This window comes from Helicobacter sp. 13S00401-1 (genome assembly GCF_002272925.1).
GTDB lineage: Bacteria > Campylobacterota > Campylobacteria > Campylobacterales > Helicobacteraceae > Helicobacter_I.
In genome coordinates this window covers 1-57,671 of record NZ_MLAR01000009.1, presented here as the reverse complement: position 1 = coordinate 57,671, position 57,671 = coordinate 1, and the positions used below count along the sequence as shown (strand labels likewise).

Sequence of the window (57,671 nt, the reverse complement as noted above, 5' to 3'; positions counted from 1 at the left end):
ATATCTTTCGTATCTAAAGTGCGTAGAGCCTTGAGCTATGATATGTCCATACATCGCATTCATCATATCCCCTAAGAAAAATGGCATCTTTAAGTTAAGAGTTGGGATATCAAGTGCATAGACATTAAAATGATAGTTATGATCTTTATCTGGTGGTTTTGGACCTATGTAAAAAGAGGCTTCAAGATTTAGTCTATCTTTTTCTTCTTGTGTTCTAATTTCTGAGCGATAAATCCCTTTAGCCCTAACATTAACTGCTTGAAGCAAGCTTTTATCACTAGCTGAGGCATTTTCTTTTAGTGAAGTTACTTTTAAGTCTATAACACCCCAGTGAGGAACTATCATGCCTATAACAGGTGCTGCGTCATAGTCTATTAACTCTAGACAGTAAGACTTTGCATTAGGGATAGGGTCCCACTCTATGGCTGGTGAGTAGATACCATCACCAGCTGCATTTTTATACTTAGCTTCTGCGTTGCCGCCGTATTTATTATCCAAATAGCCATTTGATTTTAAGTCTGGAAGTCTTATATTTATATACTCCATCAAAGCCACCTTTTTTACTTAGTATAGACTTAAATTCTAGCCTATCATTAAGTAGATTCTTTAAAGTTGCTAGTTTCTTTTAATCTATCTTTCACTATGAGTAACTTTATGAGCTTTTTTGTAATTTTTATAGTAACTATAAGTTACATAATGAATATTTTTTTGATTTTTATAATATTTTCAAAAGTTTTCAAACTGGGTTGTGTGATAGAATTTGTTTACTTTATATACCAAATTAAATGAGGAATCCCCAAATGTCACCTAGCATCATTGAAAAAAGCATAGCACTAGCTAAAAATCTTCAAACAGATATCAACACTGGCGTTGATAAAACAGAACAAAGCTTCAGAGATAAGATGAAAAAGCTACTTGCTAATCCTAGTAATAAGGTTATGCTAATAGAACTTCTTGATAGAAGTTTTAGATCTAAAGATGCTGCCACATCTCATGAGCTTATATCTTCTATACTGTCTAAATATGGCATGGCAGATTTTTTCACATCAGGTGAGAAATTCTTACTTTTTCTTTTCTTAGGAGTTGGTAAAAGTCTTCCTTCCATGAGCGTTAATCTTTTTGTCTCTAAGTTGAAAAGTGATACAAAAGCTATGGTTTTAGATGATACACCTCTTAAGCTAAAAGCCCATGTTGAAAAAAGAAAAACACAAAATATAACGCTTAATGTAAACCTTATAGGTGAAGAGGTTTTAGGGGAGGGCGAGGCAGGTTATAGGATGCGCAAGTATGAAGAGGCTTTAAAGTCTGATTACATAAACTACATCTCTATAAAGATAACGACTATTTTTTCTCAAATCAACATCCTTGATTTTGAATGGTCTAAAAATGAAATAGTTAAAAGGTTAGATAAGCTTTATGGTATAGCAGTGGAACATTCAAAAGGCACTACTAAGAAGTTTATAAACCTGGATATGGAAGAGTTTAAAGATTTAGAGCTAACAGTTGCAAGCTTTATGGAATCTATATCAAAGTTTGATTTAAAAGCAGGTATAGTGCTTCAAGCTTATATACCTGATTCTTTTAACTATCTTAAAAAACTAGTTGAGTTTTCAAAAGCTAGAGTTGAAAGTGGTAAGCCCCCTATCAAGATACGTCTAGTTAAGGGTGCTAATATGGAATCTGAAGAGACTATAGCTTCAGTTAGAGACTGGCCACTTCCTACTTTTAGAAGTAAGATAGATACAGATTCTAACTATAACAGGATGCTAAACTATGTACTTGATAATGAAAACTATAAGTATGTAGATATAGGTATAGCCTCTCATAATATCTTTCAGATAGCTTATGCAATCGAACGTATAAAAGAAGTAGGTGCTGGGCCAAGCTTTACTTTTGAGATGCTAGAAGGTATGAATATGAAGGCTTCATTTCTAGTTTCTAAAACAAATCCACTCATACTTTATGCACCAGTTTGTAATGATGCTCATTTTAATAACGCCATAGCTTATCTTATAAGACGTCTTGATGAAAATACTAATGAAGCAAACTTCATGCGTCATGCCTTTTCTTTGAGTGTAGGAAGTAAAGAGTGGCTTGCACAAGAAGAGATTTTCAAAAAGTCTATTGAAGGTATGCCTACTTTAAGAACTGAAAGTTATAGAGTTCAAAATAGACTTACTGAAAAACTAGACTTAAATATAACAAACCTAGAAGAAAGACTAAGCACATTTCACAATGAAGCTGATACTGACTTTATCTTAAAGCCTAATCAAGAGTGGGCATTAGGCATAAAAGCAAAGTATGAGAATCTAAAAGGCCTAGAAGTAGCTCCTATCATAGGAGAAAACACTCCTAAAGATACTCCAAAAGATATACTTAAAAAAGGCAGTACTGAAAAGATAGGTACAGTTTATAATGCAAATAAAGATTCCATAAATAACGCCGTAAACTTTTTAAAAGAATCTAAAACTACTTTAAGTTTCTTAGAGTTAGGAGAGATACTACTTAAAACTGCCGAAATTATAGCTAGCAAGAGAGGCGACTTCATAGGACTTAGTGCTCTTGAAGTTGGAAAGACTTTTATAGAAACTGATGCTGAAGTAAGTGAGGCTATAGACTTTTTAAGATTCTATCCTCACTCTATGAAAAAGCTACTTGATGATAACAAAGAGTTAAGTTTTAGACCAAAAGGTATAGGGGTTGCTATAACTCCTTGGAACTTCCCAGTTGGTATCTCAGTTGGAAGTGTAAGCTCAGCCTTAGCTAGTGGAAACAGAGTTATTTATAAACCATCTAATACTAGCGTAAGTGTAGGGCAGTTAATAGTTGAGTGCTTTTATGAAGCAGGACTTCCTAAAGACTATTTAGTATTCTTACCAAGTAGTGGTAAGGATATAAATGAGTATCTTTTAGGTCAAGTAGACTTTGCCATACTTACAGGTGGAGAAGATACAGCATATGAGATTCTAACAAAGAATCCAACCCTTTATCTAAGTGCTGAAACTGGTGGGAAAAATGCAACTATAGTAACTAAGCTTTCAGATAGAGACCAAGCTATAAAAAATGTAGTTCATTCAGCTTTTTCTAACTCAGGACAAAAATGCTCAGCTACATCTTTACTTATCTTAGAAGAAGAAGTTTATAATGATGAAAACTTCAAAAACACTCTAGTAGATGCAGCAAGTAGCCTTAATGTAGGAAGTCCTTTTGATCTAAAAAATAGGATAGGTTTACTGGCTATAGCCCCAAGTGATAATAAAAATGCACAAACTGCACTAGATACCCTTAGTCAAGGTGAGGGCTGGGCACTAAAACCAAGCTATGTAGATAACAACAACTATGCTTTAAAACCAGCTATTAGATATGGGACTGTAGAGGGGGACTTTTGTCATAGAAATGAGCTTTTTGCACCTATACTTTCAGTTATGTCCGCTAAGGATTTAAAGCATGCTATAAAGATGGTTAATGATACTGGTTATGGTTTAACTTCAGGATTAGAGAGCTTAGATGAAAGAGAATGGGACTACTGGCTAGAACATATAGAGGCTGGAAACTTATATATCAACAAATCTACAACAGGCGCTATAGTTTTAAGACAACCTTTTGGTGGGATTAAAAAATCAGCCATAGGATTTGGGCGTAAGGTAGGATTTTATAATTATGTAACTCAGTTTCTAGAAGCTAGTGGAAGTTTAGATAAGCAAAAAGCACTTGATAGTAATATCTCTTCAAGGCTTCAGTTCTTGCTAGATGCTAAGTTAAAAGACCACGCATTTAAGTCAGATATGCAAGAAGTTTTACACCTAGCTAAAAACTATGCTTACTTTTATGATCAAGAGTTTGCAAGTCCTAAAGAGTATGTGCATATAAGAGGAGAAAACAACATCTTTTCTTATAACGCAGTTAAAAAAGTATGTTTTAGAGTGCATAATGAAAACTCTTTGGTAGATATTTTTTCTGTCATAGTTGCTTGTTCGCTTACTAAATCTAAATTAACTCTAAGCTTAAGTACAGCAGGAGCTAGTGAGCAAATAGGCCTTGTATTAGAGTGCTTTAAATATGCAGGCTTAGAAAATATAGAAGTGGTACATGAAAGCTTAGAAGACTTTGCTAGCAAGTCTAAAGACTTTGATCTTATTAGGTATATCATAGATGCTAGTGCAGAAGATGTAGTTTTCAAAAAGGCTGCAGAGTATGGTAAGTTAGTTTTTAATAAGAAACCTTTGATGAATGGCTATTTAGAACTGCTTAACTATCATCAAGAACAAAGTGCTAGCATATCTTTCCATAGGTATGGAAACTTAGGACGACACGCTTTAAAGCAATAAAGGTTTTTAAAAAGTTAATTTTGCTAGAATTGCTATAATTTTTAAAAAGAAGGAAAGATATGGCTATAGGAATGGGCGAGTTAAAAAAAGGCTTGAAGATAGAAATAGATGGAGTGCCTTATAGAATCACTGAGTATCAGCATGTAAAACCGGGCAAGGGTGCTGCGTTTGTTAGGGCAAAAATTAAGTCTTTTTTAGATGGCAAAGTTATAGAAAAGACTTTTCATGCAGGCGATAAGTGTGAAGAGCCAAATCTAGAAGAAAAAAGTATGCAGTTTTTATATCATGATGGCGATAACTATCAGTTTATGGATACTGAAAGCTATGAGCAAATAGCTCTTAGCGAAAGTCAAATAGGAAGTAATACTAAATGGCTACTAGATGGCATGAGTGTGTCTGTGCTTATGTTTAACAACAAGGCTATATCTATAGATGTACCACAAGTAGTTGAACTAAAGATAGTAAGCACACCTCCAAACTTTAAAGGTGATACAAGCAGTGCTGGCAAAAAGCCAGCTACTCTTGAAACAGGAGCTGTAGTTCAGATCCCATTTCATGTTTTAGAAGGCGAAGTTATAAGAGTAAATACTGAAAATGGTGAATATTTAGAAAGAGTTAAGTAGTCTTATATGGAATCTATTTTTTTAGAAAAGTCCATCCGTGCATCTTTTGAAGTCTTAAAAGAGTTTGCACAAAACTATGACTACCTAATCAAGTCTTTTGAGAAGGGTGCAGGTGGTGATATAAGCATAGGCGCTGACTTATTAAGTGAAAAGATTTATGCTAAGCACTTTTTAGACTACTGTAATTTAGATTCTGAAGAAAGTGGCTTTATCAAGGCTAGTATCACTACTAATAAAGTCTTAGTTTTAGACTCACTTGATGGAAGCGATAATCTAAAGTCTGGTATCCCATACTACGGAGCGTCTTTAGCTTTATGTGAGGTTAAAGACTTAGAAAGTTTGAAAAAAGATTCTAAGTCTTTACAGGGTGAAGATAGGGTGCTTGAAGCCTTTGTTATAAACTTTATCTCTTTAGAAGTTATCTACTCGAATTTAGAGCTAAAACAGCCCTTAACTTTTAAATTGAAAAGCTTAGATTGCGTAAGTGACTTTATACACACAGATATAAAAGAGCTAGCCTTACCTCTTAAAAACTATGTAGTAGCACCATCTTGTGGGGTTTTTGAAAGGGCTCATACTGCACCAGAGTATGTAAGATACTTAAAAAATAAAGGCTTTAAGTTTAGAGGGCTAGGTGCTGCTGCTTTAAGTCTAGCCTTTGCCTTTAGGTATAAGTTTGTCATCATGCTTGAAATCTCTAGAAGGTATGATGTTTTAGCTGGCCTTTTTATATCAAGAGACTTATATGTCTATGGCAACTTAGGGGTTTATGCTTTAAATATACCGTTTTCTAATATGAGAGAAGGCACAAAAGACTATGTCGTCATCTCTAGTAATCAAACAACTTTAAATCAAATAGTAGGCATGTAATGAAATTTTCAGATTTTTTTTCTAACTTTAGGCGCGATGAAGCTAAAAGCACTAAAGATACTTCAGTTCACTGGACTAAGTGCCCAGGCTGTGGAGCATTAATCTACAATAAAGAGATAGCAGAAAATAAGCATATATGTCCAAAATGTTTTTATCACTTTAAAATTTCAGCTAGAGAGAGACTAGATATATTATGCGATAAAGATAGCTTCATAGAGCTAAACACTAACTTGATGGCTAATGATCCATTAAACTTTGTAGATAAAAAAAGTTATAAAAAGAGGATGGAAGAAGCCATTGCCAAAACTGGTAAAAACAGTGCAGTTATCTCTGGTGAAGCTTTGATAAATGGAAGGGAAGTTCAGCTTTGCGTTTTTGACTTTAATTTTATGGGTGGAAGCCTTGGTTCAGTTGAAGGAGAAAAGATAGTTAGATCTATAAATAGGGCAGTTGCTAAAAAGCAAGCCTTGATTATAGTTTCAACTTCAGGTGGGGCAAGGATGCAAGAATCTACTTATTCTCTTATGCAAATGGCTAAAACTTCAACAGCGCTTAATAAGCTAAGTGATGCTAATCTTCCTTATATCTCAGTTCTAACTAACCCAACTTTTGGTGGCGTAAGTGCTTCTTTTGCTTTTTTAGGAGATATCATCATAGCAGAGCCAGGTGCTATTATAGGCTTTGCTGGTGCTAGAGTTATAAAGCAAACTATAGGTGCTGATTTACCAGAAGGCTTTCAAACAGCTGAGTTTTTACTAGAACATGGTCTTATAGATATGGTTGTATCAAGACCTACTTTAAAAGATACTATAAGTAACCTAATCTCACTGCTTTTACCAGCAAAAGATGCTTACTCCTTTCATGGCCATCCCTTACAATAAAAAGGCAAAGTGATGAGACACTTAGAGATATTAAAACTAGGTGATGTTTTAAATGAAAGATTAAAACACTTAGAGGGTATATCTTTAGCACAGACTAGACATATAAAAGAGTTAAATGGGCAAGATATAAGAGATAATGCAGATGCAGTTTTTTTGCGCTCTCAGATAAGACTTGAAACTAGTGTCTTAGAAAAATATCACACTGAGATCTCAGAGATAAAAAACTCACTCAAAAAGATAGAAACTAAAATATATGGAGTGTGCGAGATGTGTGATGATGATATAAGTATAGAAAGGCTAAGGTTAAAGCCTCATGCTAAGTACTGCACAAGTTGTAGAACTATTTATGAAGACCACAAGTCCAAGGAAGAGTTATGAAGCTTAGATATTTTATAATTATAGGCATCATTTATATAGTATGTATATGTGGCTTTTTGTTTTACACTCAGCATGTAGACTACACTATAACTAGCATAGCAGGTAAAGCAGTGCATATAAGCATGCCAATCGCACTTTGGATAGCCATCATACTTGTTGTACTTTTCATCATAGCACTAATCTTTATGACTTCTAATAAGATAGCACAAACCTTAAAAAGACTGAGGTATAAAAGAGAGTATGCAAAACTACTTGCCCAGATAAATACTCAAAGTCTTGGGGGTCATACTAAGACTTTAAGCTTTAGTACAGATGAGTTTAAAAGCCTATCTTTAATACTTGCGCGCTTTAGTTTTAAACCTCTTTTAAATTCACAAGCTAGTGGTAATGCACATATCGATGCTTTATTTGACTCCTTACACTCTTTGCAAACTGAAGGAAGCTTAAAAGACACTAAGCTTAATCTTGATGTACATAATGTTTTTTATGAAAAGTATCTAATAGCTAGTCTTAAAAATGGTTCTAAAAAGCCTTTAGATGTGCTTAATATGAGTTATCCTGATGTGGACTTATCTAAGGCTTACTTACAGGCTTGGGAAGAGATGATAAAAGATTCTAAAAAAGAATCTAAAGATATCACTAAGACTTTAAGTCAAAGCACGCCAAAGATGGATTATGAGATAGCTAAGATGCTTTTTACAAAAAGTATAGAGGGTTCGCTTGAACTAAGCCATGATAGTATGCTAAAGATTCTATCTCTTTATAACTTTAATGCTAAAGAGTTTTTCAATCTTGTTGATAGCTTACTTTCTAGTCTTACTCCTGGCAATATCAACTTTTATCTTTCTATCTTTGAAGAGGCTTTAAAGAAAAATGAAAATATGACTATAGGCTATATTTATCTACTTTTAGAGATAGGAAAAAGTAGTGAGGCAAAAGACTTTATAAGTCACTATCCTAAAGGACATTTCCCTATATTTGAAGCCTACTTAGAGCTAAAAGATAAGAGATATAACCTAAAAAGTTTTTTTGAGCCTTTTAGTACTCATAATGTGAATATTCCTAATGAACCACCAGTTATAACAGCTACTATAGTTCCTACTTTAGAGCTGCCTTTAAAGGATGTCTAAGTTGCAAATAAGGTCAGATATAGTAACCCTTTCTCACGGAAGTGGTGGAGCTAGTTCAAGAGAGCTAACAGAGCTGGTATTTAAGCTAGGCTTTAAAGATAGACTACTTTTTGATGAAGAAGATGGCGGTATCATAGAAGCTAAAAAAAACATGGCTATAAGCACTGATAGCTATATCATAGAGCCTATATTTTTTAGAGGTGGTGATATAGGAAAGCTTAGTATTTGTGGTAGTGGTAATGACTGCACAGTAAGTGGTGCTAAGCCTATGTATTTTACTTTAGGCTTTATTATAGAAGAGGGCTTTTTAATAAAAGACTTAAAAGTTATAGTAGATTCCATAGTCTCTGAATTAAAAAAAATAGGTGCTTTTGTACTTAGTGCTGATACTAAGGTTGTGCCTAGATTTTCAAAACCTCTAGAATCTTCAAAGCAAAAAGCCCAGATTTTTATAAATTCAACCTGCATGGGCGAGATTATAAAACCAGGGTTAAGTGCTAAAAACTTGCAAGTTGGAGATAAGATAATCCTAACTAGCGATATAGGGCGACATGGCGCTAGCATATTTGTAGAACAAAATAACCTTGATATACATTCCAACCTTGAAAGTGACTGCTTTAGTCTTTGGTTGCTTTTAAAAGATCTTTTAGATTCCAATCTTGAAGTACATGCTATCCGTGATGCTACAAGAGGTGGGATAGCAAGTGCGTTAAATGAGTGGGCGCATTCTTCAAAAGTCAGTATAGACTTAAAAGAAAAAGATATAAAGATAGAATCTGAAGTCTTAGGGATATGTGAGATCTTAGGTCTTGAACCCTTTGTCTTAGCCAATGAAGGAGCATGTCTACTAAGCGTTGCAGATAAAGATGCTAGCAGGGCATTAGAGCTACTTAAGAGTAATCCTTATGGTAAAAAGGTGCATTTTATAGGTGAGGTTATAGAATCTAAAGGCCGACACGCCCTTATCTTGCAAAATGCCTTTGGAAGTAAGCGTTATTTAGAGTATCCTCAAGGCGAGATTTTGCCCCGCATATGTTAAGCAGTTTGTTATAATCACTTTTTAGAATAATTCCTAGGCGGCTTAAATGGACAAGATGTTTTATAAAGATTTCGGTGTTGATATAGATGAAGGAAATGACTTTGTTAAAGCACTCTCGCCTCTAGCAAAACAAACTTATAACGATAATGTAGTTGGATCTATAGGGTCTTTTTCAGGAGCATTTAGCCTACCTACTGGCTTTAGTGATCCCATCCTTTGTGCTGCAACTGATGGTGTAGGCTCTAAGCTTGGACTTGCTATAGAGGCTAAAAAATTAGATTCTATAGGTATAGACTTAGTTGCTATGTGTGTTAATGACTTAATATGCAACTTTGCTACTCCTATGTTTTTTCTTGACTACTACGCCATGCATAAGCTTGAACAAGATGCATCTTTGAAAATCATAAAAGGTATAGTTGAAGGCTGTAAGCTTGCAAGATGTGCACTTTTAGGTGGGGAGAGTGCTGAGATGCCTAGTCTTTATAAAAAGGGTGATTTTGACCTAGCTGGCTTTAGTGTAGGTATAGCAGAAAAAGCTGATATGGATAGGGTACAAAACTTACAAGAAGGTGATACCATTTTAGCCTTTCCAAGCTCAGGTTTTCATAGTAATGGCTACTCACTTTTACAAGGTATCATGAAAACTAAAAACATAGGCGATATAAACTACTTACTAACTCCTACTAGAATCTATGTAGATGAGTTTTTGAGATACAAAGATAGTTTAAAGGCCTTAGCACACATAACTGGTGGCGGCATAGCAGAAAATCTAGTTAGAGTGCTTCCAGAAGGAAAAGAAGCTATAGTTGAAAAAGATCTAATAAGAACTCCTAAAGAGTTTGATATCTACTTAGAGCATGTTGAAGAAAAAGAAGCCTTTAGAGTGTTTAATATGGGAGTTGGACTTATAGTGATTGTTGATAAAAAAGTTAGCAAGCACATACTAGATACTTCAGATGCCTACGTCATAGGTGAGATAAGAAATGGCGAAAAAAGAGTTGTTTTGAAGGGCTTTGATACACTAGGATGAGAAAGATTAGCACGCTTTTTAAGATCTACACTCTACCATTAGCTGTAGTTATAGTAGGGCTTATAATCTACTGGGCCATAGTTACAACTATAGGTAAGCCAGAGCATGTTAGATCTGTCATGTCTAAAAAGACTCTTAGTAAAGAAGAAGAGCAACTTGTCATGATGCAAAGTAGTGCTTCAGAAGCTTTTATCAAAAACACATTAGCTGAGAATCTTTCAAAGATAAGCCAAAGAGGCGGGACTATAACTAGTAATGAAGATGGTATAAATACTGTTGCTACTCCGGTTGTTATAAGTTCTATTAGTCCTAAGACATCTCAGATACTAAACAAAGCAGTTAATAACGTTAAGATCACCCCACAAGAATCTAGCATAGCACGCGAGATAGAGTTTAATATACCAGTACTTAAAAGAGGAACTATCTTAGTAAAAGCTGCCTTACTTAGAGAAGCACCAAGTACTAAAAGTAAGGTTTTAGGCAGAGTGTTTATGGATGAAAAAGTTGTTATTTTGGATTCTAAAGATGGCTTTTATAAAGTTAGATTTAGAGGAAAAGTTGGATATATAGCCCATGCTTTAATAGAGCCAGAAAAGCCTAAGAAAGAAAATCCTATAGAGTTAACACTTAAGCCTTCAAATCATGCTGATGACAAAAGCAAAAAAGAGATAAATAAAATATTAGATATAGATACTAAAAAAGAAGAGGCTAGTAGCACTAAGACCACTTTAGAGACAAAAAACATACCCAAAGAAGCAAATACAAAAGAAGTAAATACAAGCGATAACGTGGCCACTAAATCTGAGCCTGCCAAAGTTTCTAAAGCAACTTTTACTAATTTAGCTACTAAGTCCACTAAGGCTAATATGGTTGGCACAGTTTTAGTTGAAGTAGCAGTTATAAGAAAAGAACCAAATGTAAAAAGTGAAGCTATAGGTAAGATGGAAAAAGGTGAGACTTTTTCTGTTATAAACTCTGATTATAAACATTTCTTTCATATAAAGTATAAAGATATCACAGGCTATGTAGCAAAAAGACTAGTATACGTAGAAGCAGAAGATGAACTTACACCACACAAAGAAGATTCTGAAACTAGCACTTTGCCAAAAGAAGTTTTAGAAGATAAAAAAGAAGTTTTAGAACCTTTGGAATCTAAAAAAGCTATAGTGCTAGCCCATAGTGCTAATGTAAGAGAAGAGCCAAATGAAGAATCAAGGATAGTTGCTAAAAGTCCAAGGGGTAGGGAAGTTAATGTACTTAGTGTTAGAGATGGTTGGGCTTTTATAGAGTATGAATTTAAAGGCAAAACTAGCGTGCTAAATATTAAAGGCTATATACTAGAAAGACTTTTAAAATATGAACACTAAAAAGCTTTTAGTTGTTGGGAATCCTATCTCTCACTCACTTTCTCCTTTGATACATACCTATGCCATCAAAAAGCTAGGCTTAAGTGGGACTTATACCTCACAAAAACTAGAGCTAGATACAAGCAAAGAAGAGTTTGTAAGCTTTATAATTAAGTCTAGTTTAGATGGGTTAAATATCACTGTGCCCTTTAAAGAGCTAGCCTTTAGTGCAGTTTCACAAGCACAGGGCATAGCAAAAGATATAGGCGCTATAAATACTATAGTAGTTAAAGATTCTAAGCTTATAGGCTATAACACTGATGCACTAGGTTTTTATGAGTGCATAAAAAAATATAGTTTTAAAAAAGCTTTGATACTTGGGGCTGGTGGTAGCGCTAGGGCTATAAGTTTAATCTTAAGGCTACAAGGCTTTGAAGTAGATGTTTCTAATAGAAGCGAAGGGAAACTAAAAGACTTTAAGGAAGTAAATACCTTGCTTTTTAAAGACTTAGATTCTAAAAAAAACTATGATTTAGTAATTAATGCAACTAGTGCTAGCTTGCAAGATATCCTTCCACTTGATAAAGAGACTTTAAAAGCTATATTTAAAAACTCACAACTTGCTTTTGATTTGATGTATAAAGACACAAAAACTCCTTTTTGTGCCCTCGCTAGCGAGCTAGGGATAAAAGAAAAAGATGGGAAAGATATGCTTATATATCAAGGTGCTCTTGCTTTTTTAAAGTTCTTCGACTTAGAAGATGCGCTTTTAGAAAAAGTGGTAACTTATATGAGGGAAGCACTTTTATAAAGATAGTTTTAAGTATTTGCATTTTTAGGTACAAGATTTGCTTTTAGTTTTGGTAATTTATCACTAAAAGGATTTGTAATGATAGTTTCTAATAATAATGCTGCTGCTAATGCGCAAAACTCTAGCAAGCTAGAAGCGTCAAAGGCTCACGAAAAGCCGCGCGCCATAGTGGCTGAGGCTAATGCAACTCCAGCTAAAATCACCAGCATACCAAAAGATGATCTAACCTTAAAGTCTCAAAATCCTAAAGAGATGCTAGGGGCCCAAGTAAAAACTATCAACAAAGAAATAGGTACCTTACAAAGTGCTGCTAAAGCTATCAAGGAAGTAAAAAGCCTAGTAAGCGACTATAAAAGTACAAATGAAAATGCAAAACATACTACCAACATAGAAGCACAAAGCAAGCTGGAAAAAGATGCTGCTGATATAAAAGTCCAGATAGCAAAAAAACTAGAAGATACAAGTTTTGGTGGGCAAAAAGTTTTTAGTACTAGTCTTTTAGATTTTGATCCTAAAAAGATAGATATAAAAGATATAGATTCTGAAGACTTTATGAAAAGCCTAGATGGACAAGAGGCTAATATAAAAACTTCGCTTTCTAAACTTAGCAAGCAGCTAGATAAACTAACTACTACTGACTTACTTCCAGATATAAAGCTTAATCACAAAAACTTAGCCATGGCGCATAAAGAGCCAAGTGAAACTAGAGTAAAAGAACTACTTGGCTGATGAAAAGCTTTTTAGCTTCAAGTCATCTCCCTTATAAAAGTGTCGCCATAGGGAAGTTTGACTCCTTGCATATGGCGCATATGAAGCTTTTTTCCTACCTGGGAAAGCAAGGCTGCATACTTAGCATTAGCTCTTACACACTACCACTTTTGCTTCCTTTTAAAGATAGGGCTAAGTACTCACCACTACCTGTATTTAAGATTAGACTAGAGTGCATAAAACATTTAAGTGGAGAAGAGTTTATAAAACTACTAGTTAGCCACCTTCCTAATCTAGAACTCATAGTAGTGGGCTATGACTTTACTTTTGGCCAGGGTAAATCTTGTAGTGTTATAGACTTAAAAGAGATACTAGATACTTCTTATCCTAAAATAAAGCTAAAAGTTTTAGATAGACAAAACTATAAGGGTTTGACACTTCATACCTCTCTTATAAGAAGCCTAATAACAAATGGCAATGTAGATGTGGCTAATAAGATGTTAGGTAGAGTTTATGAGATAAGTGGTAAGGTTATAAAGGGTCAAGGGCTTGGCAAAAAAGAGCTTTATCCAACCATTAATATGCGTAATGTCTTATATATAGTCCCTTTGCATGGTGTTTATGCTACTTTAACCTATATAGGTAATAAGGTCTATGAAAGTGTAAGTTTTATAGGTCATAGAGTAAGCACTGATAATATGTTTTGTATAGAAACCCATCTTATAGACTGCACTCCTCCTAAAGTTAGTGGTCATATAAAAATAGGTTTTATAAAGTATCTTCGAGCTAATAAAAAGTATAAAAATTTAGATGAGTTAAAAAAGCAAATAAGCAAGGATATACTTAATGCCAAAAAGGCTTTAAAAACATGTGAGCTTTAATCTTTTTAAAAGACTACTACATAGCTTTATAAACTTAAAGCTATGTAGAGTAGGGGGGATACTAGGATAGGAAAGTAGCTTTTATTAAAACTTATTTATAGAATCTAGATTCTATAAAACTATATTTTTTTTATTTATTCACTTTTAGTGAATAAATAAAACTTTATATAGATAAATGCTCCTTACAACTCCAAGTAGTAATATCAAGCCTTATAAGAACAACCCTTGCAAGTGAAGCCTCTTTAAACTCCCATTCATCTTGATTATTTTTATTTTTATCGTTTGCATTAGAGCTTAAAGGGGCATAATGTGCCATAAGTAGTTTTAGTGCATGAAGTTTTTCTATCTCATCTTCTACAAAGCTAAGCCTTCCTTTGCCCATGATGCTTTGATAGGCAAAAGAGTAGTCACAAGCTACTTTTCCAGTTATAAGACTGTGCTTTCTATCCATCTCAAAACTAACTAGGTCTTGCTTTTTTATAAGTTCTATCTTTTTCCCTTCATTACTACTGTGGCAGTAAAGGCGTAACTGTCCATCGTTATTCTCATAACCAAAGTTTAAAGGCAAGATGTAAGCTAAACCATCATTATCTATAAGTCCTAGCCTAACGATGTCATTTAGCTTTAAAATCTCAAATACATCTTTAAAGTTTGTTATCTCTCTATCTCTTCGTCGCATAAAGCATCCTTGCGTGGTGGTTAGTGGTTGAAGGTTTATTATCTTATAAAATTGTGTAGATTTGTTAGCTTTTTGATCGTGCATATAAAGGTAGATTTAACTTAAGTGGTAATTAGAGCTTAAAAAGGCCTATAGAAAGGGCGTAGGGTAAAAAATAAAAAGTGGTGAAAACAAAGGTTTTCTACATTTATAATTTTATTTTTAAGATCTAGGGCCTTAGCAAGGTTTTTGCCCTAGATAGCTATTTCATCATATCTTCTATTTCAAAGTAGCGTATAAGTTTAGAATCTAAAAGCTCTTTATTATAAGCTAGCTCCTTACTCAAAGCGTCTATGCCATATTTTTGATACTCTTTAGGATCCCCAAGGCGCCTTTCTAGCTCTTTTACAAAAACTTCTAATTCTGCTATCTCACTAGGCAATCTTTCATACTCTAAATTAATCTTATAACTAAGCTTTGGCTTTTTAGCTTCTTCATTAGGCTTTGTGTGTTTAAAATCTTCGCTCTTAAAATCCATACTTTTAGATTCTATATTTTTAGAATCTGTTTTAGCTTCTAAAGCCTTAGCTTCTAGTATCATATTCTTATGCTCTAAAACTTCAGTATAACTAGCACTTGTTATAAAGTACCCATCATCTTCTAATACTAAAAGCCTCTCAGCTAACTTGTCATTAAAATACCTATCGTGGCTTACAAAGATTAAAGCACAACTTAGCTCACTTAAAAAGCGCTCTAAAATATTAATAGTTGCGATATCAAGATCATTAGTTGGTTCATCTAAGATTAAACAGTCATATTCTTGAGCTAAAAGCAAGGCTAGGGCAACGCGCGTTTTTTCACCTCCACTAAGCGTATCAAGGCTTTGAGTTAGTAAGTCTTTATCAAAAAGAAAGCTTTTCAAGTAGCCATAAACGTGCATATCTTTGCCATTAACTTGCACCCTATCCCCGCCATTTGGACAAAAGGTCTCTAAAATAGTTTTTTTTAGATCTAGCGTATTTTTATGTTGTTCATAGTAGCCTATCTTAAAGTCCCCTATTTTTAAGCCCTTTACCTTGTTGCCTTCATAGTCTTTACCAGTAAGCAACATCCTTAAAAGGCTAGTCTTCCCGCTTCCATTACGCCCTACTATACCTAGGCGGCCACCTTGCGTTATGCGTATATTAAGATTGCTAATTAGCGTTTTTTCACCTACTTTTAAGTTGACATCATCTAGCTCAAAAAGCATCTTTTTACTGTTTTTTGGTGGGGCTGATACGTTAGATTCAAGACTTAGCATCATGCTTTTTGCAAGGCTTGGCATTTTTTTAACCTTATCTCTTAGCTCTAAGACCCTTTGTTTTCTGCCTTCATTTCTTTTAAGTCTTGCTTTAACGCCAGCACGCAGCCACTCTTCTTCACTTTTTAGAATCTTTTTTAGGGCTAAATGCTCTTTATTTAGATTATCAAGCATAGTTTGTTTTGCTTGTAAATAGTCTTCATAGTTGCCTTTAAAAGATGTTAATTTTGCATTATCAAGCTCTATAATATTAGTTGCAACCTTATCTATAAAGTATCTATCATGGCTAATTATTAACATAGAGCACTTTAAACGCACCAGCATAGATTCTAAAAAAGATAGCATCTCTACATCAAGATGGTTAGTTGGCTCATCTAAGATTAATAAATCAGCCCCTTTTAGTAAAACACAAGCTAGACTAACGCGTTTTTGCTCTCCTCCACTAAGGCTTATAACTAGTCTATCTTTTAGACTTTCTAGATTAAAGTGTCTTATTAACTCACTTACTTTAGATTCTAAGTCCCACGCATCTTGCCTATCTAACAAGTTATGTATGTGATTATATTCCTCGCTTAAGGCTTTATCATTATGGAAGTTAGCATCCTTTGTTATCTCACTTAACCTAAGATGGGCATCTAACAGCTCGCGCATGGAATCTTTTAGCACTTCACTAACTGTTTGAGTAGCACTAAAGTTAGATTCTTGATTTAACATCAAGATATCAAGGCCTTGTTTTAATATACGCTTGCCACTATCAAGTTCAAGCTCGCCATTTATCACTTTTAAAAGCGTGCTTTTTCCGCTGCCGTTTTTGCCTATTAAGAAAATGCGTTCATTTTCATTAATAGTTAGATTTATCTTATCAAAGATGTTTTTTAACCCAAAACGTTTGCTGGCAGTTTGAAGGCTTAGCAACAATTAACTATCTTTTTTGAATAAGGATTCTAAGACTTCAAGTCCTAGTTTTTTCTCAGCCTTTTGTTCTTCTATGGTTTCTAGCTCATTTAAGACTATGTCATAGCCTGTTATCATGCTAGCTAGTCTTATATTTACTCCATTTTTGCCTATGGCTTTTGACTTTTGAGACTTTAATATATTAACAAAGGCTTGTGGGCGCTCACTTACTACTTCAGTTTCTTGAAGTAAAGTATCAGAGTTAGTATCTACTTTTGTTTCTTCTATAACCACTTCTTTAGGTTTTTCAGTCTTTATAGAGACTATTTGGGCTGGACTTAGGGCCTTAGCTATAAAGATATCTGCTATGTTAGAGTACTCTATGCAGTCTATTACTTCGCCATTTAACTCACGACTTACAGCATTTATCCGTACACCTTTTGATCCAACTGTAGAGCCTATAGGATCAATGCGTGGATTATTAGAGTAAAGTGCAACTTTTGCCTTATCACCTGGCAGTCTTGCACTTCTATAAATGACTACTTCACCATCTTTAATCTCAGGCACTTCTAGGGCTAAAAGCTCATCTAAAAACTTTGGAGTAGTGCGGCTTAACTCTAAGCTAATGCCATTTTTATTAACATTTACATACTTTAGTATGGCTTTTATCATATCCCCTTTTTTAAAACTCTCACCTTTTATACGGTTTTTAAGAGGAAGCACAGCCCTCATCTCATCTATTTCTACATAGGTGTTTTGCTTTGCATCTACATAGAGTACGCGCCCTGAGATGATTTTATTGATATTAGTTTTAAACTTATCTAAGATTTGATTTTCTATTAGGCTTTGAAGTTGAAACTCTATGTCTCTATAGATTCTATTTATAGCTCCCCTACCCATAACATCTACGTTTATATCATACTCTAAGGTGTCATGTTCTTTTATATCCTCTGCTATGCCTTTAGCTTGACTTAGAGGTATGTGAGTGGCTTTTAAGTCTTCATTAAACTCACCATCAAGACAAACACTCATCTGCTGAACTAGTCTTAGATCTCTTTCATTTTTGTCTTCTACTACCCTAAAGTTTGCATCTTCTCCTAATTCCTCTTTTGCCATCTTTATCATACAAGCCTTGATAGCTTCAGTAACTAAAGTAGGTGAAAGCCCCTTTTCATAAGCGACAACATCTACGATATCTAAAATTTTCTCCATACTAGTGCAAATCCTTTTATATGATTGTCTTTTTAAGCAAGTGCTTAGAAGTAGTCTTATATTCTATCAAAAAATAAGCCTTTGCTAAATATTTGGGTAGAAACTTTGTGTTCTATTTTAAAGTACCGCTTATATTTTGGAATATTTTTAGATGAAACTTTGAGCTAGCTGCTATTAGATGATCAAATATATCAGCTTGAATCTCTTCATAAATAGGCCATCTAACATCAGTAGTAAAGCAATACACTTCTATAGGAAGCCCAGTCTCAGTTGGCTGAAGCTGCCTAACCATAAAGCTAAAGCCTTCTTTATGCACGGTATCTAGGCTTTTTAGATACTCCCTTATATAGATTCTAAAAGTGCCAATGTTAGTAAGCTGCCTATTGTTTATAGAATCTATAGAATCTGGACTTTGCCTTTCTATAATATCTTTTTTACTTTCAAAATACTCTTTTAGTAGTTTTACACGCTGCAAGGCTTCTAACTCTTTAGGCGTAAGGAATCTTATGGAGTTAAAGTCTATATTTATATGTCTTTTTATACGCCTTCCGCCACTATCACGCATACCTCGCCAGTTTTTAACGCCTACTTCTAAAAGCTTATGAGTTGGGATGTTAACTATAGTTTTATCCCAGTTTGAGACCTTAACAGCGTGCAAGGAGATATCTATAACATCTCCATCAACGCCTAGGCTTTTTACTTCTATCCAGTCCCCTACTTTAAAGATATCATGGGCGTTTATCTGAAGGCTGGCTACAAAAGAAAGTATGGTGTCTTTAAATATTAAAAGTAATACTGCGCTTAGTGCTCCCATACCAGTTAAGATTCCAACCGGCGAGATGCCTATTAAAAAAGAAGTGCCTGTGATGATGCAAGCTATATAAACTAGTATCTTAACTATCTGCACATAACCCTTTATAGCATGCATCTTAGCTATGCTTAAGCTGTTATAGATATGAAGCAAGACATCTAGAAAGGTATTGATTATAAAAATAGCTATGATAAATGTTACAAAAAGTAAAAACTTTGTAAGTTGTGTTGTCACTTGGTCAGGGAAAAATTGCAAAAAGTAGTTCACTACAAAAACAGGCACTAAGTAGCTAAGCTTATTTAAAAAGCCTATCTTACTAAACTCCTCATCCCAAAAAGGAAGCTTTTTGCTAGCAAAAAAGTTTACATACTTTAGAAGATAGCGTCTAGTGATAAAAAACGATACATAGGCTATGACTATGCAAGCTATAACTAAAAAGATATAGCTATAGCTTTTAGTTGAGTATATAACTTCTATAAAATGTGCTAGTTTTTCCATAAGTTTAAAAGTCTTTTATTGCAATAGTTCTTTTTTCAAAAACTCACCTGTAAAGCTTTTTTTAACTTTGGCTACTTCTTTTGGCGTGCCTGTAGCTATAACTTCTCCGCCCTTATTACCACCAAGAGGGCCCATATCTATTATATAGTCTGCATTTTTTATCACATCAAGATTGTGTTCTATAACGATAACTGAGTTACCTAAACTTACAAGGTGGTGAAGCACGTGTACTAGCTTATCTATATCTGCAAAGTGAAGGCCAGTAGTAGGCTCATCTAAGACATAAAGAGTTTTGCCTGTATCTTTACGACTTAGCTCTTTTGCTAGTTTTATACGCTGGGCTTCTCCTCCACTTAAAGTTAGAGCATTTTGTCCTAACGTGATATAGCCTAAGCCCACATCTTGCAGGGTTTTAAGGCGACTTGCAAGCTTTGGAATCTTTTCAAAAAAGAGACTTGCTTCATCCACACTCATGTTTAAGACTTCAGCTATATTTTTACCCTTGTATAAGACCTCTAAAGTTTGGGCGTTATACCTTGCGCCCTTGCACTCATCACAAGTCACTAAGACATCTGGTAAAAAGTGCATTTCTATTTTTATCTCACCTTCTCCACTGCACTTTTCACATCTCCCACCTTTAACGTTAAAGCTAAAACGCCCTACTGAGTAGCCTCTAAGTTTAGATTCCTTAGTTTCACTAAAAAGCACTCTTATATCATCCATAAGGCCTGTGTAAGTAGCAGGGTTAGACCTTGGAGTTCTACCAATAGGGCTTTGGTCTAGATAGATAACTTTATCTAGCTCTTCTAAGCCTTTAATGCTCACGCCATTAACACTTTCTATCTTTCTAGCGTGGTTAAGTAGCTCTTTTGCTACAGGCAAAAGGGTATGTAAGATAAGTGAGCTTTTCCCACTTCCACTAACGCCAGTGACACATACAAAGTTACAAAGTGGGATTTTCACACTTAGATTTTTAATATTATTAATATTTACATTGCTAATCTCTAGCCACTTTTCTTGAGGTCTATTGAAGTGATATTCAATTTTTTTAGTGCCATTTAGATACTGTGCACTTAAGGTATCACTTTTAAGTAGCTCTTTTACAGTGCCTGCAAAAACTATCTCCCCGCCATTTACCCCAGCTCCAGGACCTATATCAACTACATAATCAGCATGCAAAATAGTCTCTTTATCGTGTTCTACAACTATAACAGTGTTGCCTTTTTCTTTTAGATTAATTAGCGTTTTTATAAGCTTTAAGGTATCTTTTTCATGAAGACCTATACTAGGTTCATCAAGCACATACATAACGCCAGTTAATCCACTGCCAATCTGTGAGGCTATCCTTATACGTTGGGCTTCTCCACCACTTATAGTCTTAGCATCGCGCCTTAAAGTAAGATAACCTAAGCCTACATCTTCTAGAAAAAATAGTCTTTCTTTTATCTCTTTTAAAACTAAATCTATGATTTGATGTTGTTTTTGAGTTAGATACTCAAAGTTTGCCACTGTTTTAAAAAACTCATAGCACTGCTCAATAGGCATGTTGATGATATCAGCTATAGTTTTTTTACTTACTTGCACACTTAAAGATTCTGCTTTTAGTCTGTTGCCATTACAAACTTTGCAAGTTTTTTCACTCATATATTCACTTGCTTCATTTTTTAATATCTCAAGTGCTATCTTTATAACCCCGCGCCATGGAATCTCATTTTCCCTTCCATGCCAAAGTACTTTTATATTGATACTTCCACCATATAAAAGATCATCTTGAGTGGCTTTATCGAGCTCATTAAAAGTAGATTCTGGACTTATCTTATAAGCCTTGCAAAAGCCTAAAAACATCTGTAAGTAGTAGCTTTTATTAAACCCAAAGATTAGCTTTAAGCCACCCTTTGTTAAAGGCAAGTCTTTATTTAAAATCTTATTTATATCTAAAGCGTAGTTCATACCTAAGCCATTACAAGCAGGACAAGCACCCTTTGGAGAGTTAAAACTAAAGCTTAGTGGCTCTAACTCTTCAAAGCTTACTTTACAATGAAAGCAAGCAAGGTGCTGGCTAAAGTGAAGTAGCTTTTTAGAATCTACTTTTTTAGCGCTTTCTTTATCTTCTGGATTTTGAAGCTCTTTAGATTCTTTAGAATCTTCTCCTTCATTTACCTCAATCTCCACTTCGCCATAAGCGATTTTTAAAGCACTTTCTATGGCTTGTGCTATACGAGTTCTGTTGTCTTCATTTAAAGTCACTCTATCTATGATGGCTTTTATAGTGTGCTTTTTAGTTTTAGAAAGATTTATCTCTTCATCTAGTCTTGTAGTAACACCATCTATACTAACCCTTATATAGCCTTTTTGACGTAAGTCTTCTAACTTATCGCTAAAAGTGCCCTTTTTTTCTTTAACTAAGGGCGCATAGATTATTAGTTTAGAATCTTTTTTAAGCTTTAAGACTTCATTTATGATATCGCTTGCATTCATCGAAGTTATCTTTCTACCACAGATATGGCAGTGTTGCTCCCCTACTCTAGCGTACAAAAGCCTTAAGTAGTCATAGATCTCTGTGATAGTTCCAACTGTACTTCTAGGGTTTTTAGAAGTAGTTTTTTGATCTATGGCTATACTTGGCATAAGGCCAGTTATCTGATCTACATCAGGCTTTGCTATACGGTCTAAAAACTGTCTAGCATAACTTGAAAGAGATTCTATATACCGTCTTTGTCCCTCTGCATAGAGTGTATCAAAGGCTAAAGTGCTTTTACCACTTCCACTAAGTCCAGTTAAGACTACTAGCTCATTTTTAGGTATATTTAAGCTTATATCTTTTAGGTTGTTTTCCCTAGCACCAGTTATCATTATGTAGTTTAATGCATTTACTTTATCCAACACCAACTCCTAAGGTACTTAAAAAGCTTTTATTATAATGTAAATTTAATAATTGAGCTAAATCAATCAAAGCCCTTTTCTTTTAATAGTAATATCTATTACCAACTTAATGAAAGGAGTAATATGTTATATACTATAGCCTTAATCATCCACCTAGCAGGAGCTATAACATTTATAGGCTCTGTATTTTTTTGGACTTTTATACTAGATACCTTAAAACATAAGATAGATAACTTCTCTGAAGTAGAATCTAAACTAAGTGTAGTTATAGTCCCTACCATGCGAGTGATAGTGGGCCTAGTGCTAATAACTGGTCTTTATATGTTTCATGTACGTGCTTCTAGTATAGATATGGACTTTTTTGGCTCAAGCTATGGGCGCATCTTACTAGCTAAAGGAATCTTAGGCTTAATTATGGTCATAGCCTTTTATATAGTAAGCTTTAATCTTGAAAGGATAAGATACCACAACGCTTTACACTATGTTTTTATAACAGTTCAGATAGTTTTAATAGTCCTTGCTAAACTTCTTTAGGTTACAATAGTCACGAAATACTTAAAAAAGGATTTGTAATGGAGATAATCAAGATTTTTGATACCACATTAAGAGATGGTGAACAAAGCCCTGGGGCTTCTATGAACATAGAAGAAAAGATAAATATCGCCTTACAACTTGAAAGACTAGGAGTTGATATTATAGAAGCAGGCTTTGCAGCAGCAAGCCCTGGCGACTTTCAAGCTATAAAAGAGATAAGCGATAGACTTCAAACTAGCTCAGTTTGCTCTCTTAGTAGATGTGTTGAAAACGATATCAAACAAGCTGGCCTTGCTTTAGAATCTGCTAAACACAAAAGACTACATGTATTTTTAGCCACCTCGCCTATACATATGGAATATAAACTTAAAATGAAGCCAGATGAGGTCTTAAAGCGCGCCATAGATTCTATAAAGTATGCTAAGACTTTTTGTGAAGATGTGCAGTTTAGTTGCGAAGATGCTTGTAGAAGTGAGATTAGCTTTTTAAAAGAGATAAGCCTAGCAGCCATAGAAGCAGGAGCAAGCACACTAAATATGCCAGATACTGTAGGCTATAGACTTCCTCATGAAGTAGGCGAGATTATAAAAGAACTAAAAGAAACTATAAAAGATAAAGCAGTGCTTTCAGTGCACTGTCATAATGACTTAGGACTTGCTACAGCTAACTCAATCTATGGCGTAATGAGTGGTGCTAGACAAGTAGAGTGCACGATAAATGGCCTAGGTGAAAGGGCAGGAAACTGTGCTTTAGAAGAAGTAGTTATGATATTTAAAACTAGAAAAGATGTTTTTGCTAAATATGGCGGATTTGATACTAATATCAATACTAAAGAGATCTATAAATCAAGCAAGTTAGTAGCTGATGTAACTAGCATACGCCCTCAACCAAACAAGGCCATAGTTGGTAAAAACGCCTTTGCCCATGAAAGTGGAATCCACCAAGATGGAATCTTAAAGTTTAGAGAGACTTATGAGATAATGAAGCCTAGTGATATAGGCATAGTTGATAATGAAAATCTTGTTTTAGGTAAGCACTCTGGCAAGGCGGCTTTTAAAGATAAGATAGTAAGTATGGGCTATAACTTAAATGAAGAAGAACTTTTAAAAGCCTTTACTCAGTTTAAGATTCTTTGTGATAACAAAAAAGAAGTTTATGATGCTGATTTAGAGATGATTTTAAATGAACAAACTTCTAACTTAAAACAAGTCTTTGTCTTAGAAAGCGTGCAAAGTTCAACTGCAAGTAATGGCGCTCACTTTAGTGCTATAAGTATAAGCAAAGATGGTGAGATAAAAAGTGACTGTGCTTTGGGTAATGGTGCAGTTGATAGTATCTTTAAAGCAATTGAGCGTATAACTGGAGTTGAAGGCAAGCTACTAGATTATAAAGTTGAAAGCATAGGCAGTGGGAAGGATGCTATGGCAAAGGTTAATGTAAAAGTAGCCTTTGAAGGCAACTCACCAGTTATAGGGCATGGAAACGACCTTGATACCATGCAAGCAACCGCTAAAGCCTATGTAAACGCACTTAATAACTATCTAAGGATGAAAGAATTTTTAGGTAAGAATAAAACAGAAATGAGATATGGCAGTTTGTAAGACTACTTGCAAAAGATTCTTAAATAATCTAGCATTTAGATAGCTATAGATAATAAAAATAAGACTTAGAATCTACTTTTCATCTAAACTTTTTACTAAAAAGTTTAGATTCTAAGTAAAATTAAAACTTCAATCATTACATCTTCATAAAAGGATATTTTTATTATGAATAAAGTTTTAAATAAAACTCTACTAGTCCTGCCCTTTATGGTTGGCCTAGTTCTAGTAGCTTGTAGTAGTTCGCCACGTCCTTTGCAGTTAGAACTAGCTCCTTCAAAAAGCACTGGTTTTAGCAACATAGCACCTTTGCATGCATCTGATTTAAATATAAATGCACCAGCTATACTTGAAACTACTAATAAAGACCCGCTAGTTGATATAGAAGAAGTTGATGGCTTTTATACTTTAACTAAAGGCTCAAAAGAAGCTTTGATTAATAAATTCTTAGATACTTACAAGGCGGATGTATTGTTAGTGCCAAGATTTAGCGTTATAAAAACTGGCTTTAGAAAGTATAAAGTAACCCTTACTGGAAGACCAGCTACTTTAAAACAAAAGTAGTTTTTTACTTACTATTTTTTACTCTCTCTTTTAAAAAGAGAGACTTTCTTTTTTACACCTCTTTGATTACAAATACAAGACTTTAAATATCTTTCTTTTTAAATTTTAGTTTGATAAATATCAACGTACAACTTTTTTAATAGTAGTAAATTGCAGGTTATATTTAACGTATGTAAAGGAAGAAATATGTTTTGTTATCAATGTGAAATGAGCGCACCAAATGGCTGTGGTAGTAATGGAGCTTTAAAAGGAACTTGCGGTAAAGATGATACTAAATCACGCTTGCAAGATATGATGATATATGCCCTAAAAGGACTAAGTGCTTATAGAACGCACGCTAATGAACTAGGAGCTAACACTAAAGAAGTAGATGATGTTATAGCAAAAACGCTTTACTTCACTCTTACTAATATGAACTTTAACTTTAATGATCATATATCTCAAGTTTTAAAAGTTGGAGAAGCAGGTGTTAAAGTTATGGACTTACTAAGTAATGCCCACGTAGAAAAACTTGGAATCCCTACTCCTTTGAAAGTTTCTCAAAACAAAGCTAGTGGAAAGGCCATCTTAGTAAGTGGGCACAACCTTCACGCACTAGAAGCCTTGCTAGAACAAACCAAAGATAAGGGTATAAACATCTACACTCACTCAGAGATGCTTCCAGCCCACGCCTATCCAGAGCTTAAAAAGTACTCTCACTTAAAAGGTAATATAGGTGGTGCGTGGTTTGATCAAACTAAGATATTTAATGAGTGGAATGGCACTGTATTAATGACAACTAACTGCATAGTTCCACTTAGAAACTCTTGTAAGTACCAAGATAGAATCTTTGGTTTTGATATAGCTAGTACAGATGGTATAACTAACCTATCTAGTATGGATTTTACTCCTCTTATAGAAAAAACATTATCTTGTCCAGAAGAAACTAACTTTAATGAAGAAAAAACCATAAGCACAGGTCATCACTACAGAGCTATCTTGCCATTAGCAGGTGAGATACTAGCAGCGATTAATAGTGGAAAAATACAACGCTTTTTTGTAATAGCAGGCTGTGATGCTCCAGGTAAAGAAAGAGAGTACTATAGAAAACTTGCCTTAGGTCTTCCAAAAGACTGTGTGATACTAACTAGCAGCTGTGGTAAATTTAGATTTAATGACATAGATTTTGGTTATATAGAAGGTACTAATATACCTCGCTACTTAGATCTAGGTCAGTGCAATGATAGCAATGGCGGTGTGAAAATAGCCCTTGCCTTAAGTGAAGCAACAGGCATAGCAGTTAATGATCTTCCACTTTCAATAGTGCTTATGTGGATGGAACAAAAAGCCATCATCATCCTTTGTGCACTTTTCTATCTAGGCATCAAAAATATCTTTGTAGGTCCTAGCCTTCCTAAGTTTTTAAATGATGATATATTAAACTTTTTGATTGAAAACTTTAATATCAAGCTTATCTCTAAAGAGCCTAGCCTTGACTTCCCAGGTCTACTAAGCGCTTAATATTTTTCCCCTTGCAGTGACTTAAATTGAAGGGTTTGTCACTGCAAGCAGATATATAATCAAGCAAATATATAATCAGTAGGTATGTACTTATTAAATAGTGCCATGCCTCATACTTTTAGTATAAAACTAACCACCTAAACTTAAGAATCTACCTTGAAGCGATCACTTTTATAAAACTAACCTTTATCCAACTTCTAGTACAAAGTTTACAGAATCTAGCTTTAAGCACAGCTAGCTTAGGCCTTAGTTGAAATATTTAAGTCATATTTAAGCAAAACAGTGGTTTTTTTTATTACAATTGATTTCATAACATTAAGTTGGGAGTTTTGTGAAATGAAATACATTAAGTTTTTTAAAGAGCTGAATAATAAAGATGTACCACTAGTAGGTGGGAAAAATGCTAGCATAGGCGAGATGTTTCAAGAACTCATAAGCGAAGGCATAAAAGTACCTAATGGCTTTGCTATAACTAGCGATGCTTACTGGTATTTACTTGAAAGCGGTGGTATAAAAGAAAAAATTTATGAACTTTTAGAAAACGTAGACTACACAGAAATGGATGTGCTAAGAAATAGATCAAGACAGATAAGAGAGCTTATCTTTAGTACACCCCTCCCAGAGGATTTAAAAGAAGAGATATTTGAAGCTTATAGTATTTTAAGTGAAGAATATGGTATGAAAAAAGCTGATGTTGCCGTAAGGAGCTCGGCTACTGCAGAAGACTTGCCAGATGCCAGTTTTGCAGGACAGCAAGATACTTACTTAAGTGTTAAAGGTGAAGTTGACTTAGTGCACTATATTAAGTCTTGTTTTGCTTCACTTTTTACTCATAGAGCAGTTAGTTATAGAGCATCTCGTGGTTTTGATCACTTTAAAGTTGCTCTAAGCATAGGTATACAAAAGATGGTGCGTGCTGATAAGGGCAGTGCTGGAGTTATGTTTAGTATAGATACAGAAACTGGCTTTAAAGATGCGGTATTTATAACTTCAAGTTGGGGACTAGGCGAAAATGTAGTTGGTGGGACTGTGAATCCAGATGAGTTTTATGTGTTTAAACCAACCTTAGAAGCTGGCAAAAGTCCTATCATAAAAAGACAGCTTGGTAAAAAAGATGTAAAAATGGTCTATGCACCTCTAGGAAGCGAGCACCCTACAACTAATGTTAAAACTACCCAAGCTGAGTTTGATAGCTTTTCTTTAACTGATGAAGACATACTAACACTTGCAAGATACGCCATAAAGATAGAAAAACACTATACAAAAGAGGCTGGTGAGTATAGACCTATGGATATGGAGTGGGCAAAAGATGGTGAGAGTGGAGAGATATTTATAGTGCAAGCCCGCCCAGAGACTGTGCAATCTCAAAATATGAAAAAAGGTAGCTCTGCAAAGATAGAAAAGTTTAAGTTTAAAAATCCTAATGAGAAAAAAGAAGTGCTTTTAAAAGGCATGGCCATAGGTACTAAGATAGGGCATGGAAAAGTTAGAATCATAAAAGATATAGAGCATATGCACACTTTTAAAGAAGGTGAGATCTTAGTTACTGATAACACAGACCCAGACTGGGAACCAGCTATGAAAAAAGCAGCCGCAGTTATAACAAACCGCGGTGGGCGCACTTGCCACGCCGCAATCGTTGCGCGCGAAATAGGTGTGCCAACCATAGTTGGCGCTAATGGCGCTACAGAGCAACTTTACTCTGGGCTTGATATAACCGTATCTTGTAGTGAAGGTGAAGATGGGCTAATCTATGCAGGAATCCATGAATATGAAGTAGAAAGTATAGAGCTTTCAAACCTTGGCACTCCTAAAACTAAGATTTATATGAACGTAGGCGATCCTTCTAAGGCCTTTGGATTCTCCCAACTTCCAAATAACGGCGTTGGGCTTGCTAGGATGGAGCATATAATCTTGCATCAGATAAAAGCCCACCCACTAGCTTTACTAGACCTTCAAAATAAAAAACCTATAAGCAACTATGACAAGATAAGCAAGCTAATCTCAGGCTATGCTAATCCAAAAGATTTTTTTATCAAAAAAATTGCCGAAGGCATGGGGATGATAGCAGCAGCCTTTTATCCAAACCCAGTTATAGTTAGAACTAGCGACTTTAAGACTAATGAATATAGAGGCATGATATCTGGTGAAGACTATGAGCCTATAGAAGAAAACCCAATGCTAGGTTATAGAGGGGCTTCAAGGTATTATTCTGATCTTTATAGAAGTGCTTTTGAGTGGGAGTGCCAAGCCTTAGCCATGGTTAGAGATGAGATGGGATTAACTAATATGAAAGTTATGGTGCCATTTTTAAGAACTCCAGAAGAAGGTAAAAAAGTACTTGAAATCATGCGTAGAAACGGGCTTGAAAGCGGAAAAGAAGGCCTTGAAATCTATGTTATGTGTGAGTTACCAGTTAATGTCATACTAGCAGATGAGTTTTTAAATATGTTTGATGGCTTTTCTATAGGGTCAAATGACTTAACTCAGCTAACCTTAGGCGTTGATAGAGATGGTGACTTAGTAAGTCATATCTTTGATGAGAGAAATGAAGCTATGCTTATCATGTTTAAAAAAGCAATAGAAGCTTGTAAAAAACATAAAAAATACTGTGGAATCTGCGGGCAAGCTCCAAGTGACTATCCAGAGATAGCAGAGTTTTTAGTGCGCCAAGGTATAGATTCAGTTTCTTTAAATCCAGATTCTGTAGTTAGCACTTGGGATAGAATCGTAAAACTAGAAAAAGAAATGGCAAAAGGATAAAATATAGTGAAAAAAAAGACCTACTTAAGAAAGATTAGTGATGCTGCTATAGTAGGAGGAATTAGTGCTATAGCTATGACTACTTTAATAGCCTGTGGTAGTGGTAGCTCTAATACTACAGATAAAGTCGTAGCTAAACAAGGCGCTATAGTTACTTTAGAAGAGCAGCCAGATGGCAAGTATAAGATACTAGAAGAAGTGCCTTCTAGTGAGACTAGAGTTATAGTTAAAGGCCTTGATGGAAGTGAGCGAATCTTAAGCAAGCAAGAAGTTGACGCCTTAGTAGCTGCAGAAGCTAAAAAGGTTGATAATGGCACAAGCCAGTTAACTCAGCCAAATGGTGGTGATGGTAGTGGAGGCTTTGGACTAGGAAGTGCAATACTAGCTTCAGCAGCAGGTGCTATCATAGGAAGTTATATAGGCAATAAACTTTTTAATAATCCAAACTTTAAACAAAACCAACAACGAAATTATAAATCCCCTCAAGCTTATGAGAGATCACGCTCTAGCTTTAACAAAGGTGCTGGTGCTACTACTGCAAGGGCAGGCGCTACACCTAGCAGTGCAAGAGGTGGCTTTTTTAATAATCAAGGTGGTGCAAGGGCTGGAGGCGCAGGAGTTGGCGGTTCAAGCTTTGGTAGCTAAATTTTAAGTAAGTGTCTTTTAAGGCACTTGCTTTTTTTTCAACAACTTTTAGGCTATCTACAAATGAGCTATCTGCAAAATCCTAACTTAACTAACTTAGACTTAACAAACCTAGCCCCAACTAACTTAAATAAAAACTAAGATTCTATAAATAGCTAACTTTTTAAGGAAGCTTGCTAGTATCTTGCTGTAAGCCTAGAGCATTAGAACAAAGTATGCCAAAAGAGCTATCAGAATCTATAGCCTTACAAGTCTCTAGTCTTTTTATACTTTCTTGCTTATCACCTTTAGTATAGTAGATATTTGCACTTTTATATAAAGCTTGTTGTTTGTCTTGGGGCTTTAAGTCTTTACTTAAAGCGTTATTTAAAACCTTTAAGGCAGCATCGTATTCTTTATCATCACTTTCTGCATCAGCTAGTAAAAAGTCAGCATATGGGCTAAAGTCACTTCTGTTATTTTTAGCTTGAAGTTCTAAAATCCTACTTGCTTCTAACTTTATAGCACTTCTATCTCTTTTAGTATCTGCTAGATTTAATAAATTAAAATGCACCATTAGCAACCTAGGATCATCTTTAAATCTAGCATCTAACTGCTTAGCTACCTTTATAGCTTCATCTTTTTTATTGCCATTAAAAAGAGCATTAAAAAGTGGGAATCCTATATCATAGTACTCTGGTTTATCATTAGCAAAGGCTAGATCTAACACATCATAGCTTGCTTTTATGGCGTCTTTGTCATCTCCTAGTGCATAAAGATTTTTAGCTTGTAAATAAAGCCAAGATGCAAGCTTTGCACTATCATCTATATCTTTATACTTATCTTTAAACATAAGGTTTGCTTTTTGATAGAGGTGTTCTTTTTGCATGCAAGAAAAAACTTTCATGCTAGTATCAAAGTCTAAGTCTAAATCATTAGGCGCATCTTTTGTAATGCTAGCTATTTTTTTACAGTCATTTTCTGTCATAAGTGCGTTTTTATAGGCGTTAGCTATAAGTGGGGAAGTACTATCAAGTAAAGGACTTAAGGCTATGACATCTTCATATCTTTTCTCATCATACAATACTTTGGCTTTTAACTCTAGTGCTTTTTTAGCTATAGGAGTGTTTGGATAAGTCTTTAATAAGTAGTCATATCTTGCAAGCTTTTTATCATTACTCCCATCTACTCCAAACAATATACTATCATCTCTACTTTTTACCCTACTAGCTAAAGGACTATCTGGATAGTGGTGCAAGAAAAGTGAGTTAGCTTTATGGGCATCATCATAGTCTTTTGCCTGTGCAAAATAGATTCCAGCATTATTTAGCATATCTGCATGCATTTTTGAAGGTACTTCTGAGTTTTGAGATAGGTAAAAAGCAATCCTAGCTGCTAAAGCATAAACTCCCTTATCAGCAAGCTCTTTTGCTAAAAGATAGCTTTTTTCAGCATGCTCTAAGAAATAGCTAGGATTAGCCTTTAAGACCTTTTCTATTAAGTTGTTAGTATTAGCCAAATCGTCATTATTAAGGCTAAAAAGTGCCCAAGAGATGGCTATCTGTGAGGCAGATTCTAAATCTTTTGCTTCTTCATAAGCCCTTCTATAAAGTAAGGGAGCTTGTTTTAAATCTGACTTTGCAGTTAGCATATTTGCTAAAGACATACGGGCAAGTGGAGAGTATCTTGAGTTAGGATACTCGCTAATTATGCGCACAAGATAGTACTTAGCATTAGCAAGGCTGTTTTGTTTTATATAGGCTAAGGCTAGATAGTAGATAACTTCTGGAGCTTTTTCATCACGTGAGTAAACACTTATCCAGTCTTTAGCTCTAGTTATGATAGAAGCTGGGTCTGATCCTGGCTGTTTACTTAGGGCAACTATGGCATAGTAGGTCATATCTTTTATAAAAAGACTATTTTTATAAGTCTTTAAGGCATGAGCTATGGCATTTAAGGCATTTAGATATTCTTTTTTATCCATTAAATCTTTTATATTAGAAAAAGCTTCAAAATCTTGCCCTACTTCATACTTTAAAGGCCTTCTGTTTACATCAAGCTCACCTAGTGTTGGAGCTTCAGTATCAAGTATGGTTACTGGAAAGTTTATAGCATCTTTGTTTTTTACCTCATAGCTAGGGTCTAAAAAAGGTATCCTAACTCCACTATATGCGACTATCTGAAAACTTTTAGCATTACTTCTTTCTCCGCTTGGTATGCCTAGGGGTGTTTTAAGATCTAAGAATGTAGAAAAAAGCCTTACTTGCATATCTTTTGCTGGCACAACTTCTATCTTCATATAGTCTTTAGAATCTATTTTTACCATATTATAAGAGAGATTAAAAAAGGGGCCTTTGGCTGGGTTAAAACCACTTTGTGGTATGCCTTGTATATAACAGCTAATGGAATCTATTTGATTTTTTAAGTTGGTATTAGGCTTGCAGGTAAACTCGTGGTTATTTTTAAGATTTAACACAGCAAAGTCTTCACCTTTTTCCTTACCATAGTTTAGAGTTATCTCAAGGGCACCAAGTAGACTAAAACTGCTAAATATCATTATCATAAAAGTTAAAAACCGCATATTTACATACTTACCTTTAGGCATTTCATATAGTTTTATTTTAGCCTTTATTTTATATTTATAAGCAGGTATTTTAAGTGTAGTTTCTCTACACACATATTCTATAAAAGTTACACGAATATGGGCTTTAAAGTACATAAAGTGGCAAAAACTTTACTTTACCAGTCTTTTTATTAGCAAAAGTAGTACAATCATCCATCATAAATTTAATGGAGATGAGTAAATGAGCACTAGAATAGAACACGACTTCATAGGTGAGCTAGAAATAGATAATAAATATTACTACGGAGTACAAACATATAGAGCATTATGTAATTTTGATATATCAGGTAGAAATATAGGTTTTTATGACTTTTTAGTTAGATCTTTTGTGCAAGTAAAAAAAGCAGCAGCATTAGCTAACTTTGAGCTAGGTCTTTTAGATTCTAAGATTAAAGATGCTATAGTAAAGGCTTGCGATAGAATCTTAGATGGAGAGTTTCATGATCAATTTGTAGTTGACATCATCCAAGGAGGAGCGGGTACTTCTACTAATATGAACGTAAATGAAGTTATAGCAAATGTAGCTTTAGAAATCATGGGCCATAAAAAAGGTGAGTATCAGTACTGCCATCCAAACGATCACGTAAACCTTTCTCAATCAACTAATGACACCTATCCTACAGCTTTAAGGATGGCCATATATGAAAGAACGCTAATCTTAAGAGATACTATGGATACCTTACAACATGCGTTTTTAGAAAAATCTAAAGAGTTTAAGCACGTAATAAAAATGGGAAGAACCCAACTTCAAGATGCAGTTCCTATGACCTTAGGTCAAGAGTTTCATGCCTTCTCAACTACAGTAGCAAACTGCATACACAGGGTTGCAGAAGCTGATAGATTACTTCTAGAGATAAATCTTGGTGGAACAGCCATAGGAACAGGTATAAATTCTCACCCAAAATATAAACACACAGTTGAAAAATATCTTAGAGAGATAACTGGTAGGGATTATAAGATAGCACATGATTTAATACAAGCTAGTCAAGATACAGGAGCTTATGTACAAGTAAGTGGAGTTTTAAAAAGAGTAGCTGGCGAAATCTCTAAGATCTGTAATGACTTAAGACTACTAAGCAGTGGTCCAAGAACTGGTATAAATGAGATAAATCTTCCTAAGATGCAGCCAGGAAGCTCCATCATGCCAGGTAAAGTAAACCCAGTTATACCAGAAGTAGTAAACCAAGTCTGCTTTGCAGTTATAGGTAATGATGTAACAGTAAGTCTAGCAGCCCTTGAAGGTCAACTTCAACTAAATGTATTTGAGCCAGTTATAGCTTCAAGACTTTTAGAATCTATTATGATGATGAATAACGCTTTTAAAACTCTAGTTGATAAATGCATAGTTGGAATAACAGCTAATGAAGAAAGATGCAAAGAGTTAGTACTTCACTCAATAGGCATAGTTACTGCACTTAACCCAGTACTAGGCTATGAGATATCAGCTTCGATTGCAAAAGAAGCACTAAAAACTGGCAAAAGCGTTTATGATCTAGTTTTAGAACATAACTACTTAAATAAAGATGAGTTAGATAACTTACTTAAACCTGAAAATATGCTTAATCCTCGCATGGAAAAAATGGGCAAAAAGTAGTTAGTTTGTTTTCCTACCTAGATAGGCTAAAGACCCTAGAGAAACTCTATAAACTAGAATCTCTAGGTGTTGAGTACGTAAGTAAGGGTTTGTTAAATGAAGATATATACCCTAAAGACACTAGTTTGGAATCTAAAAGTTTAAAGCAAACTAGTTTTGCTAAAGCCCTTTTAGAGAAAAAACAAGCACTAAGCACTACTTTATCTTTAGAAGAAAAAATCTTAAACTGCAAGCTTTGTGATAGATCTAATAGCGCTAAGCCCTCTCTTACTCTTAACCAAAAAGCAAGCTTTGCCTTTATAGCGCCCGTGCTAGATGTAGAAGAAAGTGGCCTTTTAAGTGATACTAAAGTAAATGAGATTCTAAAAAATATAGCTATAAATGTCTATAAACTAAGCTTGCAAGATGCTTGCTTTTTAAGCTTAGTAAAGTGTGGAACTTCCCTACCCTTACAAACTCATATCAAAACTTGTAAGCCCTACTTAGAAGAAGAGTTAGTAGATAAAAAGTATGCTGTTTTTTTTGGTGAGAGTTTAGCTAAGGCCTTATTTGACATGGACTTAAAAGATGCTATGGGTAAGATTTTAGAGTTTAAAGGTGTAAAGTGCATAGTAACTTTTAGTCTATTAGATATGCTTAAAAACCCTAGCCTTAAAAAAGATGCACTAAGTCATCTAAACCTTTTGAAGGCTGTGATTAACTAAGTAAGTAACTAGGTCTATAACTTCATCTGGAGTTATAAGCCTCATGCAATTATGATGCTTTAAAGGACACACTCTTTTTTTACAGCCAAGACAGGGTAAGTCTTTTGTAATAGCCACTGAGTTACCTAAAAATGTATGATCTCCTTCTTCTATACCACTATCAACTCCATTTTCTTTAACACTCCATGGATAGGCCCACTTTTCACCCATAGGCCCATAAAATGATATAGCAGGCACATTTAAAGCAGTAGCTATTTGAGAGTTACCACTATCATTGCCTATATGCACATTACACTCATTTATAGAATCTATTAGCGTTTTTATATCAGTTTTACCTATTAGATTATTAAAAAGCTCTAACTTAGTAGTGCTTTTAGCAACCAAGGATTTAAGTCTTTCTCCTAGCTCTTCTTCACTAGGGGCACCATAGATTCTAACTTCATAGTCTTTATTTAAAAAATAGCTAGCCACTTCAGCAAAGTACTCTATAAGCCACATCTTTGAAGGACCAAAAGCTGCTCCTGGAGATATGCCAAGCACTAAGTTTTTTTTAGTTTTAATCTGCTTTATACTTCTAGCTTTTAGCTTCATAGGACCTATGTTTTCAAAAAGTAGTTTTTGTGCAGGGCTTAGATTAGAGTTAAAATAGTTAGGAAGGTGTAAGGTTTTTGAGACTAAATTTAGCTTAGAGACTAGGGGGATTAGTAAGGTAGCATAGCTTAAGATTTGATGCTTGCAAACTGGTGGTTTTCCTAGGGCCTTATTTATAGGATGGGTTAGTAAAAAAGATCTAAATCCTGAGTAGCCTATCCTTATTTTAGCTCCACTAAGACGTAATAAGAGGGCAGAAAAAAATGCATTTTGAAAAGTTAGTGCATACTCAAAGTTATACTTTGCTTTTAAGTCTTTAGCAAGTCTAGCTACGTTTTTAACTCTAGCTAGTAGTTTAAAAGTGCTTTTTTTAGAATCTTCTTTAGTGCTATCTATAACTAAATCTTTTATAAAACTATCACGCGAAAAAGGTGCTAAAGAAATCTTATTGCCAACTAAGACTACCTGCACACCTTCAATCCTCTTTAAAAGTTCTAAAGTAGGAGTTAGCATGATGCAGTCTCCTAGCCAGTTTGGCAGTCTTATAAGTACTAGCTTTTCTTTTTTAACTTCACACTCTGACATAACTACTTTCTAGTTAGAAACTCTTCTTTTAAAAAGTCTTCTAACTGATACTTGTTTCTATACTCTTCAGTTAGTATATGTACTATTATCTCTCCTAAGTCAGCTATTATCCAATCGCTATTGCTATCATCTACTGCATAAAACTTCACACCCTTTGGTTTTAAGTCATCTTTTAAATAGTTTAGTAGGCTTTCTGCGTGCTTCCCAGCCATAGACGTAGCAACTACTACATAATCACTTATATAATCTTTATCTTTCAAGTCTATAACTTCTATGTTGCTTGCTTTTTTATCTTCTAAAATTGTTTTTATACTTTCTAAGTAGTTCATTTTTTCTCCTAATGGTTTTAATACTTCCTCTTCCCAGAGGTCTTTTTTTATACCCTCTAAGTACTTTCTTATCTTAGTAGAGCTTATATCTTCATCCATATCTATATATATAAACTTAGAATCTATTTCACATTTTGTGTAACCTTTTCTACCAAAAACTACAAAAGTCACTAACTTTTTTAAGCTTTCATACTCCTTCCATAAAGAAAGACCTTTAAGATTATCCTCACCTAAGAGTAGATAAAATTTTTCTGGTTTAAAGCAAGATTTTAAAAATCTAACTGTATCTATAGTATAAGACTTATCTTTTTTTAAAAGCTCCCTATCCATAATCCTAACTTTAGCAAACTTACCAAAAGCTCTTTCAGAAAACCTAAGTCTAGTTTTAGGATCAAAAAGTGTTGCTTCTTTAAAAGGGTTTATAAAAGCTGGCATGATGATAAGCAAGTCTAGTTTTAGCTTTTCTAAGGCTAAGGCAACTATTTTTTGATGACCAATATGTGGTGGATCAAAACTTCCTCCAAAAAGGGCTAGATTCATACCTGCTTAACTTTCATGATTACTTTTGATATCTATAAAGATATATCAAGATTCAAGGCTTCATGCTTCTAAGAACTAAAAATATAGCAGCACAAATCACTACCACAACAACTATTGTACTAAAAACTTCTATGTTGCCTATAGGCTTACTTAAATCAAAGGCTGAAGTTAGACTCATATCAAAAACTCCTACTAAAATCTTAAGTTTATCTTTTTGTACACGCATTTTAGTTACAAAATCTCTTTTAGGCCTAAGCTTTTTGATAAAATGTATATAAAAAGGATAAGCATGACCAACAAAATAAAAAAAAAGAAGCACGCAAATGCATCAGATAACCTAAGTGCAAGTTTGCCTAAAAGTTTAAAAAGTATAGAGGGCTACTTTGGAGACTTTGGGGGTTGTTATATACCAGAGATTTTATATGTAGCCTTAGATGAGTTACAACAAGCCTATAAAAACATCTTCCAAACAAAGGCTTTTCAAAAAGAACTAAAATTCTTACAAAAAAACTTCATCTCTCGCCCTACTCCTTTAATGCATGCTAAAAACTCTTCAAAGCTACTTGACAATAACATCTATTTAAAGTTTGAAGGCCTAGCTAACACTGGTGCTCATAAGATTAATAATGCCCTAGCTCAAGTCCTGCTAGCTAAAAAGATGGGTAAAAAGAAGGTTATAGCAGAAACTGGTGCTGGTCAGCATGGTCTTGCGACTGCTAGTGCTTGTGCTTATCTAGGTATGGAGTGTGTTATCTACATGGGTAGTGTAGATATAAAACGCCAAAGGCCTAATGTTTTTATAATGGAACGCTTTGGGGCTAAAGTAGTAAGTGTAGAAAGTGGTGAAAAGACTTTAAAAGATGCTGTTAATGAGGCCTTGCGCGAGTGGAGTAAAGATTCTAAAAATATATTTTACGTCTTAGGCAGTGCACTTGGCCCAAGTCCTTATCCAGATATGGTTCGTGATGCCCAAAGTATCATAAGTAAGGAGTTACTAAAACAAACTAAGACTTATTTTAAAGGCAAGCCTGATTATGTCATAGCTTGCGTTGGTGGTGGAAGTAATGCTATGGGTGCTTTTAGCCACTATATAGAATCTAAAAAAGTGCGTCTTATAGGTGTTGAAGCTGGTGGAGTTGGCGATAAGGTAGGAGAGCATGCTATGAGGATGAATGGCTACGCAAAAGTTGGTATAGCTCAAGGTTATAAAAGCTTTTTCCTTCAAAATGAAAATGGCCAACTAGAGTTAACTCACTCAATCTCAGCCGGACTTGATTATGGCGGCATAAGTCCTCAGCTTGCAAACTTAGGTAAGAAAAAAAGGGTTGAGTTTTTGTATGCTAGAGATAAAGAAGCTCTAGAAGCCTTAGAGTTTTTTGCTAAAAATGAAGGCTTACTTCCAGCCTTAGAATCTGCTCACGCCCTTGCAGGTTGCTTAAAAGTTTGCAAAAAAGTAAAAGGTAAAAATATAGTAGTAAACGTAAGTGGGAGAGGCGATAAAGATATATTTATAACTGCTAAAGTCTTAGATAAAGATAGATGGAAGGTTTTCTTAGAAGCTGAGCTAGAAAGTATGCAAGAAGATAAAACTAATACCACTAAAACTAAAGAGAAGAAAAAAGACAAGATAGCCAAAAAAGATAAGAAGAATAAAGAAAGATAAATAAAAGGGCATAAAAAACAAAGTTGAAGTGCTTAAAAAAGCACTTCAAAGTTTTAAAAAAAGATAGATTAAAAACTATTTTTCTTCAGGGTGTATAGAATCTATATAAAACGCAACTGTGCCCTTGCCGTTTTTAAGCGCCCATTCATAGGCTTGACTAACAAAAGCCCAATTGATGTGGTTAAAAAACTTTTCTAAATAAGTTGGGCGTAAATTTTTATAGTCTATATAATAAGAGTGTTCCCAAACATCAACTACTAAAAGTGGAACTTTGTGTTCTTTTATAGGAGTTTGTGCGTTAGAAGTTTGAACTATCTCTAAACTTTTACTTTCTAGGTTATAAACTAGCCAAGTCCAACCTGATCCAAAAAGTGTGCTAGCAGCTTTAATAAACTCTTCTTTAAACTTTTCTATTGAACCAAATTTAGATTCTATAGCCTTTTTAAGCTCACTACTCATGCAGCCAAAGCAGCCACCTTTGTTTTTGCTACCTTCAAGAGGAGCAAAGCAGTCCCAAAAAAAGTCATGGTTGTAAATCTGAGCAGCGTTGTTAAAAAGGCCTCCACTTGATTTTTCTATGATGTCATAAAGCTTAGCGTTTTCAAACTCTGTGCCTTTGATTAGATTATTTAGATTAGTTACATAGGCTTGGTGGTGTTTTCCATGGTGGTATGCAAAAGCTTCTTCGCTATAAAAATCTTTGAAAGCATCGACTGGATTAGGTAAATTTCTTAATTTAAACATATTATCTCCTTGATATACTCTACAATTACTTATGTAAGAGTTGAACTAAGTATATCTTATGTTGATTTATAATTAAGAAAACTTAAAGGTTAAAAATGGATTCACAAGCTTTGATGAGTAAAGCTTTAAGCACAGGAGAGCTTTTAGGCCTAGCTATCTTGAAGGCTATAATCATATTAATAGTAGGACTTTATCTAGCTAGGATAGTAAGAAAACGCATCTTTATCATAGTTAATAAAGCTACTAATAATGATGAAATACTAGCTAACTTTATCTCACAAGCTGCAAGTGTTATCATCCTAATAATTGCTGGCATTGCCGTTTTAAGTGCTCTTGGAGTACAGATTGCTTCAATAATAGCTCTCTTAGGAACCATAGGTGTGGCCATAGCCTTAGCTTTAAAAAACTCCCTTTCTTCAGTTGCAGGTGGAATCATACTTATAGTCTTAAGGCCTTATAAAAAAGGAGATACCATAAAGATAGGAAGCACTGAAGGAGTAGTGCAAGCTATAAATCTTTTTACAACCATACTAAAAACAGATGATGGAAAAATAGTAACGATGCCAAATAACTCTGCTGCTAACTCAACTATCATAAACTCTGGAGTAAATGAAGTCTTACCTATACAAGAAGTTATCTATGCCTTAAAGCTACCTTATGAAACAAACTTAGATTCCATAAAGGACGCATTAAAAACTACTTTAGCCAGCCTTAAAAACATAGTTCATGAAAAAGGCTACAAGGTTAATATAACTAGTTTTGAAGAAGAGTTTATAGCAGTTAGCGTTAAGATATGGTGTGAAAAACAAGGCATAGAAGAAACTAAAGAAGAGCTTTCTTATGTCTTAAAAGCTATTTTAGAAAAAGAATATATTAAAGATAAGGGATAAATTATGAAACTACTAGGTGCAAGATATGTTTTAACAGCTAACTCTAAGTTTTCCATTATAGAAAATGGAGGCGTTCTTTATGAAGATGAAAAGATAGTAGAAGTAGGAGAGTATGAAGCCTTAAGCTCTAAAGCAAAAGATAAAAGCTTTTATAAAGATTCTATCCTTACGCCAGCTTTTATAAACACTCATGTGCATTTTGAATTTAGTAAAAATAGTGGTGAGTTTTGTTATGGAAGCTTTGGAGGCTGGCTAGAAAGTGTTATGAGTAATCGAGGCGAAGTATTTAAAGATGCAAATCTAGCCATAAAAGATGCTTTGAAAGAGAGTAAAAAAAGTGGTGTTGGAACCATAGGGGCAATTAGCAGTTATGATATGGATTTAGAAGCACTTTTAGAATCTAATCTTAGAGTAGTTTACTTTAGTGAAGTCTTAGGTGCTGATACTAGCAAGCTTAAAGAACAAGTTGATAACCTAGCTAAAAGACTAGAAACTAGCCTAGCTCACAAAAGTTCTATGTTTATCCCTAGCCTTGCAGTACACTCACCCTACTCTATAAGTCCTGAGCTTTTAGAATCTAGTCTAAACCTAGCTAGGAATCTTAACTTACTAGTAAGCACACATTTTTTAGAAAGCAAAGAAGAACTAGAGTGGTTAGAAAAAGGAAGTGGTTTTTTTAAGCATTTTTATGAAGATATCTTACATATCTCTAATCCTAAGCCTAATTTTAGTATTGAAAGTTTTTTAGAAGCTTTTTATGACTTAGACTGTCTTTTTGTGCACTGTTTGCAAGCAGATTCTAAGCTGCAAGAAAGGATTTTAAGTCTAGGAAAGATTATCTCTTGTCCTAGATCTAACCTACTTTTAAATCAAAAAATGGGTCTTAATGACATCATAGCAACAGATGGTAAAAGCTCTAATATAAACTTAAACATCTTAGATGAACTTCGTGCTAGCTTTTTTGCAAGCATAGCTAAAAGTGAGACTAGCTTAGATCTAGAAGCCCTAGCAAGAGAGTTAGTAAAAAGTATAACCACTAAAGCAGCCCATGCTTTAAGGCTAGAAAATGGTAGCTTAGAAAGTGGCAAACTAGCTGATATGGCACTTTTTAGTTTCCCTAACTTAGAAGGTATAAAAGATATAGCCTTACATCTTTTACTCTATGCAAAAGAGGCACAAAGTCTCATAGTTGCTGGAAGCAATAGGATATAATCCTATGATTAAAATCACTTTTAGACACTACAAGGAAAATGATGATAACGCTTAAAAAAGCACTCTCACTCAAAAAAGAAGAGATAGAAGAAATCAAAATAGATATAGCTAGTAAAGTAGAAGAAAACAAGCTTAATGCTTACATAACAAAACCAGTTTTTCTAGATGGCGATTATGGCAGGGTTCCTATACTTATAAAAGATAATATCTGTGTAAAAGATAGCGAGGCTACTTGTGCATCTAAAATATTACAAGGCTTTAAGTCTCCATTTAATGCAGCAGTGATATCTAAACTTCATGAAAATAATATGTGTGCTTTTGGACGGGCAAATATGGATGAGTTTGGTATGGGTAGTACTACTATGACTAGTTGTTATGGACCTACTTTAAACCCAGTAGATATTACTAGGATGCCTGGTGGTAGTAGTGGTGGTGGGGCTGCTAGTGTAGCTGGAAAGATAGCTATAGCAAGCCTAGGTAGTGATACTGGAGGCTCAGTTAGACAGCCTTCAAGTTACTGTGGATGTGTGGGGCTAAAACCAAGTTATGGAAGGGTTAGTAGATATGGTCTTATAGCTTATAGCTCTTCATTAGAACAAGTTGGAACTATCACGCAAAATGTAGAAGATAGTGCTATCTTATTAGATTGCATAAGTGGAGGGTGTACTAAAGATTCTACTTGTGCTTCCCTAAAATCTACTAATACTTTTGATAATTTAGATTCTAGTCGCACTTTTAAAGTTGGAGTTTTACTAGATTCTATAAAAGATGCTAGTAAAGAAGTACAAGATGCTTACACTAAAACTATTAAAGTTTTAGAAAGTTTAGGCCATAAGATAGTGCACAAAAAACTCCTTGATACTAGCTATCAGCTAGCCACTTACTATATCATCTCAACTGCTGAGGCAAGCAGTAACTTAGCGCGCTTTGATGGAGTTAGATATGGACATAGGATAGAAGCTAAAAACCTAAAAGATATGTACTTTGATACTAGAGCACAGTTTGGAGATGAGGTAAAAAGGCGCATTATGCTAGGAAGTTTTGTTTTAAGTAGTGGCTACTATGATGCTTATTATAAAAGGGCTAAAAATCTTCAAGCTATGATTAAGCAAGAGTATGATGCTATATTTCAAGACTGCGATGTCATCTTAAGTCCTGTTGCACCAAGTGTAGCACCTAAATTAGATTCTAAACTTACTCCACTAGAAACATATCTAAGTGATATCTACACTATAGGGGTTAATGTAGCTGGACTTCCAGCTATAAGTGTGCCAGTTACTAAAACACCACTTCCTATAGGTATGCAGTTTATTGGTAAAAGCTTTGATGAGCAATCCATATTAGATATAGCTTATAGCCTTGAACTTGAACTAAATCTACAATAAGGAAAACTATATGTTTCACGCAACTACTATTCTTGGCTACATAGGAGAAAAAGACGGAAAGTCTTGTGGAGTGATAGGAGGAGATGGTCAAGTAAGCTTTGGCTCTTGTATCATGAAGGGAAATGCCACAAAGATAAGAAGTCTTTATAACGGTAAAGTTTTAGGTGGCTTTGCAGGAAGCACTGCAGATGCCTTTTCTCTTTTTGATATGTTTGAAAGGATCTTAGAAACTAGCAAGGGCAACTTAGCTAAGTCAGTTTTAGACTTTAGCAAAGAGTGGAGAAAAGATAAGTATCTAAGACGCCTAGAGGCTATGATGATAGTTTTAAATGCCACTAATATATATATCTTAAGTGGAACTGGTGATGTAGTAGAGCCTGAAGATGGCAAAATCGCTGCTATTGGCAGTGGTGGAAACTACGCACTAGCAAGTGCAAGGGCACTAGATAAGTTTAGTAATATAGCTCCAAAAGATCTAGTTTTTGAATCTTTAAACATAGCTGGAGATATATGCATTTATACTAATCATAATATTAAGATCTTGGAGATAGATTAATGGAAAGCGATAGTATTAAAACACTGGATAAAAAACCAAAAGAGATAGTTAGTTATCTTGATGAGTACATCATAGGTCAGATTGATGCAAAAAAAGCTATAGCCATAGCACTAAGAAACCGCTACAGAAGGCTTAAACTTAACAAAGAACTTCAAGAAGAAGTAACACCTAAAAATATCTTAATGATAGGGTCTACTGGTGTGGGAAAAACTGAGATAGCAAGGCGTATGGCTAAGATCATGGGGCTACCTTTTATAAAAGTAGAAGCTAGTAAATATACAGAAGTAGGCTTTGTGGGGCGAGATGTAGAATCTATGGTTAGAGAGCTAGTCTTAGCTAGCATTAATCTTTTACAAAATAGATATAAGGCAGCATCTTCAAAAGAGATAGAAGACTACATAGTAGAAAAGATAGCTAAAAAACTTATACCACCACTTCCTAGCACAGTAAGTGAAGAAAGACAAAAAGAGTATGAAGCTAGTCTTGAGAAAATGAAGTCTAAGATAAGAGATGGTTCTATGGATGATAGAAAGATATCTATAGAGATCAAAAAAAGCTCTAAAAGACTTATGGATGATAATCTTCCAGTAGAGATGTCTAAGATGCAAGAATCTTTAATGAAGGTTTTCCAAAAAGATGAAAACATTAAAAAAGAGCTAACTATAAAAGAAGCAAAAGAAGTTTTACGAACTGAAGCACAAGAAAATGTGCTAGATCATGAAAATATAGAACAAGAAGCACTAAAACTAGCTAGTCAAAGTGGGATAATCTTTATAGATGAGATAGATAAAATCGCAGTTAGTGCCAAAAACCAAAGTCGCCAAGACCCTAGTAAAGAAGGTGTTCAAAGAGACTTGCTTCCTATAGTAGAAGGAAGTATAGTTAATACTAAGTATGGACAGATAAAAACAGATCATATACTTTTTATAGCAGCTGGTGCTTTCCATCTAAGTAAACCTAGTGATTTAATCCCTGAACTTCAAGGTCGTTTTCCACTAAGGGTTGAGTTAGATAATCTTGATGAAGAGGCCTTATATCAGATTCTAACTTCAACTAAAAACTCCATCATTAAACAGTATCAAGCCCTTTTAAGTGTGGAAGAAGTAGAACTTAGTTTTAGTGATGAGGCCTTAAGAGAACTAAGTCGTCTAAGCTTTAGGGCTAATGAAGACACTGAAGACATAGGTGCTAGACGCCTTCATACAGCTATAGAAAAAGTTATAGAAGATATAAGTTTTAATGCTGATGAGTATAAAGGACAAAAAGTAGTTGTTGATAAAGACCTAGTTAATAAAAAGCTAGATAGTCTAGTTAAAAATGTTGATCTAACAAGATATATACTCTAAAAAAAGCAAGTTACATAACTTAAAAGGGGAGAAGTTACATGATAGATACTAAGCTGTTATTAAGCGATTTAGAAACGTGCACAAAAAAGCTAGAGGCTAAAGGCGTAAGTAAAAAAGATATAGATAATCTTGCCTCTTTAAGCTTAGCTTATAAGGAAGCAAAAGGTAATGTAGAAAAGTTGCAAGCCATACAAAACTCCCTTTCAAAAACTAAGCCAGATGAAGAAACTAAGGCTAAGATAGCTAAAGTCTTAAAAGAGCTAAAAAGTGAGCAAGCTAATCTTAAAGAGATAGAATCTAACTTTGAAAGTTTACTGCTTGAGACACCTAACTTAATAGATGATAAAACTCCTATAGGTAAAGATGAAAGCGAAAATGTAGAGTTAAAACGCATCCTTACACCTCCAAGCTTTGATTTTATACCTAAGGCTCACTGGGAGTTAGCTGAGAAAAATGGCTGGATAGACTTTGAAAATGCAGCCAAAATCGCTAAGTCTAGATTTAATATCTTGCGAGGAGTGGCTGCTAGACTTAACTTTGCACTAATCTCTTACATGCTTGAGTTTAACCAAAGTCGTGGGTTTGAGTACGTCCACACTCCTGTTTTGGTTAATGCAAATGCACTAATAGGCACTGGGCAGTTACCAAAGTTTAAAGATGATATGTTTAAACTTGAAAATACATTAGATCCAGACACTAACAAAGGCCATGAACTCTATCTTATCTCAACTTCTGAGATATCTTTAACTAATATCTATCAAGATACCATTATCTCTTATGAAGAGTTGCCTTTAAAACTAACTTCTTACACACCTTGTTTTAGAAAAGAAGCTGGCAGTGCTGGGAGAGATACAAGAGGCATCATAAGGCAACATCAATTTGATAAAGTAGAACTTGTAAGCATCACTTCACATGAAGATAGTCCAAAAATGCAAGAGTACATGATAGAAACAGCCTCACTACTTTTAGAAAGCCTAGGACTTCCTCATAGATTAGTGCAACTTTGCAGTGGCGACTTAGGTTTTAGTGCTAGTAATACAGTGGATTTAGAAGTATGGTTTCCTTCACAAGATACTTATAGAGAGATAAGTTCAGTTTCTAACTGCAGAGACTTTCAAGCACGCCGTGCTAAAATCCGCTACAAACAAGATGGAAAAAACAAACTAGCTCATACTTTAAATGGCTCTAGTCTTGCAGTAGGAAGAACTCTAGCTGCTATCATGGAAAACTATCAAGATGAACAAGGAAACATTAAGATTCCAAAAGTTTTAGAAAAATATATGCCAGGCATAAATTCAAACATCTAGGATGGGATTAATACGTGCCTAATGCTACAGAACAAAAAGAGAGTAAAGCTAGTCTTAAAGATAAGCTAAAACTTGCAAAGGTCTTTTATGTCATAAGGTCCTTTTTTACTCCACTTAAAAGCTTCATGCCAAAAAAACAAAAAGCACAAAGCAAGCCTAAGGAGTCTCTTGGCGACTTAGAGATGCTAGAAGCAGAAAGACAAAGTGATAATCAAGCACCTTCACAAGACTTAAAAGAAGAAAGCAAAAGACTAAGTAAAAAAACTCTAGGCATAGTAGCTGGTATAGTTGTAGTAATAATCATTATCTCCATACTTATAGCCCTAATCATCAAAGATAAAGAAACTAAAAGTGAGACTAAGCAAACTCAAAAACAGATACTAAAGCAAGCTGAGATAATGTCAGCTCAAGAAGTAAAAGAAACTGCCCTGCCAGATATACCCATGCTTTCATCTATTAATGCACCTATAGTTGATGATGCTAACTTACAAGACCTAATAAAAAAAGCAGACATTCTTTATAAAAGTGGTAACAAAAACGATGCCCTTGATATCTATAAGCAAATAGCTAGCTTTTCTAAAGCTATAGCAAATTATAATCTAGGTGTTGTAGAAGCAAAGTCAAAAGACTATTTAGCAAGCCTTAGGTATTATGACTTAGCTATAAAGTCTGGGGAAGATATACCACTAAGTGCAAACAATGCTATGGCGGACGCCTACTATCTTAACGATCCAGTTAAATTTAAACACTATCTAAGTATAAGTAATGCCTACTTAAATCAGATAAGCACCCTTGTGCCCTACCCCTACATCTATGCACTTAATCAGTACTATAATGGCAACTATTTTGAAGCCCTCTCTCCACTCTCTCATCCAAGTGCTGCTTTTAGTAATGGAGAAAAGCGCCTTGCAAGCAAGATGTATGCTATCTTTAATGATAATTTAAATGCTTATAAAAATCTAAAAGCAGTAGCTAGCACAAAAGATGAGTTAGCCTTAGGTCAGCTTGCTGCAAGAGAAGGCAATCTACCTCTAGCCTTAACTCACATAGATAACTATCTTATAAGCTATCCAGATGACATAAAAGCTCAAATGAGTGCTGAGCTTATAAGTTTAAGAATGGGGGCTTATGCTAATGCTGCAAGATTTATGGGGAGTTATGCAAGCATGGCTAAAGATATCCCTAATCCTTATCCTATAAAAGTAGTCATCTCTCCTAATATATTTGATGTTAACCTTGCACAAAGAGAGCTTTGGAGAAGTACTTTTGAAAACTCTAAACTTTTTATATCTAAGATTCTATTTTACTATGCACCTTATAGGGTATTTGATATAGATAGAGCTTTGAGAGTTATAGTTGATGGTGTGCTTGATACTCAGATAAACCAAAGTAGGCTAGAAGAAAGTAACTCTATCTTAGTTAAAGGTGCTACTATCTCAGAGATAAACCAAGATATAGCCCAAGCTTTAAAAAGGATTAATAACAATGACACAAGGGGTGCTTTAAAGCTTTTAGAACAAAGCCTAAAAGCAAATATAGACCATGCTGTCTTGCACTATGATATAGGAGTGCTTTATGCCCAGATGGGCGAGTTTGATAAGGCTTACTATCACTTTTTACGTGCTTACCACTTAGATAACAATGATATATTAGCCGGTAACCTAGCATTATTAAGTGGGGTTATAACTAAGCATGACAACACTCAGCTAAATGCTTCAGTAGCACAAAGTATCAAAAACTCTAAACTAGATTCTAAAAAGTTACGTCTTTATGAATCTATGAGAGAGTGGATAAATGATCCAAGGGCTGATCCTTACATAGCTCCAAAAAATGCTTCTCCTTTTGCTTATGCCTATAGTCTAGTTAGTGCCACAGGCACTAGGGATAAAAAAGTGATGCTTGAAGCAACAGAAGGGTTAAAAAGCTTGCAGCCTAATGATTTAGTAGCTAACTATCTTTATGGCATAGCTGCTAACTTTGGAGAAAACGCTAAAAACCTTTCTTTAAATCTCCAGTATCTTTTTAAAGGAAACTTAAACTTAGACTTAAATCCAGTCTTTTATGGGCCAACTTTAGCCCGTGAGATTTATATAAAAATAGGCTTTATAACTGGTAACTTAAAGCTTGAAAAAAAGATACTTCAAGACAAGCTAAGCACACAAAATCTTAACCCTAATGGCATCATGCAAGCCCTAGCCTATCTTGATATCTATGATAATAACTTTGAAGAAAGCTATAGTCTTTACAACACGCTAATTAATGAAAGAAAAGAAGATGATAGTAATACTAGATTCTTTGGTGCTCTTGCGGCCATTGGTGCTGGGCATAACAACATTGCTAGTTTGTTACTACAATTAGCAAAAATGGATTCTAGTAGCAACTTTGAAAGTAAGTATGCCCTAGGGCTTTTATATCAAGAACAAGGCAACTATAATGCAGCTGCCCAACACTTTAACTCTATAAGCAACACTAACTTAAACTCTGAATACTTTAGTTTTAAGATAGATGATAGTAAGATTAAGATTCCACAATAAAGGCTAGCAACTATGCCAAACACACTACTCTTAGTAAAAAATCTAAGTAAAACCAAAAACAACACAGAAATCTTAAAAGATATAAATTTCTCTATAGATAAAACAAAGGTTGTAGGCCTTTTAGGGGCTAATGGCAGCGGTAAAACTAGCCTACTAAAACTTATCTCCTTACTTAATCACCCAACATCTGGAAGTATAGAGTTTGACTCTAAGCCTTTAAGCATAGAATCTAAAAATGAGATAGCCTTTTTACCAGATCTTGATATTTTAGATGCTAAAGCTAGGATAAGTAATATTATGAGTTTTTACTCTGATATCTTTTATAACTTCAAAAAAGATATAGCCTTAGAGATACTAGATAGCTTAAAGATAAAGCCTAAGGCTTATGTTAATCGCTGCTCAAAAGGCACAAGGGAAAAAATAGCCCTAGCACTTACCATGGCAAGACAAGTAAAGCTTTATCTCTTTGATGAGCCTATAGTTGGTATAGATCCTGTAGCAAGAGATCTAGTTCTTGGCATCATCTTAAAGTATAAAAAGCCAGACTCTACTCTTATCATATCAACCCATCTACTAAATGAAGTAGAAGCCATACTTGATGCTGCACTTTTTATGTATGAAGGAAGACTTATAGCTAATAAACAAATGAATGAGATAAAAGAAAGCAAAGAAAGCTTAGAAGCTAACTTTAAAAAACTTATCCTAGCACAAGCCTAAGTCTTATAAAAAACTTTTTTAAGACTTAAAGGCTATTTCAAGGTTTTGTAAAAAGGCTTCAACATTAGCTTGCAAGTCTTTTAGAGAGCCTGTATTTTCTATCACAAAGTCACTTTTAGCCTTTTTAGATTCTATATCTAGTTGGGAATCTATACGCTTAAGTGCTTCATTTTCATCTAACTTATCTCTAGTCATAACTCTTTGAAGCTGCAAAGTTTTTGGAGCATAAACACAAGCTATAAATCTATAAACATAGCGATGCTTGCTTTCAAAAAATAAAGGTAGATCTATAAAATAAGGAACTTTAAACTTTTCTAACTTTAGGCACTGTGCATCAACTTGTGCATATATATATGGATGAAGCAAGGTTTCTAAAGCCTTTCTTTTTTCGCTATCGCCAAAGACTAAAATCCCAAGTTTTGCCCTAGATATATGACCTTTTTCATCTGCTATCTCATTACCAAAAAGTTTTAAGACTTCTTCTTTTTTGATATCTAATGCCTCTTTTGCTATTCCATCTACATCTATAACTTTGTAGCCATTAAGCCTTAATAAGTTAGCAACTGTAGTTTTACCACAGCCTATAGATCCAGTTAGTATCACGCCTTTTATATCTTTATCCACCATTTTTCCTTTGTCTTTTGTAGTTTAGGTCAATATGCGATTTAAGAAAACTTAGTAATAATTATAGACATAAAAAAGCTAAGGCCCAAATAAGGCTTAAAACGAGGTTCAAACATGACGCATATAGAAAAATACAAGTTGCAATTATGCTAATAGATAGTTTTAATAGAGAAATAGACTACTTAAGGATCTCAGTAACAAAACAGTGTAACTTTAGGTGTCAATACTGTATGCCAAACACTCCCTTAGACTTCCATGAAGAAAGTGTCGAGCTTGATAAGATCTTTAACTTCGTAAAAGTGTGTATAGATAATGGCGTCAAAAAGATACGCATAACAGGTGGAGAGCCCCTCTTAAGACCAAACTTAAGTGAGTTTTTAGCTAGTATAAAAAACTATAAACCAGATATAGATCTAGCTATAACTACTAATGCTTTCTTGCTTCATAAGTATGTAGATAGTTTGCATGCTGCTGGACTTAAAAGGATAAATGTAAGTTTAGATTCCTTAAAGCCTGAAAGGATAGCACTTATATCTAAGGTTAATGCCCTTCCAACCATATTAAAAAGCTTAGAGCTTGCTTCTAAAAAAGACTTTTTTATAAAGCTAAATATGGTACCTTTAAAGGGTATAAATGATGATGAGATGAGTGATATGCTGCACTTTGCTTTTCAACATGGATTTACTTTGCGCTATATAGAGTATATGGAAAATTTAAATGCTTCTAGTTCTATAAAAGGGCTTAAGTCAGATGAGATCTTAGAAAGACTAAAAAAAGACTTTAAGATAACTTATGAAGAGAAAGAGAAAAAAGGACCAGCTAAGATTTACACTGCTACTAGCTTAAGCAAAAATATCACTTCAGAGTTTGGAATCATCTCTCCTCATGATGATGATTTCTGTAAAAGTTGCAATAGGATACGCTTAACTGCAAAAGGTGTGCTTTGTCCTTGCTTGTACTATCAAGATAGTGTAGACTTAAAAGATGCCTTAGAGAGTAAGGACATTGATAAATTAGATTCTTTATTAAAACAAGCCATTAAGGATAAACCAGAAAAAAATCTTTGGTCAGAAGATGATATATCAGCTCGTGCATTTTATGAAACTGGGGGATAGGAAGTTCAAGAGGGCTTAAACTTTTTTATAAGGATGCGTAATGAAAAGTAAGGCGCTATTAACAGACCTTTATCAACTAACTATGATGCAAGGCTATAGTAAGGATGGCAAGCTAGATAAAGTAGCCATCTTTGATGTCTTTTATAGAGGCACTAATCACGCAGTAGCCTGTGGGCTAGAACAAGCACTAGAGTATATTTTAAATCTTAGGTTTGAAGAAAGTGACATAAACTATCTTAGGTCTTTAAAAATCTTTGATGAAGAGTTTTTAAAACTACTTAAAGACTTTAAATTTAGCGGTGATGTATACGCCATAAAAGAAGGTAGCATTATCTTCCCCCAAGAGCCATTTTTAACTATAAAAGCTAGACTTTTTGAAGCCCAGCTTATAGAAACTGCCTTGCTTGCTATCTTAAACTATCAAACCTTGGTTGCTTCAAAGGCTGCTAAGGTAGTTTATGCAGCTAAAGATAAATCAGTAGCTGACTTTAGTCTTAGGCGCGCTCAGGGCTTTGAGGCTGGAGTTTATAGCTCAAGGGCAGCTTATATAGCTGGGGTAAGTGCTACTTCTAATGTGCTTGCTGGCAAAATGTTTAATATACCAGTAACTGGAACTCATGCCCACGCCTGGGTTATGAGCTTTGATAGTGAGCTAGAAGCTTTTAGGGCTTATGCTAAAGCTTATCCAGATAGTTGCTTATTACTAGTAGATACTTATGATACTTTAAATAGCGGCTTGCCTAATGCCATCACAGTCTTTAAAGAGCTAGTAAATATGGGTCATAGACCTCTTGGCATAAGACTAGATTCTGGTGATTTAGCCTACTTATCAAAGAGGGCTAGAGAGATATTAGATGAAGCAGGCTTTAAAGAAGTAAAAATCTATGCTTCCGGGGATATAGATGAAAATATCATAGCCTCCCTTGAAAGTCAATACGCTAGGATAGATGGATTTGGCGTTGGGACTAAGCTAGTATCAAATGCAGAAACTCCAAGTTTAAATGGAGTTTACAAGCTTGCAGCAATCACTGAAGATGGAATCTTAGTGCCCAAACTAAAAGCTAGCAATACTCTAGGAAAGATAACTAATCCAGGCTTTAAAAAAGTAGTAAGGATATATGATAGGCGAACTAAAAAGGCTGAAGCTGATTTAATCTGTCTTATGGAAGAAGATTTTGATGACTTAGAAGAACTTGAAATCTTTGATCCACGTTGTACTTATAAAAGAAAAACACTAAGAAACTTTTATACAAAAACACTTACTACTTTAGTGGTAAAAGATGGCAAGCTAGTTTATGACCTCCCCAGCGTCAAAGAGATAGCAAGCTTTCATAAAGAGGCTTATGGTGAATTTTGGGATGAGTATAAGAGAGCACTTAATCCACAAAAGTATAAAGTAGACCTATCACAAAAACTTTTTGATACAAAAGAAGAACTCTTAAGGATGTGCCTTTTAAGATAGGTAACTTAAAAGTTTATAGTGTTTATGAGATAAAAGCATCTCTTAATAATAAAGCCTAGTTAAAGTAGCTATTTATAAGAGATGTATAAAGCTAAAACTAGCTTATGCTTTTACCATATCCTTCTTCTTTGCTCTCTAAATGGAGCTAATCCTATATAAGTTATACCAAGCCCTAACATAGGAAGATCTTTAAGTATAAAAAAGTCTATATGCCCTACTCCATCTATAACACTCCAAATTCCTGGAGTTGTAAAAAGAAAAGAAAGCGTAAAAAGGAAGGTTATAAGCATACATATACCAGCTATGATGCGGATAACATTAAAGTAAAAGCCTAGTATGATTAAGATTCCAGAGATGATTTCTATAATGCCAAAGAGATTTGAAACACCTTGATCGCTTAAAATATCATAAAGCCAAAAAAGCAAAAAGTGGTTACTAACTAAGGGCTTTATAGCAGCAGCCTCTGTAGGTGTGAATTTATATACTCCTATCCATATAAGTATGATGGCTACGCCAGCAAAAGATATAAAGTAGCCTATGCGTGTTAGAGTTTTCAAAACTGCGATCCTTTATTTTATTAAAGTCTTATATGGTTGAACCATTCTCTACATTACAACGCAAAAGTTGTTAGGAATATCTTAAGTTAAGGTTATATTAGGAAGTAAACTGCTTTTTAGTGATAGAAAGTGGATCTAGGAGTTTTAAGATTAACTTAAGGTAATATTTTATTTAACTTAAGCTAGTCTTAAGACTTTTATGGAATCTACTTTTAGATTCCATAATTTAGTAGTCTTTAAAGATAAGAGAGTAATTTTATTTACTCTTAAAAGGATTCATAGCTATATAAATTAGACCTAGTCCTAGCATAGGAAGATCTTTAAGCATAAAAAAGTTTATGGTCCCTATCCCATCAACAACTTTCCAAATTCCAGGAGTTGTAAAAAGAAAAGAAAGTGTAAAAAGGAAGGTTATGACTATGGCTAGACCTGCTAGGATACGTATCACTTTTATAAAAGGAGCGATTATTATTAAGATTCCAGAGATGATTTCTATAATGCCAAAAAGATTTGAAACACCTTGATCGCTTAAAATATCATAAAGCCAAAAAAGTAAAAAGTGGTTGCTAACTAAGGGCTTTATAGCAGCAGCCTCTGTAGGTGTGAATTTATATACTCCTATCCATATAAGTATGATGGCTACGCCAGCATAGGCTATAAAAAAGCCTATACTAGATAAAGTTTTCATGGTGTATCCTTTTATATAATCTATCATGGTAGAACCAAGTCTTAGAATTAAAATATAAAAGGTGTTGAGATTATGTTAAGTTTACTTAGCGTGGATAGATATGCTAAGTCTAGATCATTTTTTAAGTAAAAATTAAGTTTATTTATACATTAAAGTTAAGTTTTATTTAACTTTAATGTATAAAGTTTTCTAAAGCTTGATAGAATCTATAAATTCTTCACTTTTTAGATTCTAGGGTCTTTTATGACTCCACTTAAGGCTGAAGCTGCCACTACTGCGGCGTTTGCTAGATAGACTTCTGAAGTCCTATCACCCATCCTTCCTACAAAGTTCCTATTTGTTGTAGAGATACATTTTTCACCCTGCCCTAAGATCCCCATATAGCCCCCTAAGCAGGCCCCACAAGTTGGGTTACTTACTAGTGCACCCGCATCAAGTAAGTCATTTATATAGCCTAGCTCATAGGCTTTTTTGTAGATTTTCTGAGTGCCAGGGGTTACTATAAGTCTTACTCTTTTATCTATCTTTTTGCCCTTTAGTATCTCGCTAGCTATTTTTAGATCGCTTAAACGACCATTAGTACAAGACCCTATAAAGGCTTGATCTATTTTTATAGAATCTTTGCTAGCTTCACTTATGCTTTTTCCATTACTTGGTAAGAATGGATAAGCAACTAAAGGCTCTAACTTATCTAAATCTATATGTAAAACTTGCTCATAGTTAGCATCTTCATCACTATAAAAGTACTTAGGAGTACTTCTTAGCCCAACTTCTTTTTGCCTATCTTCTAAAAAGGCTTTAGTTATGTCATCTGCTGCTATGATGCCATTTTTTGCTCCTGCTTCTATGGCCATATTGCATAAAGAAAATCTATCATCCATGCTTAGATGCTTTATACCCTCTCCTGTAAACTCTAGTGCTTTATAAAGCGCGCCATCAACGCCTATCTGACGTATGACTTCTAAGATTAGATCTTTCCCTCCTACCATCTTTTGAGGCTTGCCACTAAAAACTACTTTTATACTTTTTGGAATCTTAAACCAATTCTTCCCAGTTATCATGGCGTAAGCTATATCAGTACTACCCATGCCTGTGCTAAAAGCTCCTAAGGCGCCATGTGTGCAAGTATGACTATCTGCACCAATTATCACATCGCCACTTACTACAAGGCCTTTTTCTGGGATCAAAGCGTGCTCTATGCCCATATCTCTTTCATCAAAGTAGTTTTCTAAGTCTTGTTCTAAGATGAAATCGCGACTTATGCGGGCTTGATTAGCACTTTGTATATCTTTAGCTGGGATGTAGTGGTCCATAACTAGGCTAAAGTTTTTAGGGCGGGCTAGCTTTTTAGCCCCTGCTTCTTTAAAAGACTTGATAGAAATTGGCATAGTTATATCATTAGCTATAACCATATCTATATCGCACTCTATTATGGAATCTGCCCTAGCCTCTTTACCAACGTGATCACTAAAAATCTTCTCAGTTATAGTTAAACCCTTCATTATATTTCCTTCCCTTAACTTCACACTTTAATATTTTATATTGTAGTTTGAATCTATTAAATTTAATAAAATTTATCCTAAAAGCTATAATTATACGTATACACAACAACAAGAGGCGATTAAATGAAATTAATGGGGCATATGATAGCTGGATATCCAGATATAGAATCTAGCATCGATATAGGTAGAGGCATCCTAAAAGGAGGAGCAAGCTATCTTGAAGTGCAGTTTCCTTTTTCAGATGGAAATGCAGATGGGATCTTGATACAAAATGCAAGTATGGATTCTATAAACAATGGTTTTAATACAAAAGATGGTTTTAAAATAATAAGCACTCTAGCTAAAGAGTTCCCTAAAGCTAAACTTATAGCTATGACTTATGCAAACATCATCTATGCTTATGGAATCTATGAATTTATAAGAGATATAAAAGCAGCAAATGGTTATGGACTTATAGCACCTGATTTTTTATATACTAAAGATGACCATGAAGGTATAAGAGGGATATGTGCTGCCTTGGATGTAAAGTTTATAGAGCTTATAACTGCCACTTCTAGTGATTTCCGTATCAAAGAAATAGAATCTAGTAGTAATGCACCCTTACTTTATGTAGTAGCAAGAGAAGGCATAACAGGGGCTAGCACTGATATAAGCCCTGCTTTAAAGGCTAGTTTGAAGCGCATTAAAACTTTAAGTGATAAGGAGATTTACGTAGGATTTGGTATAAATTCACATGCACAAGTAAAACTACTTCAAGGTTATACTGATGGTTTTATAGTAGGGTCTTACTTTGTAAAATGTGCAAAAGAAGCACTTAGCAAAGAAAACGCAGTACGGAAAACAGACTTAGTAACTAAACTTAAAGAAGCTACAATGTCGCTTCTAAATTAAATCATTACTTTTAAGGATGAAAAATGAAAAAATTTGCAACAAGAGCCATCATAACTAGTGAGATACCAGATCTAAGCGGTAATACCACTAGTGATGTAGTAAGCCCCATACACTTATCAAGTACGTTTGCAAAAGCAGACTTTGAAAATAATATCTTAGGCCACAGCTACTCAAGACTAAGTAATCCAACACGTGAGGTTATAGAAAAAAAGCTTGCAAGTTTAGAAAATGCAAAACACACTATCTGCTATGGTAGTGGACAAGCAGCTGAGACTATGGTCATATTAAGCATGCTAAAAAGTGGTGATGAAGTTATATGCTTTAATGATATCTATGGTGGCACAAGAAGGCTTTTAAGCACAGTTATGAGTAACTTTGGTATAAAAACTGTCTATGTGGATATGACTAATATAGGAGATGTTAAAAGAGCTATAGGTGAAAAAACTAAGATGATATGGATGGAAAGCCCAACTAATCCTTTTTTAACACTTTGCAATATAGAAGAGATAGCTAAAATCGCACGTGATGCTAACGTCATAAGCGTAGTTGATAACACTTTTGCTACTCCATATTTACAACAGCCTTTAAATTTAGGTATAGATATAGTAGTTCATAGCATGACTAAATATATAAATGGCCATAGTGATAGCGTAGCAGGCGCAGTTTGTTTAAATGACTTTAAGCTTTATGAAAAACTACGTATGGTTAGTAACTCTTGTGGAGCTATACTAAGTCCATTTGATAGCTATCTAAACTCAAGAGGCATAAAAACCCTATCTTTAAGGATGAAAAAGCACTGTGAAAATGCGCTTGAAATAGCAAAGTTTTTAGAATCTCACGCTAATGTAGAAAAAGTCTTCTACCCTGGCCTTCCTTCTCATCCTCAGCATGAACTTGCTAAAACACAGATGAAAAATGGCTTTGGTGGCGTAGTAAGTGCTTATCTAAATACAGATTATGAAGGCATGAAACGTTTTGCTAAGAATTTAACTCTTTTCACTCTAGCTGAAAGTTTAGGCGGAGTTGAAAGTCTTTATGGCATGCCTTATTATATGAGTCATGGCAGTCTAAGCGCTGAGACTAAAAAAGAGATGAATATCACTCAAAACCTACTTCGCTTCAGCATAGGTATAGAAGATGTTGAAGATCTAAAAGAAGCTTTAAATGAAGCTTTAAGGGCCATCTAAGCTTTTACACCCTCACCTTATAGATAGCATTTTAGATTCTATCTATAAGAGTTTTATCTCCTAAAATAGTATCTAATGGCCTATATGTAAGATCTAAACTAATCCTTGTAATACTTTTTTTAAACATAACTTCAAAATCTAGGCTTTAAGAACTCCAAGCTTAGCTGCATATACACTTGAAAAAAATAACATCTTTAGATCTTTTGACATTAGATGATCATAAAAATTTTATAGAGCATACTAAGAACTCAAGAAATTAAAGAAGGGATAAACTACATCCATTTAGTTAAAGCAACTTTAGATAATTATAAATATAAGCTTTAGCAAAAAAAAAGATGATGCTATCTTAAAAAGACTAGATAAAACAGCAAAGCAAAAAGGTGGTAACTTACTAGCAACTACTCCAAGTGGTAGGTTTGCTATGAAAGCACTTAATACATCTGCAAGATTACTAGGTTATA

Annotated in this window: 48 protein-coding genes (1 of these 48 running past the window's edge); 33 read left to right on the top strand and 15 right to left on the bottom strand. The window is 34.6% G+C overall.

Annotated features, from left to right (window positions below):
• Nucleotides 1-546: the 5' portion of a YbhB/YbcL family Raf kinase inhibitor-like protein gene (locus BKH43_RS05885; protein WP_095229583.1), read on the bottom strand. The gene continues 9 nt to the left of window position 1, outside the view; the window shows 546 of its 555 coding nt (coding positions 1-546); the start codon lies at nt 544-546; its stop codon lies beyond the left edge, outside the window.
• Nucleotides 547-812: 266 nt separating this feature from the next.
• Between BKH43_RS05885 and BKH43_RS05880 the strand changes: the two genes are divergently transcribed.
• From BKH43_RS05880 to BKH43_RS05825, 12 genes are all read left to right on the top strand, one after another.
• Nucleotides 813-4,328, top strand: a complete 3,516-nt coding sequence (locus tag BKH43_RS05880) for a bifunctional proline dehydrogenase/L-glutamate gamma-semialdehyde dehydrogenase (RefSeq protein WP_172402331.1) — start codon at nt 813-815, stop codon at nt 4,326-4,328.
• A gap of 59 nt (nt 4,329-4,387) precedes the next feature.
• A complete protein-coding gene (gene efp, locus BKH43_RS05875; protein WP_095229579.1) occupies nt 4,388-4,951 on the top strand; it encodes an elongation factor P in 564 nt (187 codons plus the stop codon).
• Nucleotides 4,952-4,957: 6 nt separating this feature from the next.
• Nucleotides 4,958-5,821, top strand: coding sequence for a hypothetical protein (locus BKH43_RS05870; protein ID WP_095229577.1), 864 nt, complete (start codon nt 4,958-4,960; stop codon nt 5,819-5,821).
• On the top strand, nt 5,821-6,702 hold the full coding sequence (accD, locus tag BKH43_RS05865; RefSeq protein ID WP_095229575.1) for an acetyl-CoA carboxylase, carboxyltransferase subunit beta: 882 nt from the start codon (nt 5,821-5,823) through the stop codon (nt 6,700-6,702). The genes BKH43_RS05870 and accD overlap by 1 nt, the downstream gene beginning before the upstream one ends.
• A gap of 12 nt (nt 6,703-6,714) precedes the next feature.
• Nucleotides 6,715-7,080 carry a TraR/DksA C4-type zinc finger protein gene (locus BKH43_RS05860; RefSeq protein ID WP_095229573.1) on the top strand — a complete coding sequence of 122 codons (366 nt, stop codon included), beginning with the start codon at nt 6,715-6,717 and terminating at the stop codon, nt 7,078-7,080.
• Nucleotides 7,077-8,210 carry a LapA family protein gene (locus BKH43_RS05855; protein WP_095229571.1) on the top strand — a complete coding sequence of 378 codons (1,134 nt, stop codon included), beginning with the start codon at nt 7,077-7,079 and terminating at the stop codon, nt 8,208-8,210. Before BKH43_RS05860 ends, BKH43_RS05855 begins: the two co-directional genes overlap by 4 nt.
• A gap of 1 nt (nt 8,211) precedes the next feature.
• Entirely contained in the window at nt 8,212-9,249 is a 1,038-nt protein-coding gene (hypE, locus tag BKH43_RS05850; RefSeq protein ID WP_253248061.1) for a hydrogenase expression/formation protein HypE, read from the top strand.
• Between the two features lie 46 nt (nt 9,250-9,295).
• On the top strand, nt 9,296-10,279 hold the full coding sequence (purM, locus tag BKH43_RS05845) for a phosphoribosylformylglycinamidine cyclo-ligase (RefSeq protein ID WP_095229567.1): 984 nt from the start codon (nt 9,296-9,298) through the stop codon (nt 10,277-10,279).
• Nucleotides 10,276-11,646, top strand: a complete 1,371-nt coding sequence (locus BKH43_RS05840; protein WP_095229565.1) for an SH3 domain-containing protein — start codon at nt 10,276-10,278, stop codon at nt 11,644-11,646. Before purM ends, BKH43_RS05840 begins: the two co-directional genes overlap by 4 nt.
• Nucleotides 11,636-12,436: a shikimate dehydrogenase gene (locus tag BKH43_RS05835; RefSeq protein ID WP_095229563.1), complete on the top strand. Its 801-nt coding sequence runs from the start codon at nt 11,636-11,638 to the stop codon at nt 12,434-12,436. Before BKH43_RS05840 ends, BKH43_RS05835 begins: the two co-directional genes overlap by 11 nt.
• Before the next feature lie 78 nt (nt 12,437-12,514).
• Nucleotides 12,515-13,165 (top strand): hypothetical protein, encoded by a 651-nt coding sequence (locus BKH43_RS05830; protein WP_095229561.1) that lies wholly within the window; start codon nt 12,515-12,517, stop codon nt 13,163-13,165.
• Nucleotides 13,165-14,025 (top strand): bifunctional riboflavin kinase/FAD synthetase, encoded by an 861-nt coding sequence (locus BKH43_RS05825; protein WP_095229559.1) that lies wholly within the window; start codon nt 13,165-13,167, stop codon nt 14,023-14,025. The genes BKH43_RS05830 and BKH43_RS05825 overlap by 1 nt, the downstream gene beginning before the upstream one ends.
• 163 nt (nt 14,026-14,188) lie before the next feature.
• Here BKH43_RS05825 and BKH43_RS05820 read toward each other — a convergent pair whose 3' ends face one another.
• From BKH43_RS05820 to uvrA, 5 genes are all read right to left on the bottom strand, one after another.
• On the bottom strand, nt 14,189-14,704 hold the full coding sequence (locus BKH43_RS05820) for a pyridoxamine 5'-phosphate oxidase family protein (protein WP_172402329.1): 516 nt from the start codon (nt 14,702-14,704) through the stop codon (nt 14,189-14,191).
• Between the two features lie 241 nt (nt 14,705-14,945).
• Nucleotides 14,946-16,898: a ribosomal protection-like ABC-F family protein gene (gene abc-f, locus BKH43_RS05815; RefSeq protein WP_253248060.1), complete on the bottom strand. Its 1,953-nt coding sequence runs from the start codon at nt 16,896-16,898 to the stop codon at nt 14,946-14,948.
• 3 nt (nt 16,899-16,901) lie between these two features.
• On the bottom strand, nt 16,902-18,089 hold the full coding sequence (locus BKH43_RS05810; RefSeq protein WP_095229554.1) for a NusA N-terminal domain-containing protein: 1,188 nt from the start codon (nt 18,087-18,089) through the stop codon (nt 16,902-16,904).
• A gap of 112 nt (nt 18,090-18,201) precedes the next feature.
• Nucleotides 18,202-19,398, bottom strand: coding sequence for a mechanosensitive ion channel domain-containing protein (locus tag BKH43_RS05805; RefSeq protein ID WP_095229553.1), 1,197 nt, complete (start codon nt 19,396-19,398; stop codon nt 18,202-18,204).
• 15 nt (nt 19,399-19,413) lie between these two features.
• Complete coding sequence (gene uvrA / locus BKH43_RS05800) at nt 19,414-22,251, bottom strand: excinuclease ABC subunit UvrA (RefSeq protein ID WP_095229614.1); 2,838 nt, start codon at nt 22,249-22,251, stop codon at nt 19,414-19,416.
• A gap of 153 nt (nt 22,252-22,404) precedes the next feature.
• On the opposite strand from uvrA, the gene BKH43_RS05795 reads away from it, so the two are divergent.
• From BKH43_RS05795 to BKH43_RS05770, 6 genes are all read left to right on the top strand, one after another.
• Nucleotides 22,405-22,815, top strand: coding sequence for a CopD family protein (locus BKH43_RS05795; protein ID WP_095229551.1), 411 nt, complete (start codon nt 22,405-22,407; stop codon nt 22,813-22,815).
• A 38-nt stretch (nt 22,816-22,853) separates the two neighbouring features.
• The gene (locus tag BKH43_RS05790) at nt 22,854-24,416 is read left to right on the top strand and encodes a 2-isopropylmalate synthase (protein WP_095229549.1); all 1,563 of its coding nucleotides are present in this window, start codon (nt 22,854-22,856) and stop codon (nt 24,414-24,416) included.
• A gap of 165 nt (nt 24,417-24,581) precedes the next feature.
• A complete protein-coding gene (locus BKH43_RS05785; protein ID WP_095229547.1) occupies nt 24,582-24,977 on the top strand; it encodes a hypothetical protein in 396 nt (131 codons plus the stop codon).
• Between the two features lie 186 nt (nt 24,978-25,163).
• On the top strand, nt 25,164-26,477 hold the full coding sequence (gene hcp / locus BKH43_RS05780) for a hydroxylamine reductase (RefSeq protein ID WP_095229545.1): 1,314 nt from the start codon (nt 25,164-25,166) through the stop codon (nt 26,475-26,477).
• 336 nt (nt 26,478-26,813) lie between these two features.
• Entirely contained in the window at nt 26,814-29,240 is a 2,427-nt protein-coding gene (gene ppsA, locus BKH43_RS05775) for a pyruvate, water dikinase (RefSeq protein ID WP_095229543.1), read from the top strand.
• Nucleotides 29,241-29,246: 6 nt separating this feature from the next.
• Nucleotides 29,247-29,885, top strand: coding sequence for a UPF0323 family lipoprotein (locus tag BKH43_RS05770; protein ID WP_095229541.1), 639 nt, complete (start codon nt 29,247-29,249; stop codon nt 29,883-29,885).
• A gap of 163 nt (nt 29,886-30,048) precedes the next feature.
• Here BKH43_RS05770 and BKH43_RS05765 read toward each other — a convergent pair whose 3' ends face one another.
• Entirely contained in the window at nt 30,049-32,445 is a 2,397-nt protein-coding gene (locus BKH43_RS05765; protein WP_172402328.1) for a tetratricopeptide repeat protein, read from the bottom strand.
• Between the two features lie 223 nt (nt 32,446-32,668).
• Between BKH43_RS05765 and aspA the strand changes: the two genes are divergently transcribed.
• A complete protein-coding gene (gene aspA / locus BKH43_RS05760; protein ID WP_095229536.1) occupies nt 32,669-34,081 on the top strand; it encodes an aspartate ammonia-lyase in 1,413 nt (470 codons plus the stop codon).
• A 5-nt stretch (nt 34,082-34,086) separates the two neighbouring features.
• Nucleotides 34,087-34,785 (top strand): uracil-DNA glycosylase family protein, encoded by a 699-nt coding sequence (locus BKH43_RS05755; RefSeq protein WP_095229534.1) that lies wholly within the window; start codon nt 34,087-34,089, stop codon nt 34,783-34,785.
• On the opposite strand, the gene BKH43_RS05750 is transcribed toward BKH43_RS05755, so the two are convergent.
• Genes BKH43_RS05750 through BKH43_RS08485 form a run of 3 tightly spaced genes read right to left on the bottom strand, consistent with a single transcriptional unit; the run spans nt 34,756 to nt 37,056 of the window.
• A complete protein-coding gene (locus BKH43_RS05750; RefSeq protein WP_095229532.1) occupies nt 34,756-35,961 on the bottom strand; it encodes a glycosyltransferase family 9 protein in 1,206 nt (401 codons plus the stop codon). The two genes, BKH43_RS05755 and BKH43_RS05750, sit on opposite strands and share 30 nt — an antisense overlap.
• 2 nt (nt 35,962-35,963) lie before the next feature.
• On the bottom strand, nt 35,964-36,830 hold the full coding sequence (gene nadD, locus BKH43_RS05745) for a nicotinate (nicotinamide) nucleotide adenylyltransferase (protein WP_095229531.1): 867 nt from the start codon (nt 36,828-36,830) through the stop codon (nt 35,964-35,966).
• Between the two features lie 52 nt (nt 36,831-36,882).
• Nucleotides 36,883-37,056 (bottom strand): hypothetical protein, encoded by a 174-nt coding sequence (locus BKH43_RS08485; protein WP_172402327.1) that lies wholly within the window; start codon nt 37,054-37,056, stop codon nt 36,883-36,885.
• Between the two features lie 63 nt (nt 37,057-37,119).
• Between BKH43_RS08485 and trpB the strand changes: the two genes are divergently transcribed.
• A complete protein-coding gene (gene trpB / locus BKH43_RS05740; RefSeq protein ID WP_095229529.1) occupies nt 37,120-38,493 on the top strand; it encodes a tryptophan synthase subunit beta in 1,374 nt (457 codons plus the stop codon).
• Between the two features lie 75 nt (nt 38,494-38,568).
• On the opposite strand, the gene BKH43_RS05735 is transcribed toward trpB, so the two are convergent.
• A complete protein-coding gene (locus BKH43_RS05735; RefSeq protein ID WP_095229527.1) occupies nt 38,569-39,237 on the bottom strand; it encodes a superoxide dismutase in 669 nt (222 codons plus the stop codon).
• A 95-nt stretch (nt 39,238-39,332) separates the two neighbouring features.
• Between BKH43_RS05735 and BKH43_RS05730 the strand changes: the two genes are divergently transcribed.
• Genes BKH43_RS05730 through BKH43_RS05695 form a run of 8 tightly spaced genes read left to right on the top strand, consistent with a single transcriptional unit; the run spans nt 39,333 to nt 49,184 of the window.
• Nucleotides 39,333-40,127, top strand: a complete 795-nt coding sequence (locus BKH43_RS05730) for a mechanosensitive ion channel domain-containing protein (RefSeq protein ID WP_095229525.1) — start codon at nt 39,333-39,335, stop codon at nt 40,125-40,127.
• Between the two features lie 3 nt (nt 40,128-40,130).
• Entirely contained in the window at nt 40,131-41,339 is a 1,209-nt protein-coding gene (locus tag BKH43_RS05725) for an aminofutalosine deaminase family hydrolase (protein ID WP_095229523.1), read from the top strand.
• A gap of 41 nt (nt 41,340-41,380) precedes the next feature.
• Nucleotides 41,381-42,724: an Asp-tRNA(Asn)/Glu-tRNA(Gln) amidotransferase subunit GatA gene (gene gatA, locus BKH43_RS05720; protein ID WP_095229521.1), complete on the top strand. Its 1,344-nt coding sequence runs from the start codon at nt 41,381-41,383 to the stop codon at nt 42,722-42,724.
• A gap of 10 nt (nt 42,725-42,734) precedes the next feature.
• Nucleotides 42,735-43,280: an ATP-dependent protease subunit HslV gene (hslV, locus tag BKH43_RS05715; RefSeq protein WP_095229520.1), complete on the top strand. Its 546-nt coding sequence runs from the start codon at nt 42,735-42,737 to the stop codon at nt 43,278-43,280.
• Nucleotides 43,280-44,626, top strand: coding sequence for an HslU--HslV peptidase ATPase subunit (gene hslU, locus BKH43_RS05710; RefSeq protein WP_095229518.1), 1,347 nt, complete (start codon nt 43,280-43,282; stop codon nt 44,624-44,626). The genes hslV and hslU overlap by 1 nt, the downstream gene beginning before the upstream one ends.
• A gap of 38 nt (nt 44,627-44,664) precedes the next feature.
• A complete protein-coding gene (gene serS / locus BKH43_RS05705; protein ID WP_095229516.1) occupies nt 44,665-45,933 on the top strand; it encodes a serine--tRNA ligase in 1,269 nt (422 codons plus the stop codon).
• Nucleotides 45,934-45,947: 14 nt separating this feature from the next.
• On the top strand, nt 45,948-48,467 hold the full coding sequence (locus BKH43_RS05700; RefSeq protein WP_095229514.1) for a tetratricopeptide repeat protein: 2,520 nt from the start codon (nt 45,948-45,950) through the stop codon (nt 48,465-48,467).
• Between the two features lie 12 nt (nt 48,468-48,479).
• Nucleotides 48,480-49,184, top strand: a complete 705-nt coding sequence (locus BKH43_RS05695) for an ABC transporter ATP-binding protein (protein ID WP_095229512.1) — start codon at nt 48,480-48,482, stop codon at nt 49,182-49,184.
• 18 nt (nt 49,185-49,202) lie between these two features.
• On the opposite strand, the gene coaE is transcribed toward BKH43_RS05695, so the two are convergent.
• Nucleotides 49,203-49,808, bottom strand: coding sequence for a dephospho-CoA kinase (gene coaE / locus BKH43_RS05690; RefSeq protein ID WP_172402326.1), 606 nt, complete (start codon nt 49,806-49,808; stop codon nt 49,203-49,205).
• Nucleotides 49,809-49,954: 146 nt separating this feature from the next.
• On the opposite strand from coaE, the gene moaA reads away from it, so the two are divergent.
• Both moaA and BKH43_RS05680 read left to right on the top strand, forming a co-directional pair.
• A complete protein-coding gene (moaA, locus tag BKH43_RS05685) occupies nt 49,955-50,923 on the top strand; it encodes a GTP 3',8-cyclase MoaA (protein ID WP_095229508.1) in 969 nt (322 codons plus the stop codon).
• Between the two features lie 40 nt (nt 50,924-50,963).
• A complete protein-coding gene (locus BKH43_RS05680; RefSeq protein ID WP_095229506.1) occupies nt 50,964-52,385 on the top strand; it encodes a nicotinate phosphoribosyltransferase in 1,422 nt (473 codons plus the stop codon).
• 110 nt (nt 52,386-52,495) lie between these two features.
• Here BKH43_RS05680 and BKH43_RS05675 read toward each other — a convergent pair whose 3' ends face one another.
• The 3 genes from BKH43_RS05675 to leuC form a co-directional block, all read right to left on the bottom strand.
• On the bottom strand, nt 52,496-52,942 hold the full coding sequence (locus BKH43_RS05675) for a DUF417 family protein (protein WP_216358497.1): 447 nt from the start codon (nt 52,940-52,942) through the stop codon (nt 52,496-52,498).
• A gap of 256 nt (nt 52,943-53,198) precedes the next feature.
• Nucleotides 53,199-53,630 carry a DUF417 family protein gene (locus BKH43_RS05670; RefSeq protein WP_095229502.1) on the bottom strand — a complete coding sequence of 144 codons (432 nt, stop codon included), beginning with the start codon at nt 53,628-53,630 and terminating at the stop codon, nt 53,199-53,201.
• A gap of 224 nt (nt 53,631-53,854) precedes the next feature.
• Nucleotides 53,855-55,132, bottom strand: a complete 1,278-nt coding sequence (leuC, locus tag BKH43_RS05665) for a 3-isopropylmalate dehydratase large subunit (protein ID WP_095229500.1) — start codon at nt 55,130-55,132, stop codon at nt 53,855-53,857.
• A 123-nt stretch (nt 55,133-55,255) separates the two neighbouring features.
• Here leuC and trpA point away from each other — a divergent pair, with 123 nt between their 5' ends.
• Both trpA and BKH43_RS05655 read left to right on the top strand, forming a co-directional pair.
• Entirely contained in the window at nt 55,256-56,023 is a 768-nt protein-coding gene (gene trpA / locus BKH43_RS05660; RefSeq protein ID WP_095229498.1) for a tryptophan synthase subunit alpha, read from the top strand.
• A gap of 23 nt (nt 56,024-56,046) precedes the next feature.
• Nucleotides 56,047-57,210: a PLP-dependent aspartate aminotransferase family protein gene (locus BKH43_RS05655; RefSeq protein WP_095229496.1), complete on the top strand. Its 1,164-nt coding sequence runs from the start codon at nt 56,047-56,049 to the stop codon at nt 57,208-57,210.
• Nucleotides 57,211-57,671: the final 461 nt, after the last annotated feature.

Bases quoted from the DNA above. Each gene is read 5' to 3' on its own strand.
- BKH43_RS05695 (WP_095229512.1), top strand. From the start codon at position 48,480: ATGCCAAACACACTACTCTTAGTAAAAAATCTAAGTAAAACCAAAAAC.
- trpA (WP_095229498.1), top strand. From the start codon at position 55,256: ATGAAATTAATGGGGCATATGATAGCTGGATATCCAGATATAGAATCT.
- BKH43_RS05795 (WP_095229551.1), top strand. From the start codon at position 22,405: ATGTTATATACTATAGCCTTAATCATCCACCTAGCAGGAGCTATAACA.
- purM (WP_095229567.1), top strand. From the start codon at position 9,296: ATGGACAAGATGTTTTATAAAGATTTCGGTGTTGATATAGATGAAGGA.
- hslU (WP_095229518.1), top strand. From the start codon at position 43,280: ATGGAAAGCGATAGTATTAAAACACTGGATAAAAAACCAAAAGAGATA.
- BKH43_RS05725 (WP_095229523.1), top strand. From the start codon at position 40,131: ATGAAACTACTAGGTGCAAGATATGTTTTAACAGCTAACTCTAAGTTT.
- BKH43_RS05870 (WP_095229577.1), top strand. From the start codon at position 4,958: ATGGAATCTATTTTTTTAGAAAAGTCCATCCGTGCATCTTTTGAAGTC.
- nadD (WP_095229531.1), bottom strand. From the start codon at position 36,830: ATGAATCTAGCCCTTTTTGGAGGAAGTTTTGATCCACCACATATTGGT.
- BKH43_RS05835 (WP_095229563.1), top strand. From the start codon at position 11,636: ATGAACACTAAAAAGCTTTTAGTTGTTGGGAATCCTATCTCTCACTCA.
- BKH43_RS05840 (WP_095229565.1), top strand. From the start codon at position 10,276: ATGAGAAAGATTAGCACGCTTTTTAAGATCTACACTCTACCATTAGCT.
- BKH43_RS05735 (WP_095229527.1), bottom strand. From the start codon at position 39,237: ATGTTTAAATTAAGAAATTTACCTAATCCAGTCGATGCTTTCAAAGAT.
- BKH43_RS05670 (WP_095229502.1), bottom strand. From the start codon at position 53,630: ATGAAAACTTTATCTAGTATAGGCTTTTTTATAGCCTATGCTGGCGTA.
- gatA (WP_095229521.1), top strand. From the start codon at position 41,381: ATGATAACGCTTAAAAAAGCACTCTCACTCAAAAAAGAAGAGATAGAA.
- BKH43_RS05810 (WP_095229554.1), bottom strand. From the start codon at position 18,089: ATGGAGAAAATTTTAGATATCGTAGATGTTGTCGCTTATGAAAAGGGG.
- aspA (WP_095229536.1), top strand. From the start codon at position 32,669: ATGAGCACTAGAATAGAACACGACTTCATAGGTGAGCTAGAAATAGAT.
- BKH43_RS05655 (WP_095229496.1), top strand. From the start codon at position 56,047: ATGAAAAAATTTGCAACAAGAGCCATCATAACTAGTGAGATACCAGAT.
- uvrA (WP_095229614.1), bottom strand. From the start codon at position 22,251: ATGATAACTGGTGCTAGGGAAAACAACCTAAAAGATATAAGCTTAAAT.
- BKH43_RS05785 (WP_095229547.1), top strand. From the start codon at position 24,582: ATGAATAAAGTTTTAAATAAAACTCTACTAGTCCTGCCCTTTATGGTT.
- BKH43_RS05730 (WP_095229525.1), top strand. From the start codon at position 39,333: ATGGATTCACAAGCTTTGATGAGTAAAGCTTTAAGCACAGGAGAGCTT.
- BKH43_RS05680 (WP_095229506.1), top strand. From the start codon at position 50,964: ATGAAAAGTAAGGCGCTATTAACAGACCTTTATCAACTAACTATGATG.
- ppsA (WP_095229543.1), top strand. From the start codon at position 26,814: ATGAAATACATTAAGTTTTTTAAAGAGCTGAATAATAAAGATGTACCA.
- hslV (WP_095229520.1), top strand. From the start codon at position 42,735: ATGTTTCACGCAACTACTATTCTTGGCTACATAGGAGAAAAAGACGGA.
- serS (WP_095229516.1), top strand. From the start codon at position 44,665: ATGATAGATACTAAGCTGTTATTAAGCGATTTAGAAACGTGCACAAAA.
- leuC (WP_095229500.1), bottom strand. From the start codon at position 55,132: ATGAAGGGTTTAACTATAACTGAGAAGATTTTTAGTGATCACGTTGGT.
- BKH43_RS05860 (WP_095229573.1), top strand. From the start codon at position 6,715: ATGAGACACTTAGAGATATTAAAACTAGGTGATGTTTTAAATGAAAGA.
- BKH43_RS05825 (WP_095229559.1), top strand. From the start codon at position 13,165: ATGAAAAGCTTTTTAGCTTCAAGTCATCTCCCTTATAAAAGTGTCGCC.
- BKH43_RS05820 (WP_172402329.1), bottom strand. From the start codon at position 14,704: ATGCGACGAAGAGATAGAGAGATAACAAACTTTAAAGATGTATTTGAG.
- moaA (WP_095229508.1), top strand. From the start codon at position 49,955: ATGCTAATAGATAGTTTTAATAGAGAAATAGACTACTTAAGGATCTCA.
- BKH43_RS05830 (WP_095229561.1), top strand. From the start codon at position 12,515: ATGATAGTTTCTAATAATAATGCTGCTGCTAATGCGCAAAACTCTAGC.
- accD (WP_095229575.1), top strand. From the start codon at position 5,821: ATGAAATTTTCAGATTTTTTTTCTAACTTTAGGCGCGATGAAGCTAAA.
- BKH43_RS08485 (WP_172402327.1), bottom strand. From the start codon at position 37,056: ATGCGTGTACAAAAAGATAAACTTAAGATTTTAGTAGGAGTTTTTGAT.
- BKH43_RS05750 (WP_095229532.1), bottom strand. From the start codon at position 35,961: ATGTCAGAGTGTGAAGTTAAAAAAGAAAAGCTAGTACTTATAAGACTG.
- BKH43_RS05855 (WP_095229571.1), top strand. From the start codon at position 7,077: ATGAAGCTTAGATATTTTATAATTATAGGCATCATTTATATAGTATGT.
- BKH43_RS05805 (WP_095229553.1), bottom strand. From the start codon at position 19,398: ATGGAAAAACTAGCACATTTTATAGAAGTTATATACTCAACTAAAAGC.
- efp (WP_095229579.1), top strand. From the start codon at position 4,388: ATGGCTATAGGAATGGGCGAGTTAAAAAAAGGCTTGAAGATAGAAATA.
- hcp (WP_095229545.1), top strand. From the start codon at position 25,164: ATGTTTTGTTATCAATGTGAAATGAGCGCACCAAATGGCTGTGGTAGT.
- trpB (WP_095229529.1), top strand. From the start codon at position 37,120: ATGACCAACAAAATAAAAAAAAAGAAGCACGCAAATGCATCAGATAAC.
- BKH43_RS05790 (WP_095229549.1), top strand. From the start codon at position 22,854: ATGGAGATAATCAAGATTTTTGATACCACATTAAGAGATGGTGAACAA.
- BKH43_RS05765 (WP_172402328.1), bottom strand. From the start codon at position 32,445: ATGCGGTTTTTAACTTTTATGATAATGATATTTAGCAGTTTTAGTCTA.